Annotated in this window: 54 protein-coding genes (2 of these 54 cut by a window edge); 20 read left to right on the top strand and 34 right to left on the bottom strand. The window is 70.0% G+C overall.

The window, feature by feature from the left end; all coding sequences use genetic code 11:
- The 9 genes from cysK to ACX1D0_RS01270 all read left to right on the top strand — a co-directional run.
- Nucleotides 1–524, top strand: partial view of a cysteine synthase A gene (gene cysK, locus ACX1D0_RS01310; protein WP_459019111.1) — the 3' portion only. The gene continues 406 nt to the left of window position 1, outside the view; 524 of the gene's 930 nt are visible here — the last part of the coding sequence; its start codon lies off the left edge, out of view; the stop codon is at nucleotides 522–524.
- A 71-nt stretch (nucleotides 525–595) separates the two neighbouring features.
- Nucleotides 596–1429 (top strand): NAD-dependent epimerase/dehydratase family protein, encoded by an 834-nt coding sequence (locus tag ACX1D0_RS01305; RefSeq protein WP_459019110.1) that lies wholly within the window; start codon nucleotides 596–598, stop codon nucleotides 1427–1429.
- 142 nt (nucleotides 1430–1571) lie between these two features.
- Nucleotides 1572–2576, top strand: coding sequence for a LacI family DNA-binding transcriptional regulator (locus ACX1D0_RS01300; RefSeq protein ID WP_459019109.1), 1005 nt, complete (start codon nucleotides 1572–1574; stop codon nucleotides 2574–2576).
- A gap of 17 nt (nucleotides 2577–2593) precedes the next feature.
- Nucleotides 2594–3871: a sugar ABC transporter substrate-binding protein gene (locus tag ACX1D0_RS01295; RefSeq protein WP_459019108.1), complete on the top strand. Its 1278-nt coding sequence runs from the start codon at nucleotides 2594–2596 to the stop codon at nucleotides 3869–3871.
- A gap of 2 nt (nucleotides 3872–3873) precedes the next feature.
- Nucleotides 3874–4797, top strand: coding sequence for a carbohydrate ABC transporter permease (locus ACX1D0_RS01290; protein WP_459019107.1), 924 nt, complete (start codon nucleotides 3874–3876; stop codon nucleotides 4795–4797).
- Nucleotides 4797–5618 carry a carbohydrate ABC transporter permease gene (locus ACX1D0_RS01285; RefSeq protein WP_459019106.1) on the top strand — a complete coding sequence of 274 codons (822 nt, stop codon included), beginning with the start codon at nucleotides 4797–4799 and terminating at the stop codon, nucleotides 5616–5618. The genes ACX1D0_RS01290 and ACX1D0_RS01285 overlap by 1 nt, the downstream gene beginning before the upstream one ends.
- Nucleotides 5619–5649: 31 nt before the next feature.
- Nucleotides 5650–7167, top strand: coding sequence for a glucoamylase family protein (locus tag ACX1D0_RS01280; RefSeq protein ID WP_459019105.1), 1518 nt, complete (start codon nucleotides 5650–5652; stop codon nucleotides 7165–7167).
- A gap of 2 nt (nucleotides 7168–7169) precedes the next feature.
- Nucleotides 7170–9086, top strand: a complete 1917-nt coding sequence (locus tag ACX1D0_RS01275) for a glycoside hydrolase family 3 protein (protein WP_459019104.1) — start codon at nucleotides 7170–7172, stop codon at nucleotides 9084–9086.
- Between the two features lie 5 nt (nucleotides 9087–9091).
- A complete protein-coding gene (locus tag ACX1D0_RS01270) occupies nucleotides 9092–12202 on the top strand; it encodes a hypothetical protein (protein WP_459019103.1) in 3111 nt (1036 codons plus the stop codon).
- Between the two features lie 32 nt (nucleotides 12203–12234).
- On the opposite strand, the gene ACX1D0_RS01265 is transcribed toward ACX1D0_RS01270, so the two are convergent.
- From ACX1D0_RS01265 to ACX1D0_RS01210, 12 genes are all read right to left on the bottom strand, one after another.
- Nucleotides 12235–12528 (bottom strand): chorismate mutase, encoded by a 294-nt coding sequence (locus tag ACX1D0_RS01265; RefSeq protein ID WP_459019102.1) that lies wholly within the window; start codon nucleotides 12526–12528, stop codon nucleotides 12235–12237.
- A gap of 15 nt (nucleotides 12529–12543) precedes the next feature.
- On the bottom strand, nucleotides 12544–13644 hold the full coding sequence (locus ACX1D0_RS01260) for a GuaB3 family IMP dehydrogenase-related protein (protein ID WP_459019101.1): 1101 nt from the start codon (nucleotides 13642–13644) through the stop codon (nucleotides 12544–12546).
- Between the two features lie 22 nt (nucleotides 13645–13666).
- Nucleotides 13667–15172: an IMP dehydrogenase gene (gene guaB / locus ACX1D0_RS01255; RefSeq protein ID WP_459020359.1), complete on the bottom strand. Its 1506-nt coding sequence runs from the start codon at nucleotides 15170–15172 to the stop codon at nucleotides 13667–13669.
- A 136-nt stretch (nucleotides 15173–15308) separates the two neighbouring features.
- Complete coding sequence (gene groL / locus ACX1D0_RS01250) at nucleotides 15309–16892, bottom strand: chaperonin GroEL (protein ID WP_459019100.1); 1584 nt, start codon at nucleotides 16890–16892, stop codon at nucleotides 15309–15311.
- A gap of 215 nt (nucleotides 16893–17107) precedes the next feature.
- Complete coding sequence (gene groES, locus ACX1D0_RS01245) at nucleotides 17108–17404, bottom strand: co-chaperone GroES (RefSeq protein ID WP_459019099.1); 297 nt, start codon at nucleotides 17402–17404, stop codon at nucleotides 17108–17110.
- Nucleotides 17405–17586: 182 nt separating this feature from the next.
- Nucleotides 17587–18705: a THUMP-like domain-containing protein gene (locus ACX1D0_RS01240; protein WP_459019098.1), complete on the bottom strand. Its 1119-nt coding sequence runs from the start codon at nucleotides 18703–18705 to the stop codon at nucleotides 17587–17589.
- Nucleotides 18702–19679 (bottom strand): endonuclease/exonuclease/phosphatase family protein, encoded by a 978-nt coding sequence (locus ACX1D0_RS01235; protein ID WP_459019097.1) that lies wholly within the window; start codon nucleotides 19677–19679, stop codon nucleotides 18702–18704. Before ACX1D0_RS01235 ends, ACX1D0_RS01240 begins: the two co-directional genes overlap by 4 nt.
- Nucleotides 19676–20155 carry an NUDIX hydrolase gene (locus ACX1D0_RS01230; RefSeq protein ID WP_459019096.1) on the bottom strand — a complete coding sequence of 160 codons (480 nt, stop codon included), beginning with the start codon at nucleotides 20153–20155 and terminating at the stop codon, nucleotides 19676–19678. Before ACX1D0_RS01230 ends, ACX1D0_RS01235 begins: the two co-directional genes overlap by 4 nt.
- Nucleotides 20156–20157: 2 nt before the next feature.
- The gene (locus ACX1D0_RS01225) at nucleotides 20158–21903 is read right to left on the bottom strand and encodes an ABC transporter ATP-binding protein (protein ID WP_459019095.1); all 1746 of its coding nucleotides are present in this window, start codon (nucleotides 21901–21903) and stop codon (nucleotides 20158–20160) included.
- 11 nt (nucleotides 21904–21914) lie between these two features.
- Nucleotides 21915–22907 (bottom strand): ABC transporter permease, encoded by a 993-nt coding sequence (locus ACX1D0_RS01220; protein WP_459019094.1) that lies wholly within the window; start codon nucleotides 22905–22907, stop codon nucleotides 21915–21917.
- Between the two features lie 14 nt (nucleotides 22908–22921).
- Nucleotides 22922–24442, bottom strand: a complete 1521-nt coding sequence (locus tag ACX1D0_RS01215) for an ABC transporter permease (protein WP_459019093.1) — start codon at nucleotides 24440–24442, stop codon at nucleotides 22922–22924.
- A gap of 165 nt (nucleotides 24443–24607) precedes the next feature.
- Complete coding sequence (locus tag ACX1D0_RS01210) at nucleotides 24608–26473, bottom strand: ABC transporter substrate-binding protein (RefSeq protein ID WP_459019092.1); 1866 nt, start codon at nucleotides 26471–26473, stop codon at nucleotides 24608–24610.
- 121 nt (nucleotides 26474–26594) lie between these two features.
- On the opposite strand from ACX1D0_RS01210, the gene ACX1D0_RS01205 reads away from it, so the two are divergent.
- Nucleotides 26595–27584, top strand: coding sequence for an IS5 family transposase (locus tag ACX1D0_RS01205; RefSeq protein WP_459020358.1), 990 nt, complete (start codon nucleotides 26595–26597; stop codon nucleotides 27582–27584).
- Between the two features lie 285 nt (nucleotides 27585–27869).
- Here the strand turns inward: ACX1D0_RS01205 and tsaD are convergent, their stop codons facing one another.
- Genes tsaD through ACX1D0_RS01180 form a run of 5 tightly spaced genes read right to left on the bottom strand, consistent with a single transcriptional unit; the run spans nucleotide 27870 to nucleotide 33071 of the window.
- Nucleotides 27870–28916, bottom strand: a complete 1047-nt coding sequence (gene tsaD, locus ACX1D0_RS01200; protein WP_459019091.1) for a tRNA (adenosine(37)-N6)-threonylcarbamoyltransferase complex transferase subunit TsaD — start codon at nucleotides 28914–28916, stop codon at nucleotides 27870–27872.
- Nucleotides 28906–29397 (bottom strand): GNAT family N-acetyltransferase, encoded by a 492-nt coding sequence (locus tag ACX1D0_RS01195; protein WP_459019090.1) that lies wholly within the window; start codon nucleotides 29395–29397, stop codon nucleotides 28906–28908. The genes tsaD and ACX1D0_RS01195 overlap by 11 nt, the downstream gene beginning before the upstream one ends.
- Nucleotides 29394–30041 (bottom strand): tRNA (adenosine(37)-N6)-threonylcarbamoyltransferase complex dimerization subunit type 1 TsaB, encoded by a 648-nt coding sequence (gene tsaB, locus ACX1D0_RS01190; protein WP_459019089.1) that lies wholly within the window; start codon nucleotides 30039–30041, stop codon nucleotides 29394–29396. Before tsaB ends, ACX1D0_RS01195 begins: the two co-directional genes overlap by 4 nt.
- Nucleotides 30038–30958 (bottom strand): tRNA (adenosine(37)-N6)-threonylcarbamoyltransferase complex ATPase subunit type 1 TsaE, encoded by a 921-nt coding sequence (tsaE, locus tag ACX1D0_RS01185; RefSeq protein WP_459020357.1) that lies wholly within the window; start codon nucleotides 30956–30958, stop codon nucleotides 30038–30040. The genes tsaB and tsaE overlap by 4 nt, the downstream gene beginning before the upstream one ends.
- Before the next feature lie 22 nt (nucleotides 30959–30980).
- The gene (locus ACX1D0_RS01180) at nucleotides 30981–33071 is read right to left on the bottom strand and encodes a DEAD/DEAH box helicase (protein ID WP_459019088.1); all 2091 of its coding nucleotides are present in this window, start codon (nucleotides 33069–33071) and stop codon (nucleotides 30981–30983) included.
- Between the two features lie 252 nt (nucleotides 33072–33323).
- Here ACX1D0_RS01180 and ACX1D0_RS01175 point away from each other — a divergent pair, with 252 nt between their 5' ends.
- Complete coding sequence (locus ACX1D0_RS01175) at nucleotides 33324–34460, top strand: glycosyltransferase family 4 protein (protein ID WP_459019087.1); 1137 nt, start codon at nucleotides 33324–33326, stop codon at nucleotides 34458–34460.
- A 3-nt stretch (nucleotides 34461–34463) separates the two neighbouring features.
- On the opposite strand, the gene ACX1D0_RS01170 is transcribed toward ACX1D0_RS01175, so the two are convergent.
- Nucleotides 34464–34967, bottom strand: coding sequence for a copper chaperone PCu(A)C (locus ACX1D0_RS01170; protein WP_459019086.1), 504 nt, complete (start codon nucleotides 34965–34967; stop codon nucleotides 34464–34466).
- A gap of 77 nt (nucleotides 34968–35044) precedes the next feature.
- Between ACX1D0_RS01170 and ACX1D0_RS01165 the strand changes: the two genes are divergently transcribed.
- Complete coding sequence (locus ACX1D0_RS01165; protein ID WP_459019085.1) at nucleotides 35045–36247, top strand: Dyp-type peroxidase; 1203 nt, start codon at nucleotides 35045–35047, stop codon at nucleotides 36245–36247.
- A gap of 2 nt (nucleotides 36248–36249) precedes the next feature.
- On the opposite strand, the gene ACX1D0_RS01160 is transcribed toward ACX1D0_RS01165, so the two are convergent.
- From ACX1D0_RS01160 to glmS, 3 genes are read right to left on the bottom strand one after another with little or no spacing between them, the layout of a single operon-like run.
- Complete coding sequence (locus tag ACX1D0_RS01160) at nucleotides 36250–37635, bottom strand: NAD(P)H-hydrate epimerase (protein ID WP_459019084.1); 1386 nt, start codon at nucleotides 37633–37635, stop codon at nucleotides 36250–36252.
- The gene (locus ACX1D0_RS01155; protein WP_459019083.1) at nucleotides 37632–37982 is read right to left on the bottom strand and encodes a holo-ACP synthase; all 351 of its coding nucleotides are present in this window, start codon (nucleotides 37980–37982) and stop codon (nucleotides 37632–37634) included. The genes ACX1D0_RS01160 and ACX1D0_RS01155 overlap by 4 nt, the downstream gene beginning before the upstream one ends.
- Before the next feature lie 23 nt (nucleotides 37983–38005).
- Nucleotides 38006–39838, bottom strand: a complete 1833-nt coding sequence (glmS, locus tag ACX1D0_RS01150; protein WP_459019082.1) for a glutamine--fructose-6-phosphate transaminase (isomerizing) — start codon at nucleotides 39836–39838, stop codon at nucleotides 38006–38008.
- A gap of 84 nt (nucleotides 39839–39922) precedes the next feature.
- Here glmS and coaA point away from each other — a divergent pair, with 84 nt between their 5' ends.
- Nucleotides 39923–40897 carry a type I pantothenate kinase gene (gene coaA / locus ACX1D0_RS01145; RefSeq protein WP_459020356.1) on the top strand — a complete coding sequence of 325 codons (975 nt, stop codon included), beginning with the start codon at nucleotides 39923–39925 and terminating at the stop codon, nucleotides 40895–40897.
- A gap of 22 nt (nucleotides 40898–40919) precedes the next feature.
- The gene (locus ACX1D0_RS01140) at nucleotides 40920–42359 is read left to right on the top strand and encodes an aminopeptidase P family protein (protein ID WP_459019081.1); all 1440 of its coding nucleotides are present in this window, start codon (nucleotides 40920–40922) and stop codon (nucleotides 42357–42359) included.
- Nucleotides 42360–42362: 3 nt separating this feature from the next.
- Here the strand turns inward: ACX1D0_RS01140 and ACX1D0_RS01135 are convergent, their stop codons facing one another.
- From ACX1D0_RS01135 to ACX1D0_RS01120, 4 genes are read right to left on the bottom strand one after another with little or no spacing between them, the layout of a single operon-like run.
- On the bottom strand, nucleotides 42363–43187 hold the full coding sequence (locus ACX1D0_RS01135; protein ID WP_459019080.1) for an alpha/beta fold hydrolase: 825 nt from the start codon (nucleotides 43185–43187) through the stop codon (nucleotides 42363–42365).
- Nucleotides 43188–43234: 47 nt separating this feature from the next.
- Nucleotides 43235–43855, bottom strand: a complete 621-nt coding sequence (locus ACX1D0_RS01130; protein WP_459019079.1) for a class I SAM-dependent methyltransferase — start codon at nucleotides 43853–43855, stop codon at nucleotides 43235–43237.
- Nucleotides 43852–44346 carry a YflT domain-containing protein gene (locus tag ACX1D0_RS01125; protein ID WP_459019078.1) on the bottom strand — a complete coding sequence of 165 codons (495 nt, stop codon included), beginning with the start codon at nucleotides 44344–44346 and terminating at the stop codon, nucleotides 43852–43854. Before ACX1D0_RS01125 ends, ACX1D0_RS01130 begins: the two co-directional genes overlap by 4 nt.
- Nucleotides 44343–45257 carry an HpcH/HpaI aldolase/citrate lyase family protein gene (locus tag ACX1D0_RS01120; protein ID WP_459019077.1) on the bottom strand — a complete coding sequence of 305 codons (915 nt, stop codon included), beginning with the start codon at nucleotides 45255–45257 and terminating at the stop codon, nucleotides 44343–44345. Before ACX1D0_RS01120 ends, ACX1D0_RS01125 begins: the two co-directional genes overlap by 4 nt.
- A gap of 28 nt (nucleotides 45258–45285) precedes the next feature.
- Here ACX1D0_RS01120 and ACX1D0_RS01115 point away from each other — a divergent pair, with 28 nt between their 5' ends.
- The 4 genes from ACX1D0_RS01115 (at nucleotide 45286) to ACX1D0_RS01100 (ending at nucleotide 48692) form a co-directional block, all read left to right on the top strand.
- On the top strand, nucleotides 45286–46572 hold the full coding sequence (locus ACX1D0_RS01115) for a magnesium transporter MgtE N-terminal domain-containing protein (RefSeq protein WP_459019076.1): 1287 nt from the start codon (nucleotides 45286–45288) through the stop codon (nucleotides 46570–46572).
- The gene (locus ACX1D0_RS01110) at nucleotides 46565–47083 is read left to right on the top strand and encodes a DUF1003 domain-containing protein (RefSeq protein ID WP_459019075.1); all 519 of its coding nucleotides are present in this window, start codon (nucleotides 46565–46567) and stop codon (nucleotides 47081–47083) included. The genes ACX1D0_RS01115 and ACX1D0_RS01110 overlap by 8 nt, the downstream gene beginning before the upstream one ends.
- Nucleotides 47080–47469, top strand: a complete 390-nt coding sequence (locus ACX1D0_RS01105) for a hypothetical protein (protein ID WP_459019074.1) — start codon at nucleotides 47080–47082, stop codon at nucleotides 47467–47469. The genes ACX1D0_RS01110 and ACX1D0_RS01105 overlap by 4 nt, the downstream gene beginning before the upstream one ends.
- Before the next feature lie 68 nt (nucleotides 47470–47537).
- Nucleotides 47538–48692: an Mrp/NBP35 family ATP-binding protein gene (locus ACX1D0_RS01100; RefSeq protein WP_459020355.1), complete on the top strand. Its 1155-nt coding sequence runs from the start codon at nucleotides 47538–47540 to the stop codon at nucleotides 48690–48692.
- Between the two features lie 4 nt (nucleotides 48693–48696).
- Here ACX1D0_RS01100 and ACX1D0_RS01095 read toward each other — a convergent pair whose 3' ends face one another.
- From ACX1D0_RS01095 to ACX1D0_RS01075, 5 genes are all read right to left on the bottom strand, one after another.
- Complete coding sequence (locus ACX1D0_RS01095; protein ID WP_459020354.1) at nucleotides 48697–49050, bottom strand: Sec-independent protein translocase subunit TatB; 354 nt, start codon at nucleotides 49048–49050, stop codon at nucleotides 48697–48699.
- An 82-nt stretch (nucleotides 49051–49132) separates the two neighbouring features.
- The gene (locus tag ACX1D0_RS01090; RefSeq protein ID WP_459019073.1) at nucleotides 49133–50551 is read right to left on the bottom strand and encodes a zf-HC2 domain-containing protein; all 1419 of its coding nucleotides are present in this window, start codon (nucleotides 50549–50551) and stop codon (nucleotides 49133–49135) included.
- Between the two features lie 6 nt (nucleotides 50552–50557).
- Nucleotides 50558–51139, bottom strand: a complete 582-nt coding sequence (gene sigE / locus ACX1D0_RS01085) for an RNA polymerase sigma factor SigE (RefSeq protein WP_459020353.1) — start codon at nucleotides 51137–51139, stop codon at nucleotides 50558–50560.
- A 115-nt stretch (nucleotides 51140–51254) separates the two neighbouring features.
- Nucleotides 51255–52154 carry a 4-hydroxy-tetrahydrodipicolinate synthase gene (gene dapA, locus ACX1D0_RS01080; RefSeq protein ID WP_459019072.1) on the bottom strand — a complete coding sequence of 300 codons (900 nt, stop codon included), beginning with the start codon at nucleotides 52152–52154 and terminating at the stop codon, nucleotides 51255–51257.
- Nucleotides 52154–52375, bottom strand: a complete 222-nt coding sequence (locus ACX1D0_RS01075; RefSeq protein ID WP_459019071.1) for a biotin/lipoyl-binding carrier protein — start codon at nucleotides 52373–52375, stop codon at nucleotides 52154–52156. Before ACX1D0_RS01075 ends, dapA begins: the two co-directional genes overlap by 1 nt.
- 33 nt (nucleotides 52376–52408) lie before the next feature.
- Between ACX1D0_RS01075 and ACX1D0_RS01070 the strand changes: the two genes are divergently transcribed.
- Nucleotides 52409–53062 (top strand): O-methyltransferase, encoded by a 654-nt coding sequence (locus ACX1D0_RS01070; RefSeq protein WP_459019070.1) that lies wholly within the window; start codon nucleotides 52409–52411, stop codon nucleotides 53060–53062.
- A gap of 58 nt (nucleotides 53063–53120) precedes the next feature.
- Here the strand turns inward: ACX1D0_RS01070 and glgC are convergent, their stop codons facing one another.
- The gene (glgC, locus tag ACX1D0_RS01065) at nucleotides 53121–54347 is read right to left on the bottom strand and encodes a glucose-1-phosphate adenylyltransferase (RefSeq protein WP_459019069.1); all 1227 of its coding nucleotides are present in this window, start codon (nucleotides 54345–54347) and stop codon (nucleotides 53121–53123) included.
- A gap of 96 nt (nucleotides 54348–54443) precedes the next feature.
- Between glgC and glgA the strand changes: the two genes are divergently transcribed.
- Nucleotides 54444–55625 carry a glycogen synthase gene (glgA, locus tag ACX1D0_RS01060; RefSeq protein ID WP_459020352.1) on the top strand — a complete coding sequence of 394 codons (1182 nt, stop codon included), beginning with the start codon at nucleotides 54444–54446 and terminating at the stop codon, nucleotides 55623–55625.
- Between the two features lie 60 nt (nucleotides 55626–55685).
- Here glgA and ACX1D0_RS01055 read toward each other — a convergent pair whose 3' ends face one another.
- The 3 genes from ACX1D0_RS01055 to ACX1D0_RS01045 all read right to left on the bottom strand — a co-directional run.
- Nucleotides 55686–55853, bottom strand: coding sequence for a DUF3117 domain-containing protein (locus ACX1D0_RS01055; protein WP_459019068.1), 168 nt, complete (start codon nucleotides 55851–55853; stop codon nucleotides 55686–55688).
- A gap of 97 nt (nucleotides 55854–55950) precedes the next feature.
- Entirely contained in the window at nucleotides 55951–56340 is a 390-nt protein-coding gene (locus ACX1D0_RS01050) for a hypothetical protein (protein WP_459019067.1), read from the bottom strand.
- A 3-nt stretch (nucleotides 56341–56343) separates the two neighbouring features.
- A protein-coding gene (locus ACX1D0_RS01045) for an LOG family protein (protein WP_459019066.1) crosses the window boundary here: on the bottom strand, nucleotides 56344–56644 show its 3' end. 434 nt of this gene lie beyond the right edge of the window; 301 of the gene's 735 nt are visible here — the last part of the coding sequence; its start codon lies off the right edge, out of view; its stop codon occupies nucleotides 56344–56346.

The raw sequence follows: 56644 nt of genomic DNA, 5'->3' as shown, positions 1-56644 counted from the left end.
GCGGGGTGCTCGCGCGTCAGTTCGCGAACCCCGCCAACGTCGAGATCCACCGCACCACCACCGCCGAGGAGATCTGGAACGACACCGACGGCACCGTCGACATCGTGGTGGCGGGCGTCGGCACCGGAGGCACCATCACCGGCGTCGGCCAGGTGCTCAAGGAGCGCAAGCCCGAGGTGAAGATCGTGGCCGTGGAGCCGCAGGAGTCACCCATCCTGTCGGGTGGCCAGCCCGGCCCGCACAAGATCCAGGGCATCGGCGCCAACTTCGTGCCCGAGATCCTGGACCGCTCCGTCATCGACGAGGTGCTCCCCCGCAACATCGACCAGGCCGTCGAGTTCGCGCGCCGCGCCGCCCAGGAGGAGGGCCTCCTCGTGGGCCTGTCGTCCGGCGCCGCGCTGTCCGCGGCCATCGAGGTCGCGGCGAGGCCGGAGAGCGCCGGCAAGACGATCGTGGTGATCATCCCGTCGTTCGGCGAGCGCTACCTGTCCACCGTCCTGTTCGAGGGCCTGCTGGAGAAGTGACCTGACGATGCCGCAGGGGGCACCCTCCACGGGGCGCCCCCTGCGGCATCGGCCGTCCTAGACTGATGGTCATGCGTATCGTCATCACCGGGGCCTCGGGCAAAGCCGGCCAGGCCACCCTCCGCCACTTCGTCGCCACCAACCACGAGATCGTCGGCACCGACGTCGCCGCCCGGCCCGAGTGGTACACCGGGAAGTTCTACCGCGCGGACCTCACGCAGTTCGGCGAGGCCATGGACGTGCTCGCGGGGGCGGACGCCGTGATCCACCTCGCCAACATCCCGGCAGACTGGATCCACACCGATTCGCACACTCTCAACGCCAACACGCTGATGAACAACAACGTGTTCATCGCCGCGTGGAAGCTCGGACTCAAGCGCGTCGTCTACGCCTCCAGCGAGACCACGCTGGGGCTCCCGTTCGACGAGGTCAACTACGTGCCCGTCGACGAGGACCACTACCCGCTGCCCAACTCCACCTATTCGCTGTCGAAGGTGATGACGGAGACCATGGCCGAGCAGGTGTCGCGGTGGGCCGGCATCCCGTTCATCGGCCTGCGGTTGTCCAACATCTTCACCGTCGAGGACTACCGGCAGCAGCCGGCCTTCGCCAAGGACCCCGAGGCCCGGCGATGGAACCTGTTCGGCTACATCGATGCGCGCGACGTGGCGCAGTCCTGCGAGGACGCCCTGCATGCCAGCCTGTCGGGCGCACACGCGTTCGTCATCGCGGCGGACGACACCATCCTGGACGTTCCCACGCGTGAGGCGCTGGAGCAGATCCATCCGGGGATGGAGGTCCCGGAGTCGGTCTCCGAGTACGGCACGCTGCTGAGCAACCGCGCCGCCAAGGACCAGATGGGGTTCACCCCGCGGCACTCCTGGCGCGACGAGGTGCGGGGCTGAGCATCAGGCCCGGGTGACGACGCCCGCGGCCCCTCTCGGTACCGTCCCCTTTCACAACAGTTTGGTAAAGCGCTTGCGCATGACCCTGACCGAGGCGTAACGTCGTTTGTGCAAGCGCTTGCGCATACGACGAGGAGGACGGGTGCCAACGATCTATGAGGTCGCCAAGGAGGCGGGCGTCTCCATCTCGACGGTGTCGCGCGCCCTCCGCGACGACCCCCGCATCTCGGAACTCACCCGGGTGCGCGTCCGGGAGGCGGCGGAGTCGTTGGACTACCTTCCGAGCGCCGCGGCGCAGAGCCTCGCGGGCACGTCGGTGCGCTCACTGGGCATGGTCCTCCCCCACGTCAAAGGCACCTACTATGCCGAGCTGGCCGTAGGCTTCGAGCGGCGCGCCAGCGAGTTGGATTGCTCCGCGGTCCTGCTCCTCGTCGGCCCGGATGCGAACCAGCGCCCGGCCGTGCGCCGGCTCGCGGCGCAGGTGGACGGCCTGGCGTTCATGGCCCGCAGCGCCGCCACCGACGACCTCGTCGCCGAGGTCGCGAAGCGGAAGCCGACGGTCACCGTCGCACGCACCCAGCTCCTGGGCCTGCCGGCCATCTACGCCGAGTCCGAGGGCTCGGCGGCCGCGCTCACCCGCCACCTCGTCGAGCTCGGACGCACGCGCTTCGCGTTCATCGGGCCCATCGATCACGGCTCCGACATCGCTGCCCGCTACCGCGGCTTCGCCCGGGCCCTCACCGAAGCGGGTCTCCCCGTGCCCCCGGCCATCGAGACCGAGCTCGACGAGGAGTCGGGCCACCGGCTCGCCCAGGAGCTCAGCGCATCAGGCATGCCGTACGACGCACTCGTCTGCGGCAACGACGAGATCGCCGTCGCCCTGGTGTACGAACTGCAGGAGCGCGGCATCGACGTGCCCGGATCGGTCTCCGTGATCGGCTGGGACGACATCCGCGTCTCCCGCTACCTGCGCCCCGGGCTGACCACCGTCCGCCAGCCCGTCGCCGAACTCGGCGCCACCGCCGCCGAGCACCTCACGAAGTTGCTGTCGGGAACACCGGTGCCGGACCTCACCGCCCTTCCCACGTCCCTGGTGCACCGCACGTCGTGTGGCTGCTCCAAGCGCAATCCCCTGCCCATCCACTAGAGGAAACGAGAACGACCATGAAGATCAGAAGCAGTGTCGCACTGACACTCACCGCGCTGCTGGCCGTGGCCGGCCTGAGCGCCTGTGGACGCGACGCCGACACCGGCACCCCCGTCGACAGCGAGGAAGCCCCCGAGGTTTCGGAAGGAGCCGCGACGGGCAGCCTCGACGTCTGGGCCATGGGCGCGGAGGGCGAGAAGCTCCCACAGCTGGTGGAGATGTTCAAGCAGGAGAACCCCGACGTCGACATCCGGGTCACGCCGGTGCCCTGGGACTCCGCCCACGACAAGTTCACCGCCTCCATCGCCGCCGGCACCGCGCCCGACGTGGCGCAGGTCGGCACCACCTGGATGGGCGAGTTCGTCGGCCTCGACGCGCTCGACCCCACGCCTGACCTCATCGACGCCAGCAAGTTCTTCGAGGGCGCGCAGGAGACCACCGTCGTCGACGACGTCTCCTACGCCGTCCCGTGGTACGTCGAGACCCGCCTCGTCTACTACCGCACCGACCTCGCCGAGGCCGCCGGCATCACCGAGCCCCCCACCGACTGGGAGGGCCTGAAGGACATGGCGAAGAAGATGCAGGACGCGGGCGCCACCTGGGGCATCGCGCTGCAGCCCGGCGGCACCGGCTCCTGGCAGACCGTACTGCCCCTGATCTGGTCCAACGGCGGCCAGATCACCAACGAGGACGGCACCGAGTTCACCTTCGACACCGAGGAGAACGCCGAGGCGCTGGCGTACTACCAGTCCTTCTTCACCGACGGCATCGCCAACGATGCCCCCACCGAGGGCACCACCGAGTCCGACTTCGTCTCCGGCGCCGTCCCGATGTTCATTTCCGGGCCCTGGATGATGGCGGCCGTGGAGGACGTCGGCGGCGAGGGCTTCGCCGACAAGTACGACGTCATGACGATGCCCGAGGCCGAGATGAGCGCCTCGTTCATCGGCGGCTCCAACCTCGCCGTGTTCAAGAACACGGACAACCGCGACGCGGCGTGGAAGTTCGTCGACTTCCTGACCCAGGAGCAGACGCAGGTGGAGTGGTTCAAGCTCAGCACCGACCTCCCGTCGGTGCAGTCCGCATGGGACTCCGACGAACTGTCCGCGGACGAGCAGCTCGCCAAGTTCGGCACGCAGCTCGAGACCGCCTACGCCCCGCCGTCGATCCAGACGTGGGAGCAGATCGCGGACTCGTTCGACGCGCAGGTGGAGCAGGTGACCAAGACCGGTACCGATCCAGCCGAAGCCCTGGCCGCGGTGCAGCAGGAGGCCACCTCCATCGGTATGGGCTGACCATGTCCACCGTGGCCGCCAGCCCGGACCTGAAGCCTCGCAAGCGCTCCCGACGGAGCGCGAGCGAGGCCCGGGCCGGCATGATCCTCGCCCTGCCGTTCGTCCTCCTGTTCTCGGTGTTCACGGCGTGGCCGGTGCTGCAGTCGATGTTCATGAGCTTCACCGACACCCGGATCAACGACATCAGGACGCCGTTCGCGGTGAACTTCGTCGGCTTCGAGAACTACGCCCGCGCGCTGGGCGACGCCGTCTACCAGAAGGCGGTCCTGAACACGGCGGTCTTCGTCATCGTCGGCGTCCCGCTCACCATCGGCGTCGCCCTGGCGCTCGCGGTGGCCCTGGACAAGGGCATCACGAAGTTCCGCGGTCTCTTCCGGGTCGGCTTCTACACGCCCGTGATCACGAGCATCGTCGCCGTCGCCGTCGTGTGGCGGTTCCTGCTCCAGCCCGACAGCGGGCTGGTCAACACGGTGCTCGGGTGGGTGGGGATCGACGGCCCCAACTGGCTGGGCGACACCCGCACCTCGCTGCTGTCGCTCATCATCATGGCCACCTGGCGCAACTTCGGCACGGCCATGATCATCTTCCTCGCCGGTCTGCAGGCCGTGCCGTGGAGCCTGCACGAGGCCGCCGCCATCGACGGCGCCAACTCCTGGCAGCGGTTCTGGTTCATCACGCTGCCGATCCTCCGCCCGACCCTGCTGTTCGTCATGGTCACCACCACGATCGGCTACCTGCAGTTCTTCGAGGAGCCGTTCGTGATGACCGACGGAGGCCCGCTCAACAGCACGATCTCCGCGTCGATGTACACCTACATGCAGTTCGGGTTCGGCAACTACGGCGTCGCCGGCGCGATGGCGTACCTGACGTTCGTCGTGATCGTCATCGTCACACTCATCCAATTCCGAGTGACAAGGGAGAAGTGATGACCAGATCACGCTCGATGTGGGTGCTCTACATCATCCTGGGCATCCTGCTCGTCATCGTCATCATGCCGTTCATCTGGATGATCCTCGGCAGCCTGAAGACGCAGGGCGAACTGCTGCGCGTGCCCCCGAACTTCCTGCCGGACGCCCCGACGCTCAACAACTTCGAGCGTCTGTTCGACCGGTTGTCGTTCGGCCGCTACTTCTTCAACTCCACGGTGGTCGCCGTCGTGGTCACCGGATCCAACATCATCTTCTGCTCGATGCTCGGCTACGCGCTCGCGCACCTGAACTTCCCGGGCAAACGGATCATCTTCGCCGCCGTGCTCGGGACGCTGATGATCCCCGGCCTCGTCACCTTCATCCCGCAGTTCGTGCTCGTGGTGAACATGGGCCTGGGCAACACCATCCCCGCGCTGTTCCTGCCGTTCCTGGTCGGCCCGTTCGGGGTGTTCCTGATGCGGCAGTTCTTCCTGGGCATGCCCAAGGACATTCTCGAGGCCGGGCGCCTCGACGGCGCCAGCGAGCTCGGGATCTTCTTCCGCCTGTTCCTGCCCCTCGCCGGGCCTGCCCTGGCGACGCTCGGGATCCTCACGTTCCTCGCCTCGTGGAACAACTTCCTCTGGCCGCTCGTGGTCGCCTCGACAGAAGAGACCTACACGCTGCCCGTCGCCCTCGCGCTGGTCTCCACCGGCCAGAACCAGACCGACTACGGGCTTCTACTTGCCGGCGCAAGCGTCGTCGTCCTGCCCATCCTGCTGGTCTTCCTGTTCTTCCAGCGATTCATCATCGAGGGCATCGCCACCACCGGAATCAAGTGACCCACCACACTCCGACAGGAGCAATACTGAAATGACCAACCTGAAACGACGAACTCTGCTCGGCACCGCCGCCGGCGCCGGCGCCCTCGCGGCGGTCGGATCCCAGGCCTTCGCCAATCCCGGCCTCGGCCGCCCCGTCGACCATGACGGGACCCTGCTCACCTGGGCGCGCGACACCTGGCACTCGCTCGTCGCCATGACCGACCCCGACACGGGCCTCGTGGCCGACAACATCGACGGCGACCTCGCCAATCGCAGCGGCTACACGTCGCCGACCAACATCGGCGGCCTGCTGTGGAGCACGATCGTCGCTCGCGACCTGCGCATCATCAATCCCGGCGAGGCCCGCACCATCATCAGCCGCACCCTGCGCACCCTGCAGCGCATGGAGCGCCACGACGCCAGCGGCATGTACTTCAACTGGTACGACGAGGCCAACGGCGATGTGCTGCGCGTCTGGCCGGAGGACGGCAACCGCGTGGTGCCGTTCGTGTCGAGCGTGGACATGGGCTGGCTGGGGGCCGCGCTCTACGTCGTCGCCCAGGCCGACCCGTCCAACCGGAAGGTCGCGCTCGAGCTGTTCAACGCCATGCGTTGGGACATCTTCTACGACAAGGACTTCCGGGCCCCGGCCGGCGCCAACTACGGCGGCTTCTGGATCGAGAACCCCGAGCGGCCCGGCACCGCCCTGCTGCCCCCGACGATCGGCGAGGGCCCGGACCTCTGGTACCACGTCCAGCACCACTACGACACCGCGGTGTCCGAGGCGCGGATGGTCAACTACCTGGGCATCTTCCGCGGCCAGATCCCGCCGGTGGCGTACTTCGGCACGTTCCGGACGTTCCCCCCGGACTGGGACTGGCCGGAGATGCCGCCCGTCGGGGAGTGGCGCGAGTACCTGGGGTTCCCCGTCTACGAGGGCGCCTACACCTATCGCGGCTTCCGGGTGGTGCCCGGCTGGGGGGGCTCGATGTTCGAGGAGCTCATGCCGGACATCTTCGTCCCCGAGGCGGAGTGGGGCCCCAGGAGTTGGGGCCGCAACCACCCGCTGCACGTCCGTGCGCAGCGTGAACACGGCCTCGACGACGCCCAGTACGGCTACTGGGGCTTCTCGCCATCGTCGAACCCGGCCGGCGGCTACCGCGAGTACGGCGTCGACGCGCTCGGCATGAACCCCGAGGGCTATTTCTCGGACCAGGAGCGCACCGACTACCGCTGGGACAACCCGCCGACCACCTACGGCGACGGGGTCGTCACCCCGCACGCCGCGTTCCTCGGCATGATGTACGAGCGCGACGAGGCGGCCCAGAACCTGCGCAACCTGCAGGCCGACTTCGATGCCTACGGCCCGGGCGGTTTCTACGACGCCGTCGCGGTCCGCAGCGGCCAGGTGGCGAGGCGCCACCTGTCGCTGGACCAGTCGATGATCATGGGCGCGCTCGGCAACGTGCTGCTCGACGGCGGGTTGCGTCGCTGGTTCGCCACCGCCGAGGTGGAGCAACAGCTGCGCCCGCTACTGGCCCTCGAGGAGTTCAACGCAGGCGAATGACGATGACGCGAGCCGAGTTCCTCACCTCCGACGGCGTCACGTTCCGTGACCTCAACCACAACGGCCGCCTCGACCCCTTCGAGGACCCGCGGCTGAGCGTCACCGAAAGGGTCGACGACCTGCTCCCCCGGCTGTCGCCGGAGGAACTGGCCGGGCTCATGTTCCACACGGTGATCGAGGCCGGGACCGACGGGCAGCTGCTCGAAGGCCCCGGCCGGATCTCCAAGTCCGGGAGCCGGGACGTCGTGGTCGGGAAGCGGATGAACCACCTCAACGTGCACGCCCTCGCGAGCGCACGGAACGCGGCGGCCTGGGCCAACCGGCTGCAGGAGCTGGCGCGCGAGACGCCGCACTCCATCCCTGTCACCATCTCCACCGACCCCCGGCACGGTGCCGCCGAGAACGCGGGCACGAGCTGGGCCTCGACCTTCTTCTCCCAGTGGCCCGACCCCATGGGGCTCGCCGCACTGGGCGACGTCGGCCTGGTCCTCACGTTCGCCGACATCGTGCGCCGCGAGTACGTCGCCGTCGGCATCCGCGCCGCGCTGCACCCTACGGCCGATCTCGCCACCGAGCCCCGCTGGGCGCGCCAGCGGGAAACCTTCGGGCATGACCACGCGCTCGTCGCGCGCCTCACCGAGGCCGCCGTCGCCGGGCTGCAGGGCGACGAGCTCGGGCCCGGGTCGGTGAGCGCCACCACCAAGCATTTCCCCGGCGCCGGGCCGCAGGCCGACGGCGAGGACGCCCACTTCCCCTACGGCCGCGACCAGGTGTACCCCGGCGGGCGGTTCGACGATCACCTGCGGCCCTTCAGGGCCGCCATCGCGGCGCGGACCGCGGCGATCATGCCGTACTACGGGCGCCCCGTGGGACTCGACCTCGGGACGGGGCCGATCGCCGAGGTGGGCTTCGGCTACAACAAGCAGATCCTCACCGGCCTGCTGCGCGAGCGCCTCGGCTATCAGGGCGTGATCCTGAGCGACTGGGAGCTCGTCAACGACAACCTCGTCGGCGACCAGGTGCTGCCCGCACGCGCCTGGGGCGTGGAGCACCTGAACCCCGAGCAGCGCATGGTCAAGCTCCTCGACGCGGGCATCGACCAGTTCGGCGGCGAGGAGTGCGTCGACCTGCTGGTCGCGCTCGTCGAGGAGGGACGCGTCTCGCGTTCCCGGCTGGAGGAGTCAGCCCGGCGGCTGCTCCGCGTGAAGTTCCAGCTGGGACTGTTCGACGACCCGTACGTCGACGAGGACGCGGCCGACCGGCTGGTCGGCACGCCGGAGGCGATGGAGCTCGGGTTCCGCACGCAGGCGCGGTCGGTCGTCGTGCTGACCGCACGGTCCGTGAGGAGCGAAGAGGCCCCCTCTCGAAGGACCGATTCCAGCTCCCTGAGGAACGACGAAGCAGCGTCAAGGCCCACCCTCCCCCTGCGCCCCGGCACCCGCGTCTGGCTGGAGGGCATCAATCCCGAGGCGATCAGCGGAGGCCTGATCGTCGTCGACCGCCCGGAGGACGCCGACGTGGCGCTCGTCCGCCTCGACGCCCCGTTCGAGCCGCGCGACGACCTCTTCCTCGAGGCCTCGTTCCACCAGGGCAGCCTCGACTTCCCGCCCGGGCTGAAGCACCGCCTCGCCCGCCTGCCCTGCCCCCTCATCATCGACGTCAAGGCCGACCGCCCCGCGGTGCTCGCTCCGCTGCTGGACGTGGCCTCGGCGCTGACCGTCACGTTCGGCGTGAGCGACGCCGCATGGGTGCACGCCGTCACCGGTCAGGTGCCTCCGGAGGGCCGGCTCCCGATCGGGTTCCCACGCTCCATGGACGCGGTGCGCGCCTCCATGCCGGATGTCGCGGGCGACCCCGACCCGCTCTTCCCGGCCGGCCACCGCGCCGCCGTGCCCGCCGACCCCGATTCCCCGAGGTGATCCCCGTGCCCGACCTGACCATACGACCGCAGTTCACCGAGGCCGGCGCGCTGGCCCGGCTCGATGCCGGCGAGCTCAGCCTGATCCAGTACCCCGCCTCGGAGCTCGAACCGGGGCCGCACCAGGTGTGGCTGCGCTGGCGTGACGGCGGGGGCCACGAGGCGCTGGGGCTCACGGGGCCGGCAGGCGGCGCCGACGTCGCGCGCACCGACGCCGGCGTGGTGCTGCGGGGACGGCGCCGCGACATTGAGTGGGAGCTGTGGTGGGACCAGCCGTCCGGCGGTGGGCGCTTCGGCTGGGGGCTGCGCGTCGTCAACCTCGGGGAGGCGCCCGTCGAGCTCGACGCGGTCTGGACGGTCGACGTCGCCCTCACACCCTGGGAGGCGCTGCGGCGCAACGAGTTCTACGTCTCGCAGTACCTGGACCTCACGCCCATCGCCGACGGCGATCGTCACCTCATCGCGGTACGGCAGAACATGCCCGGCGACGCGCATCCGTGGCTGGCGCTCGGGGCGACCCGTCCGGTGGTCGGCTGGTGCACCGATGCCCTGCAACTCCGGCCCGCGATCCCCGGGTCGGGGCTCGACCTCGCCGCGGACCTCCCCTCCGAGCGGTTGCAGCACGAGCACACGCTGGCCGCCCTGCAGACCGAGATGTGGCGGCTCGGGCCCGGCGAGGCGGGCGTCGTCGGTTTCCGCGGCGTGGTGCTGGCGGACCATCCGGATGCCTCGTCGGACACCGACGCGGTGCGGGTGCGGCCGCTGCTGGGCGAGGGTTGGACGGACCACGCCCCGGAGGCCAGTGACGGGAAGGTGGCCGTGGCTACCGTGTTCAGCCCGGCCAGGATCGTCGACGGCGAGGAGCTCGGCGAGGTCGAGCTGCTGCGCCTGGCCGGCGAGGCGGGCAACGTGGAGCGCGGGGACGGTGGCGTCGTGTGGTCGTACAGCTCGGCCGACGGCGCCCACGTCGTGGCCCGCGCCAAGGAGATCGCGGTGCTCCGCCCCCACGGGCACATCATCCGCGCCGCGGCCGGACCGATGCCGCAGGACCTGAACGCCGCGGTGACCGTGTGGATGAACGGCTCGTTCGCCTCGCAGCTCACCGTCGGAAACGCCTCGGGCGCGCCCCTGCTGTCGATCCGGCGCAGCTACCTGGGCCTGCTCCAGTCCGACGGCGTGCGGCTGTTCGTCCGGGACGACGAGGGGTGGCGGCTGCTCGGGCTGCCGAGCGCGTGGGCCGTCGACGCGGCGTCGGCCAGGTGGTGGTACCGGATCGAGGGGCGCACCATCCGTGTCGTGACGGAGCTCACCCTGGAGGCGCTGACGGTGAGAGTCGACGTCGACGGCGACCCGCTCGACCTGCTGGTCTCCGCCAGCGGCGACGCGGAGCTGGGCGGGGAGTCGGCGTCGCTGTTCGCCGACGGCGCCGCGCGCCCCGGTGACTGGCCGGCCGTCGAACATGCCGGGTCCACCGGCTTCGAGCTGACGGTCCCGCTCGGCCGCGAGCCCGGGAGCGGCGGGCACGAACCACCGGAGCCGCCGCGGATCGTGGGCGTGAACCCCGCCGCCCGGCGCCTCGACGCCTTCCTGCCGTGGCTGATGCACAACGCTTTCGTCCACTACCAGGCGCCCCGCGGGCTGGAGCAGTTCACCGGTGGCGCCTGGGGCACGCGCGACGTCTGCCAGGGCCCCGTCGGGCTGCTTGTCGCGGCCGACCGCTTCGACGTCGTGCGGGAGGTGCTGCTGACCGTGTTCGCCGGGCAGCAGGACGACGGCGACTGGCCCCAGTGGTTCTTCTACCTCGACGCCGACCGAGCCCCCGGCCATCGGGAGAGCCACGGCGACGTCGTCTACTGGCCACTGCTGGCGCTCGGCGACTACCTCGAGCAGACCGCCGATCTCGGGATCCTCGACGAGGCGGTCGGCTGGGTCGGACCTGACGCGTTGCGGCCGCCGAGTCAGGTGCGCGAGCACGTGAGGCGCGCCGTCGAACACATTCTGGCAGAGCGCAGCGCCGACCCGCGGCTGCCCGCGTACGGCCACGGTGACTGGAACGACTCCCTCCAGCCCGCGAACCCCGGGCTGGCGAGGCAGATGGTCTCCACCTGGACGGCGGAGCTCGAGGTCAAGGCACTCACGAAGCTCGCCAATGGAATCGAGGGCGACGACCGCGAACTCGTCGCCCGCCTGCGCGCGGTGGCCGCCGCCACCGAGCGGGCCATCCGGGAGACGCTCCTGATCGACGGCGAACTCTGCGGGTACGCGGTGGTCACCGAGGAGGGCGTCGAGCCGCTCGTGCACCCACGCGATACGCGCACCGGGCTGCACCACGGGTCCCTGCAGATGATCCACGCGATCGGCGACGAGCTGCTCACCCCCGACGAGGTGCGCGAGCACCTGCGGATCATCGACGAGCACCTGGACGGGCCGACGGGGATCTACCTGTTCGACCGGCCGGTGGACTACCACGGCGGGGAGACGCGCACGTTCCTGCGCGCCGAGGCGGCGTCGTTCTGGGGGCGCGAGATCGGGCTCATGTACATGCACGCCCACATCCGCTGGGTGGAGGCGCTGCTGCGGCTCGGCCTCGCCGACCGGGCGTGGTCGGCGCTCGATCTGATCATCCCCGACGGGCTGAGCGCGGCGGTGCCGGGAGCGCGGCCGCGGCAGTCCAACACGTACTACTCCTCCGTCGACGCGGTGTTCCGGGACCGGTCCGACGCCGAGGCCAACGCGGCCGCCCTGTCCGACCCGTCCTTCGGTTTCGAGGGCGGCTGGCGCGTCTACTCATCCGGGCCGGGGCTCGTCCTCCGGCTGGTCACCGAGGGGTTCCTCGGGTTGCGGATGGGGCGCGACGGCGTGGAGATCGACCCGGTGCTGCCCGTGGGGCGCTACGAGGCGAGGGTGCCGTTCGGCGGGCACCGCCTCTGGGTGGAGTATGACGTCACGGGCGCAGGGCACGGCGTCGGCGAGGTGCTCGTTGACGGCGCACCGGTCGAGACGGAGCCGGTGCCGCGCAGGTACCGGAAGGGCGGCGTGCGGATCCCGGCGGCCGTATGGCGCGACCTGGTCGATGGCGGTGACGAGGTCGTCCTGCGTGTCGGGGTGGGATCCTGATGGGAGCACCGACGACGATCACCCGCGCCGTGTCAGTGCTCCCCCCGGGCGATGTTCTCGTGGTGCCGCACCACTTCGGCGACGATGAACGTGAGGAACTTCTCCGCCAGTTCGGGGTCCAGATCCGCGTCCACGGCCAGCGCCCTCAGCCGCGTGATCTGCCTGGCCTCGCGCTCCGGATCCGCAGCCGGTAATCCGGCGCGCGCCTTCAGCTCACCGACGCGCTGGGTCACCTTGAACCGTTCGGCGAGCAGGTGGATCAGCGCCGAGTCCATGTTGTCGATGCTGCCGCGCAGGCGCTTCAGCTCTGTCAGTGCGTCGTCCATCGGCGCTCCTCGGGCTCAGTGGAGGATCAGATCGATCCGCTGGAAGGACTTGATGTCGGTGTAGCCGGTGAGCGCCATCGCCTTGCGTAGGCCGCCGGCCAGGTTCATCGTGCCGTCCGGCACCCTCGACGGGCCCAGGACGACCTCCTCCAGCGTGCCGACCTGCTCGAAGAACGAGCGCTCGCCGCGCGGGAGCCGCGCGTGCCACGCCTCGCTCCCCCAGTGCCAGCCACGACCGGGGGCCTCGGTGGCGCGAGCGAGCGGGGACCCCACCATGACGGCGTCCGCCCCGCAGGCGATGGCCTTGGCGATGTCGCCGGAACGGCCGACGGCCCCGTCGGCGACGAGGTGGACGTAGCGGCCGCCCGACTCCTCCAGGTAGTCCCTGCGGGCCTCGGCCACGTCCGCGACCGCGGACGCCATCGGCACCTCGATGCCCAGCACCGAGGCCGTCGTGTGCGTGGCGCCACCACCGAAGCCCACCAGCACGCCGGCCGCCCCCGAACGCATGAGATGCAGCGCCGCCCGGTAGGTGGCCACCCCGCCGACCAGCACCGGCACGTCGAAGCGGTAGATGAAGTCCTTGAGGTTGAGGGTGTCGCTGCCACCCACGTGCTCCGCCGACACGGTGGTGCCGCGGACCACGAAGAAGTCCATGCCCGCCTTCTCCAGCACCGGTGCGAACTCCAACGTCCGCGCGGGAGAGAGCGAACCAGCCACCGGCACGCCGGCCGCGCGGATCTCAGCCAGGCGGTCCCGGATCAGTTCGGCCTTCACCGGCTCGGCGTAGATCTCCTGGAGTCGCTTGGTGGCCACCACATGGTCCGACTGCTGCGTGATCAGCTCGTACTGGGGCTGGGGATCGTCGTAGCGGGTCCAGAGGCCCTCCAGGTTCAGCACGCCCAGCCCTCCCAGCTCACCCATCCGGATGGCTGAGGTGGGCGACATCACCGAGTCCATGGGGGCCGCCACGATGGGCACGTCGAAGGAGACCGCGTCGATCTTCCACGTCAGGTCCACCTCGTCCTCGCCGCGCGTGCGGCGGGTGGGTGCGATCGCCACATCGTCGAACGAGTAGGCATGGCTTGCGCGCTTGCTGCGCCCGAGCTCGTACATGGATCGGTTCTCCTCAGGTTCTTCAGCGCGACCAGTAGTTGGGGGCCTCGGCGGTGAGCTGGATGTCGTGCGGGTGCGATTCTCGCAGACCCGCCGAGGTGATGCGGACGAACCGTCCTCGCTCCTGCAGTTCGGCGATGGTCCCCGCGCCCGAGTAGAACATCGACTGCCGCAACCCGCCCACCAGCTGGTAGGCGACGGCGGCCAACGGGCCCCGGTAGGCCACCTGGCCCTCGATGCCCTCCGGGATCAGCTTGTCGTCCGAGGCGACGTCGCCCTGGAAGTAGCGGTCCTTCGAGTAGGACGCCTTGCGTCCACGGGCGGCCATGGCACCGAGGGACCCCATGCCGCGGTAGCTCTTGAACTGCTTGCCGTTGATGAACACCAGCTCCCCGGGGCTCTCCTCGCAGCCGGCGAGCAGGGAGCCGAGCATCACCGTCGAGGCCCCGGCGACGAGGGCCTTGGCGATGTCGCCGGAGTACTGGAGCCCGCCGTCGCCGATCACGGGAACGCCGGCCGGACGGCACGCGCGCGCCGCGTCGTAGATGGCGGTGACCTGGGGCACGCCGACCCCCGCCACGATCCGGGTGGTGCAGATGGAGCCAGGGCCCACGCCCACCTTCACGCCGTCCGCGCCCGCCTCGACGAGCGCCTTCGCCCCGGCGTAGGTGGCCACGTTGCCGCCGATGACGTCCACGTCCGCCGCGGCCGGCTCGGCCTTGAGACGCTTGATCATGTCCACGACTCCCTTGGAGTGGCCGTGGGCGGTGTCGACGATGATGGCGTCCACGCCCTGGTCGACGAGCGCCATGGCGCGGTCCCACGAGTCCCCGAAGAAACCGACGGCGGCGCCGACCCGGAGCCTGCCCTGCGAATCCTTGGCCGCCCGGGGATACTGGTCTGCCTTGACGAAGTCCTTCAGCGTGATGAGGCCCTGCAGCCTGCCCTGCGCGTCGACGATGGGCAGCTTCTCCACCTTGTGCTTCGCGAGGAGCCCGAGCGCCTCCTCGCCTGACACGCCGACCCGGGCGGTGACCAGCGGCATCCGCGTCATCACCTCGCCCGCCGTGCGGCCCGGGTTGTCCTCGAAGCGCATGTCCCGGTTGGTGATGATGCCCACCAGCGTGCCGTCGGCCTCGACGACCGGGGTCCCCGAGATGCGGTAGGTGGCGCACACCTCGTCCACCTCGGCCAGGGTGGCCTGCGGGCTGACGGTGATCGGGTTGCTCACCATGCCCGCCTCGGAGCGCTTCACCTGGTCCACCATCTGCGCCTGATCCGCGATGGACAGGTTCCGGTGCAGGATGCCGATGCCGCCCTCGCGCGCCATGGCGATGGCCATGCGCGACTCCGTGACGGTGTCCATGGCGGCCGACGCCAGGGGAACGTTGAGCCGGATCCGCCGGGTGAGCTGGGTCCCGGTGCTGACCTGCGAGGGGATGATGTCGGACTGGTTGGGCTGGAGCAGCACGTCATCGAACGTGAGGCCCAGGGCCGCGAACGGATTGGGCACGCCTGCGCCGGTCAGTTCCTCGAACACGCGTTGACACCCTTCATTCTGCCGCCAGGTCGCGCCCAGTCTACGCCGCCCGCAAAGGAGGAGGACACGCGTCGGCCCCGCCCGGACGAACCGGACGGGGCCAACGCGTGATGCGGGGAGCGGCTCAGCTCTCGTCGTCGCGCTTGTCCACCACGAGCGTCTCCGTGGTGAGCAGGAGCGAAGCGATCGAGGCGGCGTTGGCGAGCGCGGATCGCGTCACCTTCACCGGATCGATGACACCGTGCTCGACGAGGTTCTGGTACACGCCGGTCCTGGCGTTGTAGCCGTGGTTGAGCTCCATCTCGGCAACCTTCGACGTGATGACGTAGCCCGCTTCGCCGCCGTTCTCGGCGATCCAGCGCAGCGGCTCGGCCAGCGACTTCGCCACGACGTCGACGCCCGCCTTCTCGTCGCCCGTGAGACCCAGGTGGTCCTTCAGGACGGCTCCGGCGTGGATGAGGGCCGAGCCGCCACCGGCGACGATGCCCTCCTCGATGGCCGCACGGGTGGCCGACACCGCATCCTCGATGCGGTGCTTCTTCTCCTTGAGCTCCACCTCGGTGGCGGCACCCACCTTGATCACGCACACGCCGCCGGCCAGCTTCGCGACCCGCTCCTGGAGCTTCTCGCGATCCCAGTCCGAATCCGTGCGGGCCATCTCGGCCTGCAGCTGCGCCACGCGGCCGCTGACCTCGGCGTGCTCGCCGGCGCCGTCGACGATGGTGGTGTTGTCCTTGGTGACGACGATGCGACGGGCGCGGCCCAGCACCTCGAGGCCGACCTGGTCCAGCTTGAGACCCACCTCGGGGGCGACGACCTGGCCGCCGGTGAGGATGGCGATGTCCTCGAGCATGGCCTTGCGACGGTCACCGAACGCCGGCGCCTTGACGGCGACGGAGGTGAAGGTGCCGCGGATCTTGTTGACCACGAGCGTCGACAGCGCCTCGCCGTCGACGTCCTCGGCCACGATGAACAGCGTTCCCTTGGCCGCGATGATCTTCTCCAGCAGCGGGAGGAGATCGTTCATCGACGAGACCTTGCCGCTGTGGATGAGGATGTAGGGGTCATCCAGGATGGCCTCCATACGGTCCGCATCGGTCACGAAGTACGGCGACAGGTAGCCCTTGTCGAACTGCATGCCTTCGGTGAACTCGAGCTCGGTGCCCATGGTGTTGGACTCGTCGACGGTGATGACGCCGTCCTTGCCCACCTTGTCGAAGGCCTCGGCGATCAGGTCGCCGATCTGCTCGTCACGCGAGGAGATGGTGGCCACCGACGCCATGTCGGCGGTGGTGTCCACGGGGCGGGCGTTCTCACGCAGGCGCGCGACGACGGCCTCCACGGCCTTGTCGATGCCGCGCTTGAGGCCGACGGGGTTGACGCCCGCGGTCACGGCGCGGAGGCCGACGTGCACCATGGCCTGCGCCAGCACCGTGGCGGTGGTGGTGCCGTCACCGGCGACGTCGTTGGTCTTGGTGGCAACCTCCTTGGCGAGCTGCGCGCCCAGGTTCTCGTACGGATCGTCGAGCTCGACCTCCTTGGCGACGGTCACACCGTCGTTGGTGATGGTCGGGGCGCCCCACTTCTTGTCCAGGACGACGTAGCGACCCTTGGGGCCGAGGGTGACCTTGACGGTGTTTGCGAGGGTGTCCACACCGCGCTCGAGCGCGCGACGGGCCTCCTCATTGAAGGAGAGAATCTTTGGCATTGAAATCCTAGTGTGAGTCGAGTCCGAAGGCTTCACCCCCGCGAGGGGGTCAACGGGGGCTTGCCCCCGTTCGCTACTTACCCCTGCCGAAGGTCAGCGGGGGCTTGCCCCCGCCAGGGGTCAACGGGGGCGCGCCCCCGTTCGTTACTTACCCCTGCCGAAGGTCAGCGGGGGCTTGCCCCCGCCAGGGGTCAACGGGGGCGCGCCCCCGTTCGTTACTTGCTGACGACGGCGAGGATGTCGCGGGCGTTCAGCAGGAGGTACTCCTGGCCGTCGTACTTGACCTCGGTGCCGCCGTACTTGGAGAAGATGACGACGTCGCCCTCGGCGACATCGAGGGGAACCCGGTTGCCGTTGTCGTCGATGCGGCCGGGGCCGGTGGCGATGACCTTCCCCTCCTGCGGCTTCTCCTTGGCAGTGTCGGGAATGACAAGGCCGGAAGCGGTGGTCTGGACGGCCTCAAGGGGCTGGACGAGGATGCGATCCTCGAGAGGCTTGATCGTGGTTGCCACGTCAAACACCTTTCTGTCATATCCGACCCGAAGGTCGGCGGATAGGTCATGTGAGGTGGCCGGGCGTCGTCGCGGGTGCCGTCCGACCATTAGCACCCGAGGTTGTCGAGTGCCAGCTCTTACGTTATCCCGGGTTTAGCACTCAATCAAGCCGAGTGCCAGATCAGTCCGGTGCGCGCGGCTCACGCCCGGCGGGCGACGATCGCCTTGGTGCCCCCGACCGTGCGGGCCAGGATGATCGTGGCCGCAGCACTCCCCTTCGGCTTCAGCTCCCGTCGCAGGGCCGCCGGGTCGACATCGATGGCCCGCTTCTTGATCTCCAGCGTCCCGATCCCCCGCTCTCTCACGTAGCCACGCAGCGCCCTGACCGAGTAGTCGAGGACGTCGAGCACCTCGAAGCGGGTGGCCCATGGGGTGAGGATGGGCTCGTCGGAGGACAGGTACGCCACGTGGGGATCGAGCAGCCAGGCCCCGGGAACCGCCTCCCCCACCAGACCCGCGCGGATGGCGGCGCCGTCGGGCTCGTAGACATAGGCGCCGAGGGGCGCGACGGCGGGCGCCTCGGCCTCGCCGGCGGTGAGTTCCAGCGCGTCGCCCTGCCCCAGCAGGACCGCGGAGCGCCCCTCGGCCATCCGGTTCCACAGTGACACCTCCACCACGTCCCCGCCGTCGCTCACCCAGGCAGCGCGCACACCCGTGGGGATCAACTCCTTCGGCAGTCCCGGTCCGAGCTTCACCGCCACGAATCGCTGAGAGGCCAGGTGCTCGAGCACCAGCGACCACGGAGGGGTGAAGTCCGCCACGTTCCAGGTGCGGCCCCGCGCCGTGCGGCGGGCCGGGTCGAGGAAGACCCCGGCCGACGGCGGGACCACCACATCCTCCGCGCGCGCGACGGCCGCGGGACCGGCGCCGACAAGTGCGAGGTTCCAGGAGGCCACATCCGCGGTGGCAGGGTCCGCGTCGACCGCGTGCACCCTCAGTCCCGACTCCGCCAACGCCATGGCGTCCGCGCCGACCCCGCAGCCGAGGTCCCACACGTCGGTGACGCCGGAGGCCACGAAACGCCCCGCGCGCCAGCGTCGGACCGCGTCCCGGGTCGCCTGCTCCAGGCCGTCGTGCGTGAACAGCATCTCGTCGGCCCGGTCGAACTTGGCCCGCGCCCGGCGCCGGAGCGCCGCCTGGGTGAGCGCCCACGCCGCGACCTCGGCGCCGAAGGACGCACGCAGCCGGCCCGCCGCGCCGAGCGACGACGGGTCGGGCTCCAGCATCGCGGCGGCCAGCGCCGCGTCGCGCTCACTCATGCCAGGGCATGGACGGAGACGAGGAGCCCGAGGTGGTCGGTGCCCTCGATCCTGACGACGTCGGGGGCGGGCCCGCCCACCACCTCGCTGACCACGGCGTGGTCGATCCGCGCGAACGTCGGGAGCCACGGGTGGGCCGGCCAGGTGGGTCGCCACGCGTCGAGGCCCGGGGACCCCTCCATCAGGTCGCGCAGGGGGCCCTTCGTCAGCACCCGCATGGTGTGGTGCCGGTCGATCGCGTTGAAGTCCCCCACCAGCACCAGTCGCTCGTCCGCGTGCTCGAGCGCCAGACCCGTCACCTTGGCCGCGGACCGCGCCCACTGCGGCGCGCCCATCTGCGGTGGCGAGGTGTGCACCGCCCCGATCAGCCACCGCGCACCATCCGCCTCGAGGGACACCAGGATGTTGTCGAAGGCCGTGTCCAGCCGCGACACCTCCGTCAGCGGCAGCCGCGACAGCAGCATCGTTCCCCCGGCGTCGGCGCGTGCCGTCCCGATCCGATGCGGGAAACGGTCCAGGAGGCCTTGGCGGCGGAGATCATCCTCGAACTCCGGCGTGTACTCCTGGAAGACCAACACATCCACCGACTCGTCGAGCAGGAGCCGGATCTGGCGGGCATCCGCCCGCCCGTACGCCGTGTTGAGGCTGAACACCACCAGCTGCGGCTCGGGCGCGGTCTGGGACTGCGCCGCCGCCATCATCGGCCCCGCCAGCGGCACGCCCCACGCGACGGCGGCCGCGGCCAGCACCGCCACCCCCGTCAGGCGCCACCACCGGTGCGCGGCCAGGATCAGCCCGAGCCCCGCGAGGACCACGGCCACCCACGCGAACGGGATGAACGCGGCCGCATAGATCGCCGCCTCCGACGTGGTGTGCAACTCGGTGAACACGTCGAGCACCAGCAGCACGAGGGCGACGAGCCCGAAGGGCAGGAGCAGCAGCCAGCCCAGCACGACGGCGCGACCGGTGCTCACCGCGACACCCGCCAGCCGACGGAGTGGCCGCCCTCGTAGGGCAGCACGCCATGGAACTGCGGCACCGACTCGTCGAACACCAGCGGCAGGAAGTGCCTGTCCCCGTCCCACATGGGCAGCGCCATCACGGTGTCGATGTCATGCCACGCGAGCGTGCCCTCGGGATTGGATCGCAGGGGCTCCCCCGCGATCCCCGTGACCAGGAAGACGAACCCGAACACATCGCGCCCGTTGAAGCCGGGCCAGGACACCGTGCCGCGGAGAGTCATCGAGGTAACCTCGACGCCGGCCTCCTCGAGGATCTCGCGCCGCATCGCGGAGGCGATGTCCTCGTCCCGCTCCACCTTGCCGCCCAGCCCGTTGTACTTGCCCAGCTGCTCATCGTCGGACCGGCCGATCCGGTGCACGAGCAGCACCCGCCGACGGTCCGGGCTGACGATGTAGCCCAGCGTCGTGAGCTCGGGCGCGTACGGCATGCTCAGGCGGACGGGCGGGCGTTGTCGAAGTCGAGCTCTCGGGTGTCGAGCTCCACGACCTCGTCGCCGAGCGACTTCAGCAGCTCGTGGCGGGCCTCACGGCGCTGCCTCTGTTCGATGGGGTCCGGGACCGGGGCGGCGGCCAGCAGCCGCTTGGTGTACTCCTCCTGCGGGTTGAGCAGCACCTCCTCGCGGGTGCCCTTCTCGACGATCTTGCCGTACTGCATCACGACGACGCGGTGCGCCAGCGAGTCGATCACCGCCAGGTCGTGGCTGATGAACAGGCACGCGAACCCGAAGTCGCGCTGGAGTTCGGTGAACATCGACAGCACCGAGGCCTGCACCGAGACGTCCAGGGCCGATGTGGGCTCGTCGGCGACGAGCAGGTCCGGGCTGAGCGCAAGCGCGCGGGCGATGGACACCCGCTGACGCTGGCCGCCCGAGAGCTCGTGCGGGTAGCGGTTGTAGACGCTGCGGGGTAGCTGCACCGCGTCGAGGAGTTCGTGGACGCGGGCCTCGCGGGACTTCGCGTCGCCCACGCGGTGCACGCTGAGCGGTTCGGCGACGACATCGCCGATCGGGAAGCGCGGGTTGAGGGACGCCGCGGGGTCCTGGAAGATCACGCCGATGCGCTTGCGGAGCCCCTTGAGGGCGCGTCCCCTGAGGGCCAGGAGGTCCTCACCCAGCACCCGCACCTCGCCGGACTTCGAGGGGATGAGGCCGAGCAGCGCCCGTCCGATGGTGGACTTGCCCGAGCCGGACTCGCCGACGAGGCCCACGATCTCGCCCCGGCGCACGTCGAAGCTGACGCCGTCGACGGCGCGGAAAGCCTTCTTGCCTGCCCGGTGATACTCGACCACGAGTTCGTCGACCTCCAGCGCCGAATCTGCGGTGGGGCTCACGGGATGGGGCGCCACGCCGAACTGCCCGTGCCCGTCGCCCAGGTGTGGGACCGCGGCGAGCAGCCGCTTCGTGTACGGGTGCTTGGCATGCAGCAGCACCTCCTCCACGGGGCCGCGCTCCACGATGTTGCCCTTGAACATCACCGCCACGTTGTCCGCCATGTCCGCCACCACGCCCATGTTGTGCGTGATGAGCAGGATGCCGGTGTTGAGCTTGTCCTTGAGCGAGCGCAGAAGGTCCAGGATCTCGGCCTGCACCGTGACGTCGAGGGCGGTGGTGGGCTCGTCGGCGATGATCACCTCGGGGTCGCAGGCCAGAGCCATGGCGATGACCACGCGCTGTCGCATACCGCCGGACAGCTCGTGCGGGAACTGCTTGGCGCGCCGCTCGGCGTTGGGGATGCCCACGGCGTTGAGCAGGTCCACGGCGCGGTTCCAGGCGTCGCGGCCGAAGGCCACGCCGTGCACCTCCATGGATTCGGTGAGCTGCTCGCCGATCTTGATCACCGGGTTGAGCGCCGTCATCGGCTCCTGGAAGACCATCGCGACGCGGTTGCCGCGTAGGGAGCGCAGCTGGCGGCCGGACAGCTCGCCGACGCTCTGGTCCGTGACCCGGGTCTCGCCCTGGATGCGGGCGGTCTTGGGCAGCAGGCCGAGCGCCGTGGTGGCGGTGACGGACTTGCCTGAACCCGACTCGCCGACCAGGGCCATCACCTCGCCGGGCTCCACGCTGAGCGTGATGCCCTTGACGGCGTGCACGGTCCCGAACTCCGTGCGGAACTGCACGTCCAGATCGCTGAACTTGAGGACCGGGTTCTCGCCGGTGAAACGTGGGGTGGTGGTCATCGCAGTCTTCCTCAGTCCATCTGCTGGCGGGGATCGAAGGCATCGCGGAGGCCGTCTCCGATGAAGTTCACGCAGAGCGCGATGGAGACGATGAAGACACCGGGCCACCAGAACAACCACGGGCGGGTGCTCAGCGCATTCTGGTTCTCGGAGATCAGCAGGCCCAGCGACGTGTTCGGCGGGCGCACCCCGAACCCGAGGAACGACAGGGCCGTCTCGACCAGAATGGCCGCCGAGATCAGCAGGGTGGCGTTGACGATGATCGTGCCCAGAGCGTTGGGCAGGATGTGGCGCAGGATGATCCGCCACGGCGAGGTGCCGACGGCGCGGGCCGCGGCCACGAATTCCCGCTCGCGCAGGCTCAACACCTCGCCGCGCACGAGGCGCGCAAGTCCTGTCCAGGAGACGATGGCCAGCATGCCGGCCAGGGCGAAGATCCCGCCCACGTTGCCGGCCATCCGGCCGAGCACCGCGGCGAGCACCAACGTGGGGATGATGATGAACAGATCGGTGACGCGCATGAGGAAGGATTCGGCGATGCCGCGGAAGTAGCCGGCCGCCGCACCCACGAGCGTACCGATGATCGTGGCCCCGATGCCGACGGTGAAGGCGATGGTCAGCGAGTTCTGCGTGCCGAGCATCACCAGCGCGAAGTAGTCCTTGCCGATGGTGGACTGCCCGAAGGGGTGCTCCCCGATGGAGAACGGCCACAGCTTCAGGGTGGGAGCCCCGCCCACCTCCTGGATCGGGTACAGGTCGACGTGGTTCTTGGGCCACCATCCGGGGATGGGGCCGAATCCGATCGACGTGAGAGCGAGCAGGACGATCAACACCAGGATGGTGAGCGAGATCATCGCCCCGCGGTGCCGGACGAAGCGACGCAGCACCAGTTGCCCCTGGGAGTACGACTTGTCCGTCGTGGTGATCTCGTCGGGCATCGAGTCGATCTCGTAGTCGTTCTCGTGGACCTCGTCGAGCTGGGCAGGATTGTTGGTGTCAGTCATGGTTGGCCTGCTTCCTAGCGGGAGATCCGCGGGTCGAGGATGGCGTAGGCGATGTCGGCCGCCATGTTCATGACCACCGCGGCGGTGCCGGTGACGAGGTAGAACGCCATCACCGGTGCCGGGTCCACCTGGGCCAGACCCGTGCGGAAGAGGTTGCCCATCCCCTGCCAGCCGAAGACCGTCTCGGTGATGACCGCGCCGCCGATGAGGCCGGCGAAGTCGAACGCGACGATGGTGGCCAGCGGGATCAGCGAGTTGCGCAGCGCGTGCCGGGTGATCACCTTGCGCTCGGAGATGCCCTTGGACCGTGCGGTGCGGATGTAGTCCTGGTTGAGCACGTCGAGCATGGAGGCGCGGGTGTAACGCGTGTACGAGGCGATCGAGATCAGCGTCAGGGTCACAGTGGGCAGCACCAGGTGGGTGAGCGTGTCGATCGAATGCATCCAGAAGGTGGACTCGTAGTTGGGCGTCATCGAGCCGATGGTCGGGATGGGGCGCGGCTGCTCCCTGAGGTACATGGACCAGTTGGACAGCAGCAGGTCGCTGACCGCGAGAAGCGAGGAGAGCAGCGCCGTGACGACGGCCGCGAAGGTTGCCTGCCTGCGGGAGAAGCCTCCGAGAAGCTGGCCCGCCAGGACCCCGGCGACGATGGCAGCGACGAAGCACAGCAGCAGCACCCAAAGGGAACCGTTACCCATCAGGAAGCCCCGCACAGCGATGTAGCCGATGAGCGCCACGCCGGCGGTGGCCCCCACGGCGTTGCGGACCCGGTGGTTCTGGAACCCGGATGTGAGCATGATCACCAGTGAGGAGGCGCCGAGGACCGCGAGCACATAGACGGGGATGCCGATGGCGGGACGCCGGAACCAGGTCACGGCGTCGAAGTAGACGAGGATGGCGGCCACGCCGGCCGCGATGCCCGCGAAGGTGATGAGGCGGCGCTTGAGATCGCCGCCCATGGCGGCCTGGAGTATGAGCGCCACCAACAGAGCCACGCCGATGATCACCGGCCAACTCAGGTCCGCGTCGACGATCCAGTTGTTGAACTCGATGGCGGCGTAGTGCTTGAGAAGGACGCCCAGCCAGAAGACGGGTAGGGAGAAGGCGACGAAAGCGAAGAGGGTGACGCCGTAGTCGAATCCGCTGTACTGGCGGATGGCAGTGACGATGCCGAGGATCACGCCCACAGCGATCGCCAGCAGGGTGGCGAACACGACCAGCCGGAGGGTGGAACCGGCGGCGATGGAGACCAGCGCATTGACGGACTGGCCGTTGAGCGCGACGCCGAGGTCGCACTGCCCCACGAGGCACTTCGACGCGCCTCCCAGCCAGTCGAAGTAGCGCTCGTACCACGGCAGGTTCAGCCCCATCGTTTCGATCCGCTGGCGCATGCGGTTCTCGCGGTTCGGATCGTTGGACTCCCGCAGGTCCTGCAGAGGATCTCCTGAGTTGATGACCAGCACATACAGGAGCAGTGATCCCAACAGGAGAACCGCCAGCGATATCCCCAGGCGTTTCGCGATGAACTTGAGCAAGATCGGTCCTCTGGCATGATTCGGGTGCCTGCGTCGGCACCCATCCGCCGCATACTACGGCAGGGCTGGTTTGTGATGAAAGGGGCGGTGAACGCGAGGTGGGGCAGGTGGCGCGAGCGTCACCTGCCCCAACCGGGTAGCTGACGAAGTGTCAGCTGGAGAGGATCATGAAGCGATCCACTGCGGGGCGTTCCACGACACCTGATCCTGCGTGGCCGTGGCGCGCACGTTCTGCAGGGTGGAGTCGTAGGCGACCACCAGGGGGTGGGCGTACAGCGGGATGCCGTGGAGCGTGTCCCACAGCTCCTTCTCGATGACCTTGGTCTGCTCGAGGTGGACGGACTCGTCGAGGGTGGCGACCAGTTCGGCCCAAGCCGCGTCGACGACCTCGCTGCTGTACTTGTTGGTGTTCTGCGGCTTGCCGGTGGCGTAGATGTTCTCGCCGGAGGTGATCTGGCCGGAGCCGGCCCAGGCGAAGAGCGCAACCTCGTAGTCGCCGTTGACGTTGGCGACCTGGAAGAAGTCCTCAGCGCTGGAGTCGATCACGTTGAAGCCGGCGTCCTTGCAGGACGACTGGATGGCGGCGACGGTCTCGGTGCGGCGCTGGTTGCCGGCGCGGTAGCCGATCCGCACGTCGATCGGGGTGGCCACGCCGGACTCGGCCACGAGGGCCTTCGACTTCTCGAGGTCGACCGCGTCGTAGCGGCCGTCGTAGGAGGCCTCGATGATCTCGTCGTAGCTCTCCATGAACGGGAACACCTCGCGGGCGTTCATCAGCTCGGTCTCAGGGGAGATGGGCTTGATGAGCGTGTCCACGATCTGCTGGCGCGGCACGCAGTAGGCGAAGGCCTCGCGCAGCGCCATGCCGGACTCCGGGTTGCCGAAGACGTTGTTCTCGCGGTGGTTGAAGTCCAGGTGCTCCCACGTGAGCGACGAGCCGGACTCGATGGTGACGGCGGAGCCGAGCGCCTCGAGCTGGCCGACGGTGTCGACCGTGGCCTGGGGCTGGATGACCTGGACGTCCTTGTTGCCCAATGCCTGGACCTGCTGGGCGTCGTCGATGAATCGGAACACGAGGTCGCGCGTGGCGGCCTGGGTGGCCCAGTAGTTCTCGTTGGCGGTCAGCGTCAGGGAGTTGCCGGCCTGCCAGCTGCCCTCCTTGACCATGTAGGGGCCGGACGAGGGCATCTGATCGGCCGCGGGCAGCTCGCCCGGGTTGAAGATCCAGCCGGTGTTCCAGAACTCTGCGGCGGACTTGACGGTGTCGGCGTCGCGGTCGATGACGGCCTGCGCCAGGGCGCCGGGCTCCAGGCCGGCCTGCGTGGCGATCACGTGCTCGGGAAGCGCGGAAGTGATGATGATCCGGTAGTCCGGGTTGGGGTCGGTGTAGGTGACGGTGAACTCCTTGGCACCCACCTCACCCTCCGGGCCTTCGAGGACGTACTGCGCGAACGAGGTCGAGACATGGTCGAACACGGCCGCGGCATCGACGTTCTCGCCGCTGGCGAAGCCGGGGGCGATGAACTCGGGGTTCTGGGCGGCCCAGTCCATGAGGTAGTCGTTGATGGTGACGGGCGTGCCATCGGACCAGACGGCCTCCTCGTTGATGGTGTACTTCACCGTCAACGGATCCTCAGAGGTGACCTCGTAGGTGCCGAACTCGGTGTTGTCGCAGATCGTGGCGTCTGTACCGAAGTACACGAAGCTCGAGAACATGTGGGCGGCGATCACCGAGTTGTACGTGGAGTACGTGCCGTTGGTGATGGAGTTGTAGCCGCTCCAGTCGCCGGGGCCCGCGGTGTAGCGGACCTCCCCGTCGGTGGTCTCGGTGATGCCGACATCCTGCAGGCAGCCGGCGGCAGCGTCGCCGTTGGTGCCCTCGGATGCGGATGCGGACGTCGTGGCCGTGGCCGAGGCGCTGCCCGACGCGGTGTCTTCAGGTTCGGTGGGTTCTGGGCTGGTGCACGCGCCGAGCAGGAGGGCCCCGCTCAACACCAGACCGAGGGACACCTTGGTTCCCTGGAACTTCATTCCTTCTCCTTAGGGAACCGCTGATTAATGGGCCAGCCTGGTTTGTCGGTGGATGCGCAGTCGGTGGGTGTTTGGCCGGTGAATGGCGTGTTGGCTAGGTAGAATGCTGGTTGTGGATGAGTTGCAGCCGAGTTTGTCTGAGGTCGAGTACGGTCAGCGTCGCCGGGTCCCGAAGCGGGAGGAGTTCCTCAAGCGGATGGACGCGGTGGTGCCGTGGGCGGACTGGGTCAAGCTGATCGAGCCGCACTACTACAACAAGACCCGCGGCAGGCGGCCGATACCGCTCGAGACGATGCTGCGGATGTACCTGCTGCAGGTGTGGTTCCACCTCTCCGACGAAGGCGTGGAAGATCAGATCAACGACTCGTACGCGATGCGCAAGTTCATGGGTGTGGACTTCGCTACCAGGCAGGTCCCTGACGCCACGACCCTGCTGCATTTTCGGCACCTGCTGGAGGAGCACCAGCTGGGTGAGGCGATGTTCTCCGCGTTGAACGCCCGGCTGGAGGCCGACGGTCTGGTCATGCGTGGCGGGAGCATCGTGGATGCCACGATCATCGCCGCACCTTCGTCGACGAAGAACGCCACCGGCACCCGGGATCCCGAGATGCATCAGACCAGGAAGGGGCGCCAGTGGTACTTCGGGATGAAGGCCCACGCCGGGGTCGATGCCGGCACGGGTCTAGTGCACTCGGTGACCGCGACAGCAGCCAACGTGCACGACCTGGACCAGATCACCCATCTGGTGCGCGAGGATGACCAGGTCGTCTACGCCGACGCCGGCTATTCGGGTGTGACGAAACGCCCCGAGATCCGCGGCGACGACCACCTGTCACACGTCGAGTGGCGGGTCGCTGCCCGGCAGGGCACGTGGAGAGCGATGCACCCTCACGAGCAGCGACTCGAGTCGAGGAAGGCGTCGGTGCGGGCGAAGGTGGAGCACGTGTTCCTGATCGTGAAGCGGGACTTCGGGCTGTCCAAGACCCGCTACCGCGGGCTGGCGAAGAACCTGAACCAGCTCCAGGTCGCGATGGCCTCGGCGAACCTGCTGATGCTCGCCCGCGCGAACACGATCGAAACCAGACTCAAGACCGCCGCTGCTACCGGGTAGCCCCTGGCGGCAGCCTGCCCAGAACCGCAGAAAAGGGCCCTGAACAAGGGCCGGAGGGCAAGCAACCGGCCCTCACCGGCCCCACCGGCGGCCCCACAGCCACCGTCAAGCCCACCCCCGGACGGATGCCCCAAATGATCAGCGGATCCTTAGTCGTTGACCGACGGAAGAGGCCCGGACGGGCCGTGTGATTGAAGGAACATAGCCAAGGCACGTTCAAATCGGCTAGAGCAAACCCCGCTTTGACACCAGATCGTTACCGACTTGTGTCCTGGCGCACCAAAATCAGACGACGACCGTGCCCACGGGGAGCCCCGAGTGCGCCGAGATGCCCAGGCCGGACGGCCGCAGGCCGGCCCGGACGGCCTCACTGCCGACGGCGGCGATCATGGCCCCGTTGTCCGTGCAGAGCGCCGGGCGGGGGCGCCTCAGCTCGATGCCCGCCTCGGCGGCCCGCTGCTCGAGGAGGGTGCGGAGCCGGGAATTGGCCGCCACTCCGCCTCCGATGAGGATCGAGCGCACCCCCAGGTGCTGGGCGGCGTCGATGGTCTTGGCCGTCAGGACGTCACACACGGCCTCCTGGAAGCTGGCGGCCACGTCCGCCACCGGCACGTCTCCCCCGTCGAGGCGGCGCTGCTCGACCCACCGTGCCACGGCGGTCTTCAGCCCGGAGAACGAGAAGTCGAAGCGGTGCTTCTCCATGTCGTGGCGCGCGGTCAGGCCACGGGGGAAGCGGATGAAGGTGGGATCGCCCTCCTGGGCGGCCCTGTCGATGACCGGCCCCCCCGGGTAGGGAAGCCCGAGCAGGCGGGCCACCTTGTCGTACGCCTCGCCCGCGGCGTCGTCGATGGTGGTGCCCACCTCGGTGATCCGGGTGGCGATGTCCTCGACGTGCAGCAGCTGGGTGTGCCCGCCGGAAACGAGCAGCGCGAGCGACGGGGTGGGCAGGGGTCCGTGGTCCAGCAGGTCCACCGCGACATGACCCACGAGGTGATTGACGCCGTAGAGCGGCTTGCCGAGGTACGCCGCCAGGGCCTTGGCGGAGGCGAGGCCCACGACCAGAGCACCCATGAGCCCCGGGCCGGCAGTGACGGCGATGGCGTCGAGATCGGAGAGGTCCACGTCAGCCTTGGCGGCCGCGCGTTCCAGCGTGGGGATCAGCGCGGAGAGGTGGGCGCGGCTGGCCACCTCGGGCACCACGCCGCCGAACCGTACGTGGAGTTCCACCGAGCTGGCCACCTCGTTGGCCAGCAGCGTGCGTCCGCGCACGATCCCGACTCCGGTCTCGTCGCACGACGATTCGAGTCCGAGAACCAGGGGCTCACTCGTCATCGCTGTCCTCCTCCATGTCCCACGTGCCAACCGAGTCTGCGTCGACGCCCTCGAGCCGGCGCTCGAGGATGAGCGCATCCGCCCCCGGGCCGTAGTAGTCCGGGCGCGTGGCGACCGCCGCGAAGCCGTAGCCCTGATAGAGCTGGATGGCTGCGGCGTTGCCGCTGTCCACCTCGAGCAGCATCCGGCGCGCGCCACGCCCGATGGCCCACTGCAGGCCTGCCATCAGCATCACTCGGGCGAAGCCGAGGCGGCGCTGCTCGGGTGCCACGACGATGCGGTGCAGGTCCGCGACCTCGTCGACCAGCTGGAACGAGGCCACGCCGACGGTGGCGCCGTCCTGGCGGCGGGCGATGAGCACCAGGCGCCCACCGCCCGTGACCTCCTGGCGCCAGGACTCCTCCGACCAGGGGCGGTCGAAGTGGGCCTCGAGCTCGAGGATCTCCGGTAGGTCCGCTGCGGTGGCGTTCTCGACGATCATCGGCGGGCCCTCAGGCGCGGCAGTGCGGACTTGGGCTTGCCGGGGACGGTGGCGTCCGCGGGACGCAGGTAGAACGGCTCGTCGCCGGCCACCGGCAGCGTCCGCCACCGCGCGGCCATGACCGCGGGGTCCAGCGCATCGGGGCCCCGGACGTCCAGGAGCGCCCGGAAGCTTTCGGGGACGGCCCCGGCGACGGGGAGCGCCGGCACCGCCTCGGGGGCGGACACCTGCGGATCCGACGTGCGGGTGCCGTCGGTGCGGTAGCTGGCCCAGTAGAGCTCCTTACGGCGGGCGTCGGCCGCGACCACGAACTGCGCCGGAGCGCCCGCCTCCGCCCATTGGCGCGCCACCACGTCCAGCGAGCACACCCCGTGGGGCTCCAGGCCCGCTGCATGCGCGAGAGTCCAGGCCGTCGCCACGCCCACGCGCAGCCCCGTGAAGGGCCCGGGCCCCATGCCGACAACCACCTCGTCGAGATCGCGCAGCGTGATGCCGGCGCGTTCGCAGGCGTCCAGGACCGACGGCATGAGTGCCTCCGCGTGAGCCCGGGTGTCGTCCACGATGACGCGGCTGTGCGGCTCGCCGTCGAGGGCCAGGCCCACCGCCACGACGTGGCTGGTGTCGATACCGAGGGTCCAGGTCATGGGATCTCCCTGAGAACGTCGAGTGCCCCGGCCCAGCGGGGCCCGAAGCCGGTGAGGTACACGGTGCGCTCGTCGGAGTCCACGCCCCGGACGATGTCTATCTCCAGGCGGCCGTCGGCCAGCCACTCGGCCAGGCCGTGGCCCCACTCGACGAGGGTGACGCTGTCCGCGAGCGTCGCGTCCAGGTCGATGTCCGCCAGCTCGGAGGGATCACCGAGGCGGTAGGCGTCGACGTGGACGAGGCCCGGGCCCTCTCCGCGGGGCCGATGCACCCGCGAGATCACGAACGTGGGAGAGATGATGGGCCCCTCCACGTCCAGCCCTGCCCCGATGCCCTGCGCGAGCGTGGTCTTCCCGGCGCCCAGGTCACCCGTGGCGACAATGACGTCGCCCTTGCGCAGGACTGCCGCGAGCCGGAGCCCCAGGGTGTGCATGTCACCGGCCGTGGGCACGTCGACGACCACGGGCAGGTCCCGGCCCATGCGGAAACCGTGCGGCTCGGGCGCGATGACGTCGAACCCGTGGTCGCGCCACCAGTCCACGAGTTGCGGGAACTCCTCGCGCGCGAAGAGGGTGGCGCGACGCGCGCCGAGATCGGCCGCCACCGTCAGCGCGCCCTCCACCAGGGACCGCGCGACACCCTGACCGCTCGCCGACGGGAGCACCGAGACGCGCCTCAGCGTGGCCACGCCGTCGGACAGGTCCACCAGAAGCCCGGCGATGATGTGCCCCTCCCGCTCCACCACCACGCCGTAGCCGTCCGTAAGGGCGCGCTCGATGTCTGCCACGTCGTCGGTGAGGGCGTCGGCCGGCGGGTCCACCGGGGGACGCGCCGCGAACGCCTCATGGATGACGTGCAACAGCCGCGGGGCGTCACCCGGATCGGCGATCCGGATCGACAGGGAGGAGGTGTCCATCACGGGTCCAGAGCCTACGGCCTCACCAACGGTCCCTGCGGCCCCCGCGCTGCTGGCCGCGGCCGCCTTCGTAGCGACGGCCACCACGGCCGCCACCCTCGGGACGGCGACGCTGTGCCTGCTTCGGCGCGATGAGTGCGAGGTAGTCCGCCTCGGCGATCTCCACGCCCGACGTGGGGCGGGCGCCGGTGGCCTCGCGCAGTTCGGCGGATCCGGGTTCCACCTCGATCGCCCTGGCCTTCACGCCGGCCTGGCCGAGCAGGCGCTCGGTCATCTTGCGCTGGTGCGGCAGGACCACGGTGGCGACCACACCCTCCTGCCCGGCGCGGGCGGTGCGCCCGGCACGGTGGAGGTAGTCCTTGGAATCGTGCGGCGGGTCCACCTGCAGCACGAGGGTCACGTCGTCGACGTGGATCCCCCGGGCCGCGACATCGGTGGCGACCAGGACGGGGACCGTACCCTCGCGGAAGGCCGTCAGGATGCGCGACCGCGCGCCCTGGGTGAGGCCACCGTGCAGCGATCCGGCCATGACGCCCGCCTCGCGGAGCTGCCCGGCGATCCGGTCCGTCCCCAGCTGGGTGCGGGCGAACAGGACGGTGCGTCCGTCGCGGTTGGCGATCTCAGCGGTGATCTGGTTCTTGTGGTGCGGGCGCACGATCAGCGGACGGTGCACCATCGTCGTGACCGAGGCCTGGCTCGAGTCCACCTCGTGGGTGACCGGATCGTTGAGGTAGGTCCGCACGATCGAATCGACGGCGGCGTCCAGGGTGGCGGAGAACAGCAGGCGCTGCCCGCCCTCGGGCGTGGCGTCGAGGAGCGTGCGCACCTCCTTGGTGAAGCCGAGGTCAGCCATGTGGTCCGCCTCGTCGAGCACGGAGATCTGCACCTGGCTGAGGTCGGCGGCGCCCTGTTCGAGCAGGTCGATCAGGCGGCCGGGGGTGGCGACGACCACGTCCACGCCGCGCTCGAACGCGCGGATCTGCGGACCGTAGGCCATGCCCCCCGCGACCAGCGTGAGGTCCAGCTTCATGGCGGCGGCCAGCGGGGAGAGGACGTCGGCGATCTGCAGCGCCAGCTCCCGGGTGGGGGTGAGGATCATGGCCCGCGGCGAGCCCGCGGAGGTGCCCTCGGCGAGGCGCGTGAGCATGGCCAGCCCGAAGGCGAGCGTCTTGCCCGAGCCGGTGCGGCCACGGCCCAGCACGTCGCGGCCGGCGATGGCGTCGCCGATGGTCGCGGCCTGGATCGGGAAGGGGGCGGTGATCCCCTGGCCCGCCAGGACCCGCACGAGCGGCTCGGCGACGCCGAGCTCGAAGAAGCCCGACGCCACGTCTCCCTCGACGGCCTCGGCCGTCGTGGCGGTCCAGCTCATCTGGTCCGCGTCGGGGGCGTCATAGGAATCCGAACGCGGGGCGCGGGTGTCCGGCCGGGAGTGTCCGCGGCGCTCCTCGTGGCCGCGCGCCTCGTGCGGGCGGCGGACATCGACGTGCGGGGGCATGGAGCTGCGGCGGTAGCCGCTGGGGCGCTCGCCCCGGCTGTCGCTGCGACGGTCGTCGCGGTCTCCCCAGCGGGGGCGGTCGTCACGGGCGGGGCGGTCGTCGCGCGCCGGGCGGTCGTCACGGCGAGCCGCGGGGCGGTCGTCACGGTCTCCCCAGCGGGGGCGGTCGTCACGGGCGGGGCGGTCGTCGCGCGCCGGGCGGTCGTCACGGCGAGCCGCGGGGCGGTCGTCACGGTCTCCCCAGCGGGGGCGGTCGTCACGGGCCGGGCGGTCGTCGCGCACCGGGCGGTCCTCGAAGCGACGGGGACGGTCCTCGTAGCGGTCGGTGCCACGCTGGCGGTCGTCACGGTCTCCCCAGCGGGGGCGGTCGTCACGCACCGGGCGATCGTCGCGGCGTGCCGCGGGGCGCTCGTCCCGGGGCCGGTCGTCACGGCGCTCGTCGGCGCTCTCGGGCTTGGCCACGTACGGCTTGTCGCCGAACTCCAGCGCGCGGCGCTGCTTACGGTTGAGGGGAGCGCCCTCCGTCGGGGCGTCGGAGCGGCCGCGGCGCTGGGCCTTGAGGCCCTTGGCTGTGCGTTGTTCGGCCGACCAGCGGTTTTTCGGGCGTGGTGCGTTCATGATGGGTAGGTCCTCTGCGGGGGTAGTGGGCCCTGGATTCGGGCCGCTCGGGCCCACATCGGGGCCCCTCGATTTGCCCGCTCATCTGTCACACGCTGGCGTTAATCGCCTTACCGGGCCACCCGAGTCTATGCTGTCGCGGCGGATTCTCCGAATCGAGGCTCCCGGCGTCCCCGGGAACGTCACCCACCGTTCACCGGCCGTTCGCCTCGACGTGGGGGCGTGGACATCTCGATACGTAAGATTGGGGCTGTGCGAGTCGCCATCGTCGCGGAATCCTTTCTTCCGAGTGTCAACGGGGTCACCAATTCCGTGCTGCGCGTACTCGAGCATCTACGGGCCACAGGCCACGAGGCCATGGTCATCGCACCCCAGGCCGGAGACCGCACCCCCCAGGACTACTGCGGCTTCCCCGTCGAGACCGTCACCAGCGTCGGGCTTCCCGGATACGACATGGTCCGCGTGGTCACCACCCCGGCCCACACCATCGGCCGGATCCTCACCGGCTTCGCCCCGGACGTCATCCATCTGGCCGCACCCTTCGTCGTGGGATACAAGGCGGCCACCGTCGCCGCCAGACTCGGCATCCCGATGGTGGGCATCTACCAGACCGAGATCCCCACATACGCGGCCCGCTACGGCTTCCCCCATCTGGAGCCCCTCCTCTGGCATCACGTCCGCCAGGTCCACTCGCTGGCGTCGCTGAACTTCGCGCCGTCGACGTTCGCGCGGGACCAGTTGATCGAGCAGGGCGTGCCGCGCGTCGGCGTCTGGGGCCGCGGTGTGGACTCGGCGCGGTTCGATCCCCGGAAACGCAGCGCCGCCTTCCGCGCGCGCCACGCCCCCGACGGCGAACGGTTGATCGGCTACATGGGGCGGCTGGCGACGGAGAAGCGCGTCGAGGACCTAGCCGCGATCGCGGACCTTCCCGGCACGCGTCTGGTGGTCATCGGCGACGGCCCGCTCCGCGCGCAACTCGAGGCCACGCTCCCCGGCGCCGCCTTCCTCGGCGAACTGACCGGCGAGGACCTCCCCACCGCACTGGCCAGCCTGGACCTCTTCGTGCACCCCGGGGAGCTGGAGACGTTCTGCCAGTCCATCCAGGAGGCGAAAGCCTCAGGCCTCGCCGTGATCGCTCCTCGACGGGGCGGCCCGATCGATCTGGTGGACCAGTCCCGCACGGGGTGGTTGTACCGCCCGGGAGACCTCACGGCGATGCGGGGCCACGTCGTGGACCTCATCGGCGACGACGCGAAGCGCGCCGCGTTCGGCCAGGCGGCCCGACGCTCCACCGTGGACCGCAGCTGGGACAAGGTCTGTTCGGAACTGGTGGGCCACTACCGCAAGGCCGTGGGCCTGTCGGTCCGCGGTTCGCAGCTCGTCGCCTGAGGCTCAGCCCTCGTCGGTGGGCGCGTGCGTGTGGTAGGCGTCCTGCTCCTCGGTGAATTCCTTCACCGGGGCGACGAGCTCGATCGTCTGTTCGTCGTCGAAGGTCAGCGTGCAGACGATCTCTTCGCCGCCGGCGGCCAACTCGGCCGTCAGCCCCATGAGCATGACGTGCGGGCCCCCGGGCGCCAGATGCTGGTGCTCGCCGGCGGGGACGGGAAGCCCACCTTCGGCCTCCTGCATCACCATCTGACCGTCCACCTTGACCATCTCGTGCAGCTCGACCTTCCCTGCCACGTCTCCGCAGTCGGCCGCGACCAGCATCCGATCCTCCTCCGACGGGTTGGTGAGGCTGACGAACAGGGCGGTCATCTCCGGCATCTCCGTGCCGACCGTGGCGCGGACCCAGGGGTCCGCGGCGATGATCCCGGGGGTGGCACTCTGCGCGGCGGGCGAGCAGGCTGCGACGGCGACGGTGGCGAGGGCTGGGACGAGTAACTTCCACTTCACGTGGTGGAGCATACCCGGAAATCGATACCCCCGGGGGTACCCCTCCGGGGGTATCGACGAGGGGTAGAATCCACGCCATGTCCAGCCCCCAGGTCAGCCGTCGCGGCGTGTTCGGCTATGCCGGAGCCGCGGCCCTCGGCGGCGCGGCCGGCGTGGCAGCAGGCCGGGCGTCAGGCGACGCCGGCGTGGAACCGTTCACGCCGTCGGCCTCCGGGCAGACCCACTCCGCGCACGGGGAGCACCAGGCCGGCATAGTCACGCCCAAGCCGGCCGTAGGCGAGTTGGTGGCCTTCGACCTCCTGCCCGGGACGGACCGCGCCGCCCTCGGCCGCTTCATGCGGGTGTGGAGCTCTGACATCGCGGCCCTGATGGCGGGACGGCCGGCCCCCGGGGACTTCGCGCCGGACCTGGCCCAGGCCGGCGTCTCCCTCACCATCCTCGTCGGCCTCGGCCCGGGCGTCTTCGCGCTCGACGGCCTCGCGGCGCTGCGTCCGGCGGGGTTCCAGGACATCCCGCCGATGGACCACGACAAGCTGCAGGAGCGCTGGACGGGCGGTGACGTGCTCGCCTGGGTCTCGGCGGACGACGCCACCACCGTCGCCCACGCGGTCCGCCGGCTCGCCGCCGACGCCGCACCGTTCGCCACCCGGCGGTGGACCCAGCACGGCTCCTGGCGTCCGGTGGACGGAGCCGGTCGCCGCGTCACGGGCCGGAATCTGTTCGGTCAGGTCGACGGCACCGCCAACCCCACCGACGAGGCCCTCACCGCCGCCGTGTTCTCCGGCGACGGCTGGCTCGCCGGAGGCACCCAGCTGGTCATCCGGCGGATAGAGATGGACCTGGACCGGTGGGATGACGCCACGCGGGATCGTCAGGAGCAGTCCGTGGGGCGGCGGCTCAGCACCGGGGCGCCCCTCACCGGTGAAGCCGAGCACGACTCCCCGGACCTCGGTGCCGTTGTCGACGGGGTGCCCGTCATCGCAGCGGACGCGCACTCCCGGGTGGCTCATCCGTCGCAGAACTCCGGCCGCACCATGCTGCGCCGCGGCCTCAACTACACCCACGAGGAGTGGGTCGACGGGGTGCAGACCACCTCGTCGGGTCTCCTGTTCACGGCCTTCCAGGCCAACATCGCCGAGCAGTTCATCCCCGTGCAACGCATGCTGGATCAGGGGGACGCGCTCAACGAGTGGACCACGGCCATCGGCTCGGCCGTCTTCGCCGTGCCGCCGGGATTCCAGTCCGACGGGTGGCTCGCCGAGGGCCTGCTGGGAGCCTGACCTCAGCGGCCCACCAGCTCCGCCACCACGGCCGGCAGCTGCGCCGCCACCTCCTCGGGAGTGTACGGCCCCGGGTTCCGCGCCGCCGTCAGGGCCTGGACGCTGGCGCCCACCACCCCCGCCTTCCACGCCGGCAACCCCGCCGCGAGCAGGGCCCCGCAGATCCCGGCGAGCACGTCGCCGGACCCCGCCTGCGCCGTCCAGCCCGGCCCGGCCACCGCGACCGTCACCCTCCCCGACGGCTCCGCGACATACTGCGTCGCGCCCTTGAGAAGCACCGCGGCGCCGGTGCGGCGGGCCACCTCCCGCACGCAGGTCAGCGGCTCCGTCTCGACGTGGGCCCGCGTGCAGCCGAGCATCCGCGCCAGCTCCCCCGCGTGCGGCGTGAGGAGCCACCCGTCGAGCCGGCCCCTGGGCAGCGAGGTGAGCGCGTCGGCGTCAGCCACCGTCGGCACCGCGTGGAGGCCGGCGTTGGCCACCCGGCCCTCCGTGCCCTCGCCGTCGCCCCATCCCGAGCCCACCACCATGGCCTGGGCGCGCCCCTCCCCGATCACGACGCTGGGGAACCGGGACAGGATCAGGCCCGAGGCCACGCGGCCGGTGTAGCGCACCATGCCGGCCCCGGCGTGCAGGGCACCGGAGACGCCGAGGATGGCCGCGCCCTGGTACTGCTCCGAGCCGGTATCGATCATCACCACGCCGCGGGAGTACTTGTCCGACGTCGACGAAGGCACCGGCCACCACCGGGCCACGTCCGCGGCCTCGGCCTGCCGCAGCGTGTCCGTGGCCACCTCGACCCCGATGTCCACGACGTGGAGTCGGCCGCAGCGCGTCGCCGCCGGCTCCATCACGTGGCACGGCTTCAGGGCCGCGAACGTGACGGTGTGGGCCGCGGTGAAACTGGGGTGGAGCGCACCGGAGTCCGCGTCGAGCCCGCTGGGCAGGTCCACCGACACCACGGGGACGCCCAGGGCCTCGCAGGCGACCGCGAGCGTCGCGACGGCAGGGGGCAGCCCGGCCCGGGACCCGAGGCCGGTGAGTGCATCGACGACCAGCGCGCAGTCGGTGAGGAGATCGACGGCGGCCACCGCGTCCACCTCCTGACAGCCGGCGCCGCGGGCCGCCGCGAGACCGCCGTCGTGCGCGGAGCCCGACGCGAGCCACAGGTACACCGGCCTCTGCCCGGCCAGCAGCGCGGCCGCATAGAGCCCGTCGCCACCGTTGTTGCCCGGACCCGCGACCACCAGCACGGGACCATCGGCCGCCACCGCGGCCGCCACCCGCGCCACCTCCGCGGCCGCACGCCCCATGAGGTCGACGCCCGGTTCCGCGGCGAAGACCCGCTCCTCGGCTGAGCGCATCTGGGCGGCCGTGACAACGGGTCTCATGCCTCGCACACCACCATCGCGGTGGCGAAGCCCCCGTCGTGACTGATCGAGAGGTGGATGTGCCGGATGCCCAGCGCCTCGACCCTGGCCGCGACCGAGCCCGAGCTGAGGAAGGCGGGGTCCCCGTCGGCGTTCTTGATCACCTCACAGTCCAGCCAGCGCATGCCGCCGGGCGAGCCCAGCGCCTTGGCGAACGCCTCCTTCGCGGCGAAGCGGGCGGCCTGGGACTCGATGGACAGCATCCGCTCGGCCTGGGTGAGCAGCCGCTCATCCAGGCCGGGGCGGCGCTCCAGCATGTCCCTGAACCGCTCGATGACGCACAGGTCTGTCCCGATGCCGACGATCATGGCGCCACTCTAGGAGCAGTGGGCTACTCGACGGTGACGGACTTGGCCAGATTTCGAGGCTGATCCACGTCGTGGCCCTGCAGGGTGGCAAGCTCGCAGGCGAACAGCTGCAGGGGGATGATCGCGGCGACCGGCTGCAACAGGGTAGACAGCTTGGGCAGCTCGATGAACACCGCTGCCGCGGCGCGCGCCTCCTCGTCGTCGCCCTCGGCGAGCACGATGGTCTTGGCGCCCCGGGCGCGCACCTCGGCGATGTTGGACACCACCTTGTCGCGCAGCTGGTCGCGGCCGCGCGGCGGCACCACCACGAACACAGGCAGGTCCTTGCGGATGAGCGCGATGGGCCCGTGCTTGAGCTCGCCGGCGGCGAAGCCCTCGGCGTGGATGTAGGCGAGCTCCTTGAGCTTGAGCGCGCCTTCCAGCGCCACCGGGTACCCCACGTGGCGGCCGAGGAACAGCACCGACGGCTCGTCGACGAACTCCCGGGCGAGGTCCAGGACCTGCTGCTGGTTGTCGAGCATGCCCTGGATGGCAGCGGGCATCCGCTCCAGCTCGGCGAGCAGTGCGCCGATCTCGTCGCCGTATTTCATGCCGCGCACCTGCGCGAGGTAGAGCCCCAGCAGGTAGCAGGCCACCAGCTGTGTGGTGAAGCCCTTGGTGGAGGCCACGCCGATCTCGGGGCCGGCGTGGGTGTAGATCACGGCGTCGGACTCCCGCGGGATCGTGGCGCCGTTGGTGTTGCAGATCGCGATGACCTTGGCGCCCTGTTCCCGGGCGTGCCGGATGGCCATCAGCGTGTCCGCGGTCTCGCCGGACTGGGAGATGGTGACCACCAGCGTCATCGGGTCGATGATGGGGTCCCGGTAGCGGAACTCGGAGGCCACCTCCACCTCGCAGGGGATGCGGGTCCAGTGCTCGATGGCGTACTTGGCCACCAGGCCGGCGTAGAACGCGGTACCGCAGGCCACGATGACGATCTTGTTGATCCGGCGCAGCGTCTCGGGGCTGATCCGGATCTCGTCGAGAATCAGCTCACCGCGCTCGTTGAGGCGCCCCAGCAGCGTGTCCGCCACCGCGCGGGGCTGTTCGAAGATCTCCTTGCGCATGAACCAGTCGAAACCCTGTTTCTGGGCGGCCTCGAGGTCCCAGTCCACGTGGAACTCCTTCGTCTCGGCGGGGGCGCCGTCGAAGGTGGTGACGGTCACGCCGTCGCGGGTGAGTTCGACGATCTGGTCCTGCCCCAGTTCGACGGCGTCGCGCGTGTAGGCGATGAAGGCGGCGACGTCCGAGGCGAGGAAGTACTCGCCCTCGCCCACTCCGACCACGAGGGGGGAGTTGCGTCGTGCCGCCACGATGCGGTCCGGGTCCTGCGCGTCGAGGGCCACCAGGGTGAAGGCGCCCTCGAGGCGCGCGACCACCGTGCGCATGGCGTCGAGCAGATCGGCGCCGCCGTCGAGCTCCTTGCGCAGCAGGTGTGCGGCCACCTCGGAATCGGTCTCCGATGAGAACTCGACGCCCGGGAGTTCCTCGCGCAACTGGCGGTGGTTCTCGATGATGCCGTTGTGCACGATCGCCACGCGGTCGGCGACGTGCGGGTGGGAGTTCTGGTCCGTCGGCGCGCCATGGGTGGCCCACCGGGTGTGGCCGATGGCCACCTGGCTCGAGGGCAGCGGCCGCTCCTGGATGGCCGCCTCCAGGTTGGCGATCTTGCCCGCCTTCTTGCGCCACTCGACGCGGCCCTCGCTCGGCAGGGCCACGCCCGCCGAGTCGTACCCGCGGTACTCCAGGCGGCGCAGGCCGCTCAGCACCACGTCGAGTCCGTCACGATGTCCGACATATCCCACGATTCCACACACGCCGAAAACCGTACATGATGATTGCGCACTTCTTGACATCTGCCCCGGGGGCGGTTCCCACCGGCCGATACGGCCGGGTGGCCGCTGTTACGATGGCCGCCGAGAAACCCCCACGAAGGAGTGACGGTGACCGGACCGTTCGTCACGCTGGAGCGCCACGCCTGGGCGGCACTGGCAGACGCCACGCAGATCGACCTCGACGAGGCCACGCTGGCGCGGCTCCGCGGCATCGGGGACCCCACGTCGTCGCACGACATCTCGGAGGTCTACCTCCCCCTCACTCAGCTTCTTCACCTCTACATGGAGAACACGGGGCGGCTGTACGCGCAGAGCAACGGGTTCCTCGGACTCGACGTGGCACGGACGCCGTTCGTCATCGCGGTGGCAGGGTCGGTCGCCGTCGGGAAGTCGACGGTGTCGCGGCTGCTCCAGGAGCTGCTCAGCCGGGCGCCGGGTCACCCCAAGGTGGACCTCATCACCACAGACGGCTTCCTCTACCCCAACGCGGAACTCGAGCGTCGCGGCCTGGTGCAGCGAAAGGGATTCCCGGAGTCCTACAACCGTCGAGCGCTGCTCGAGTTCATCGTCGAAGTGAAGTCCGGGGCTGCGCGCGTTCTGGCGCCGGTGTACAGCCACCTCAGCTACGACATCCTCCCTGGCGAGTTCATCGCCGTCGAGAGCCCCGACATCCTCATCATCGAGGGTCTCAACGTGCTGCAGCCGGCCCGCGTGGAGGCGGACGGGCGCCCGGGCCTGGCGGTCAGCGACTTCTTCGACTTCTCCGTGTTCGTCGACGCTGAGGAGGCACACATCCGGCAGTGGTTCATCGAGCGCTTCCTCACGCTCCGGCAGACGGCGTTCAGCGACGAGCGCAGCTACTTCCGGCGCTACGCCGACCTCTCCGACGAGGAGGCCACGCAGTTCGGCGAGCAGATCTGGGAAGCCATCAACGGCCCCAACCTGCGCCACAACATCGCCCCCACCCGGGACCGGGCCACCGCGATCCTCGCCAAGGACGAGACGCACGCCGTGGACTCCATCATGATCCGCAAGGTCTGAGCGGGCACGTAGAGTTGGCGCCATGACCGAGGCGCGAGACAGCAACGAGAGCAGGCGGGACCCGTACTCCGAGGAGTTCAAGGCTTTCATCGTGAGCGACTGGGCGCCCTATCCCGAGGCGCTGCCCGAGACGCTGCCCGCCGTCGCGTACGCCCGTGCCCGCCGCGCTCGCCTCGCCGAACAGGTGGCCGCCACCACCCTCGTCATCCCCGCGGGGCCGCTCAAGCAGCGCTCCAACGACACGGACTACCGCTTCCGTCCCCACAGCGCCTTCGCCTACTACACCGGCCTCGGCGAGGACCGGGAGGCGGATGCGGTGCTGGTACTGGCCGGTGGGGAGCCCACGCTGTTCTTCCGCCCGCCGGCGCCCCGCACGGACCGCGAGTTCTATGCGGACCCGCGATACGGCGAGATGTGGGTGGGCAGGCGCGACACGCTCGACCAGATGTCCGCCGCCACCGGTCTCCCCTGCCGCGACATCCGCGGCCTCGAGGCGGCGCTCCGCGAGGCGGCGGCACCGCTGGCGGTGATCCGCGAGGCGGACCCCGCGGTCACCAAGCTCGTGGACGACGCCCGGACCGACGACGGCGCGGACGCGGACGCGGAGCTTGCCCGCGCGGCCTCAGAGGCCAGGTTCATCAAGGACGAGTTCGAGGTGGCCGAGCTGAGGCGCGCATGCGCCGCCACCGCCGTCGGCTTCGAGGCCGTGGCCCGGGAACTGCCGCGCGCGGTCGAGCTCGGGCGCGGGGAGCGATGGGTCGAGGGCATCTTCGAGCTGCACGCGCGCCACCTGGGCAACGCCGTCGGCTACGACACCATCTCGGCCGGCGGAGACCACGCCAACACGCTGCACTGGATCCGCAACGACGGCGAACTCCGCGACGGCGACCTCCTCCTGCTCGACGCGGGGGTGGAGGTCAACAGCCTCTACACCGCGGACGTGACCCGCACGCTGCCGGTCAACGGCCGGTTCACCGCGCCCCAGCGGCGCGTCTACGAGGCAGTGCTGGCCGCCCAGAGCGCCGGCATCGCCGCCTGCCGCGACGGCGCCCTCTTCGCCGATGTACACAAGGCCGCCGTCACGGTCCTGGCGGAGTTCTTCGAGGAGCTCGGAATCCTGCCGGTCAGCGCCGCCGAATCCATCCAGGTGCAGGGCGGACACCACCGCCGCTGGATGGTGCACGGCACCAGCCACCACCTGGGGCTGGACGTGCACGACTGCGCGCACGCCCGCGCCGAGCAGTATCGGTTGGGCACGCTGCGCGCCGGCATGGTCATCACGGTGGAGCCCGGGATCTACTTCAAGTCCACCGATCTCCTGGTGCCCGAGGAGTACCGGGGCATCGGGGTGCGCATCGAGGACGACATCCTCATCACCGACGCGGACCCGGTCAACCTCTCCGAGGCCCTCCCCCGGACGGCCGACGACGTGGAGCGTTGGCTCGCCCGGAGCCGAGGCTGATCCTCAGTCCGCGGACTCGGAGACCACCTTCGACGTCTGGCCGCGTGACACGAGCCCGCGGATGATGCGGGCCACGTCCGCCGGCCGCGCGACCGTCACCTGGTGCGCCGCCTCGGGCACGACGTGAAGCTCGCCGCGCTGCACGGTCTCCGCCACCAGTTCGACGTTGGCGATCGGGGTGGAGGCGTCGCGCTCACCCGCCACCATGACCACCGGGATGGTGATGTAGGGCAGGTCATCGCGCACGTCGTGCACGGCCAACGCCCGGCACAGCTGCGCGTAGGAGTGGTCATCGGCCACCGAGAGTCCCTCCATGACCGCGCTCACGACCGCCGGCTGCTGCGCGCGGAACATCGGCGTGAACCACCGTCTGGTGGTCTCGTCCACGAGCTGCTGCGTGCCGGTGGCCTCCACCTGGTCCGCGCGCTCCAGCCACCTTGCCGGCTCGCCGACCGTGGCCGCCGAAGCCACCACCACGACGCCGGAGAATGTCTTGTCGTAGTCACGGGCGACGTGCAGCGCGACGGCGCCCGAGATGGACAACCCGGCGAAGTACACGGGCACGTCGGCACCGATCTCCGCCCGCACCTCGGCCGCGACCTTCGCGACACCCGCCGCCAAGGTGTCGAGGGTGGGTTCGTCCGCGTCATCCCAGACCGCACCGAGGCCGGTGCCGGGCAGGTCGACGAAGACGATGCGGGCGTCGTCGATGAGGTGGGCCGCGACGGGGGTCCACTGGTGGGCGGCGTTACCCCCCAGGCTGGGTCCGACCAGCACCACGCGCTCGGCCGCGCTGGTGGGGTTGTAGGTGGTCCAGTTCAGATCCATCACGTCTCCTTGACACAGCTGTTGCTGCACAACCTACCCGAGCCCTCTCAGCTCCGCAGGCCCAGGACCTGCACCACTGAGGCCAGGCCCTGGTGCGCCATCCCTTCGAAGATCCGACGCTCCACCAGCCGCACGTCGGGGCGCCACCCGTCCCACTCGTCGACGGCGTCCCCGCGGGTCATCAGGCGGTCCGGTTCCGTGGGCCCGCCGCTGCCGAGGGCGGGCTGGGCCGGGGTGAAGGCTTCCAGTATCAGCACCGCACCGGGGGCGGCCTGCCGGGTGGCGGTGCGGGCGACGCGGCGCCGGAGGGCCGAGGGGAGGTGGGCGGAGATGGCCACCACCGCGTCCCAGGAACGCTCCGGATCCGGATGCTCCACCCAGTCCGCGAGGTCCACCTGCCACGTCTCGACGGCGACGCCCCGCTCCTGCGCGAGGCCACGCGCCTTGCCGAGACCGACGGCCGAGAAGTCCAGGCTCACCACGTCGTGGCCGCGTTCGGCCAGCCACACGCCGTTGCGGCCCTCGCCGTCGCCCAGGCACAGCACGCGCGACGCCGGCCTCAGCAGGCGCGACTGGGACTTGAGGAAGTCGTTGGGGCGGTAGCCGTAGACGAAGCCGGGGTGGGAGTAGTGGCGGTCCCACTCCTCCGCGGTGAGGGGTTCGCTCACTCGAACAGGGCGGCGCGGGCGCCGGGGCGCTCGGACAGCATGTCGCGGGCCTGCTGGGCCACCTTGTGCTCGGCCAGCACCTCGTAGCTGGTGGCCACCGTGATCCGGGCCGAGTTGAAGTCGCGTTTGCCGCCGGTGAGGGAGTGCGCGAGGAGCCGGGCCAGGATCCCGAACGCCACGCCCATCGCGAGCCCGACGTAGAGCATCGCGAAGTTGCCGTTGCCGACGAACAGCATCAGCATGACACCGACGAACAGACCGGTGGTCAGTCCGGACAGGGCGCCCTCGCCGAGCACCGTCGCCCAGGTGCGCCGCCCGGTGACCCGCTCCAGCAGCTTGAGGTTGGTTCCCACGATGAGCAGGTTCTCGACGGGGAACTTCTCGTCGGCCAGGAAGTCGACCGCCCCCTGCGCCTCCTCGTAGGTGCCGAACTGCGCCACGTGCTGCGGGTAGTTCAGCTGCATCAGCTTGGTGCTCATAGGCTCGGTCATCTGCTCCTCCGTACGCGGGCCACAATGGCCTTCGCCAAGCTTACGCCCGCCTCGTCGACCATCTCCCCGCCGGACATGACCGCCCCCACGCCCGCCTCCCCCGCCCGAGTCGCTGCCGCCAGCATGGCGTCGGCACGAGCGAGCGCCCGTTCGGTGGGGGTGAACGCATCGTTGCCCGCCTCGATCTGGGCGGGGTGCAGCACCCACTTGCCGTCATAGCCGAGGGCGGCCGCGCGCGCCGCCGACGCCCGGAAACCGTCCAGGTCGTGCACCGCGACGAAGGGGCCGTCGACGACCTGGAGCCCGCGGGCCCTGGCCGCGACGAGGATCCTGGCGTAGACGTGGTGCAGCGGGTCACCGGGGTAGCTCTCCGCCAGCACTCCCACCTGCAGCGCCGGCAGGCCGAGCGAGGCCATCATGTCGCCTGGGCCCAGGTGCAGGGCCTCCAGGCGTGGGCTGGAGGCGGCGATCTCGTCGATGCGGGTGAGGGCGACGGCGTCCTCGATGAGCGCCTCGATGCCGATCCTGCCCACCGGCAGGGCATGGGTGCGTTCGAGCTGGGTGAGGAGGAGGTCCAGCGCCTCGACGTGGCCCGGCGAGGTGACCTTGGGCAGGAGCACGGTGTCCAGCCGCCCGCCGGCGGCGCCCACCACGTCGATCACGTCGCGGTGCGTCCACGCGGTGGCCCAGCCGTTGACCCGCACCGACACCGTCGGCGCCAGCCACGTGAGCGTGCGCAGCGCCTCCGCGGCGCCGTCACGGGCCTCCTGCTTCGCCGAGGCGGCCACCCCGTCCTCGAGATCGAGGAACACCTGGTCCGCCCCCAACGACACGGACCGTGCGATGAACTTCGCGCTGGATGCTGGAACGGACAGCACGGTGCGCCGGGCTCGTGCGAGGCGGTGGGTCATCGTCGTCCCTAACGGCTAGATTTGGCCTATGGTCGCCAAAGATACGCAGGTCTTCATCTCGCGCGTCATCGGCCTCCCCCTCGTCGACTCCGCCGGGGATCAGGTGGGGCGGGTGAAGGACGTGGTGTGCTACCTGCGCACCGACGGCCGCGCCCCCAGGGTGAAGGGGTTCGTCGCAGAACTGTTCGCCCGCGCGCGCATCTTCGTGCCCATGATCCGCGTGCATGACATCACGTCCAACCAGGTGGCCATCACCGGGCAGGTGGACGCCCGTCGGTTCCAGCGCCGCGAGGCCGAACTTCTCGTCGCGGGGGACCTGTTCGACCGCAGCATCGAACGCTCGGGCCCCACTCGCATCCTCGACGTTTCCATGCACATGGTGCGCAACCGCGAGTGGGAGCTGGACACGGTGGCGCTTCGCTCGGCCGCCGGTGCCGGGCGGTTCGGCTTCGGCAGCCGCAGCGCCCCCCAGCTGGTGTCCTGGCGCGAGATCCCGGACCTCATCCTCACGAGCGGACGCACCGCGGCCCACTTCATCGCCGAGTTCTCGGAGATGAAGCCGGCTGACGTGGCCAAGGAACTCCACGACCTGGAGCCGGAGTCACTGGCCGCCGTCGTCGACGCGCTGGACGACGAGACGCTGGCCGAGGCCATCGAAGAATTGCCCGAGGACGAGCAGATCGACATCATCTCGGCCCTGGACGTGGAGCGCGCCGCGGACGTGCTCGCGGAGATGGACCCCGACGACGCCGCCGACCTCCTCCGGGACCTCCCCGCGGACGTGGCCGAGGAGCTGCTGCAGCGGATGGAGCCGGAGGAGTCGGCTGACGTGCGCCGCCTCCTCGTCTACGAGGAGTTCACCGCCGGCGGCATGATGACCCCGGAACCGATCGTCCTGGACACGGACGCCACCGTCGCCCAGGCCCTGGCGTACGCCCGGGAACAGTCACTGACGCCCGCCCTGGCCTCCATGGTGTTCGTCACCCGCCCACCGCTCGAGACGCCCACAGGCCGCTATGTGGGCGCCGCGCACCTCCAGCGCCTCCTCCGCGAGCCACCCACGACGCTGGTGGCCACCCTCCTGGACCAGGATCTGGAGCCGCTCGCGCCAGGGGACCCGCTGGCACAGGTGAGCCGCTTCTTCGCCACCTACAACCTGGTGGTGGCGCCGGTGGTCAACGCCGCGCAACACCTGGTGGGGGCGGTCACCGTCGACGACGTGCTGGACCACATGCTGCCCGATGACTGGCGCGGCGACCAGATGGACGAGGTGGAGGCCTCGGACCTCGAGGGCGCCGAGGTGAGCCATGGCTGAGCGCAACCCGCTGTCCCAGCCCGGCCGGCGCAGCTGGCTGCCGAAGCTGTCGGTGGACTCGGACACGTTCGGAAGCTTCGCCGAGAGCTTCGCCCGGTTCATGGGCACCGCCAAGTTCCTCGTCTACATGACGGTCTTCGTCATCATCTGGGTGAGCATCAACATGGTGGGCCTGTTCGGCCTCAAGTGGGACCCCTATCCCTTCATTCTGCTCAACCTCTTCTTCTCCACTCAGGCTTCGTACTCGGCGCCGCTGATCCTGCTGGCGCAGAACCGCCAGGAGGTGCGCGACAAGCTGAGCCTCGACGAGGACCGGCGGATCGCCGCCCAGTCCCGGGCGGACATGGACTTCCTGGCCCGGGAGATCGCGGCCATCCGCATGCATCTGGGCGAGCTGGCCACGCGCGACTTCGTCCGCGGCGAGCTGCGCGGCGAGCTGCGGGACCTGACGGACCGCCTCGATCGCGCAACGCTCGAGCGCGGCGTCATGGACCCTGAGGGCACCAGGTGAGCGGCCCTGCCGAGGCGCATCCCGACGACGTGGCGGAGATCGCGGGGCCCGGCCCCGCGGAGGTGCGCTGGTTCGGCGTCGTCCTCCTGGTGGGCCACCTCGCCCTGACGGTGTTGGGCGCCGCGGCACTCTGGCGGATCGCCGGCGGGTGGTGGCTGGGCGCGGTCGTCGCGGCGCTGTTCGTGCTGGGATACGTGGCACTGTGGCGCGGTGTGCTCGCCCCCGGCGCCCACACCCGGCTGGGCTACCGTGAGCGGCTCACCGTGGCACTGGTTCTGGGGCCCGCCGTCGTGGTGCTCGGGAGCCTGGCCGGCCTGTGGCTCCCTGCCCTGATGGCCACCATCGTCGTGATCCTCGGCGACGCTCTCAACGAGCGGTCCCGCTGACCCACCGGGAGACCCTCCTCGGGTATCCGTAGACTGGCACTGCCCCCTACCCGCTGAAAGTCAAGGACATCGTGACCGAACACCCCCTGCTGCCCCACGTCCGCGCCGCCCTCCATGAGGTGGAGGACCCGGAGATCCGTCGCCCCATCACGGACCTCGGCATGGTGGACGACGTCAGCGTGTCGGACCTGGGCGCGGTGCACGTGCGCGTCCTGCTGACCGTGGTGGGCTGCCCCATGCGCTCAGAGATCACGACCCGCGTGACGGCCGCGGTGTCCGCGGTGGACGGAGTCACCTCCGTCACCGTCGACCTGGGCGTCATGGACGACGAGCAGCGCGGCGCCATGCGCACCATGCTGCGCGGCGGCCAGAAGGAGCGGGTCATCCAGTTCGCGCAGCCCGGCAACCTCACCCGCGTCATCGCCGTGGCCTCCGGCAAGGGAGGCGTCGGCAAGTCCTCCGTCACGGTCAACCTGGCGCTGGCGCTGGCCGCCCAGGGCCGCTCCGTCGGCATCCTCGACGCGGACATCTACGGCCACTCCATCCCGGACCTCCTGGGTCTCGGGGACGCCCGCCCCACCGTCGTCGACGACATGATCATGCCCGTGCCCTCCATCGGCGGCCTCAAGGTGATCTCCATCGGCATGCTGAAGCCGTCGCGGGACCAGGTGGTGGCGTGGCGCGGGCCAATCCTGGACCGGGCGCTCACGCAGCTCCTGGCGGACGTGTACTGGGGTGACCTGGACTACCTGCTGATCGACCTGCCGCCCGGCACGGGCGACGTGGCGATGTCCCTGGGGCAGAAGATCCCCAGCTCCGAGGTGATCGTGGTCACCACGCCGCAGACGGCCGCCTCGGAGGTGGCCGAGCGCGCCGGCACCATGGCGCACATCATGGAACAGCGGGTCCTTGGCGTGGTGGAGAACATGAGTTGGATGGAGACGGTGTGCCCGCACTGCTCGGAGCCGCACCGGATGGAGCTGTTCGGCTCCGGCGGCGGCACCCTGGTGGCGGAGGCCCTCACCGACCGGCTCGTCTACGAGGTGCCGCTGCTTGCCCAGGTGCCCTTCGACGAAACCCTGCTGGCGGGCGGAGACACCGGGCGCCCCATCGTGGACACCCACCCGGCCCACCCCGCCGCACAGGCGATGGTGCGGCTGGCCCACGAGGTGGCGTCGCGCCGGAGGGGCCTGCTGGGGACGAGGTTGCCGCTGTCCACCTGACCGGTCAGGTGGCCTCGGGGTCGAACGGGGAGATGAGCACGGGAGCCGGCAGCGCAGGCTGTTCCTTGACGGCCTCGATGGCCTCCCCCGCCGTCTTCTCCACGTCCCGGGTGGACTGCTTGAGGGAGGCCTGCGCGTCCTGCAGCTCGCGGCGGGCGTCGTCGATGAGGGCCACCTCTTCGCGCATGTGCTTGGCGATGAAGGTCTTGGGGTGGAGATCGCGCAGCTCTATGTCCGCATAGTCCGGCCCCAGTTCGGTGCGCAGCGTGGACTTGGCGTTGTTGGCGATGTCCCGCAAATACACAAACACCCTCGCCGCTTTCCGCGAATACTCCGGAAGCCTCTCAGGGCCGAACATGACGACGGCCAGCACGAGGATGAGGACCAGGTCTACCGCGTCGATGCCGAACACAGGGCTAGGGTACCGCCTCTCGGCGGCGTCACCGCACGCCGGCAAGCCGGGCGAACCCGGCGGCCGCACGGTCCAGCAGCGTCGTCTCGGCGGGCTTCTCGGCGGGCAGGTGGCCGGAGATGGAGGCGATCAGCCCCTGGGTGCCGTTGGTGGCCACCGAGACGACGGCGGGCCCCGCCTGCCACACGCTCACCGTGGGGAGGCCCGACGCACGATCCGTGCGTGAGGTGACGCCGCCGGCCAGGACGCCCTCCGTCCACCCCACCACCGCGGTCTCGATGCCGTCGGAGTAGACGAGATTCATCGAGGCGGCCCCGTGCCGCACGGAGGACGAATACGCCACCAGCGGGAGCCCGGCCACCTCCTGCGGGCAGGTGGGCAGACCGACGCACCAGCCGTCCGTGCCGCTGGCGGTCGCGGGCTGCAGAGCGATGAGCTGGGTCAGCGAATCATCCCGGAACCGGGCCGCACCGAGGGTCAGGGCGGTGTATCCGACGGCGATGGTCACCTCACCGGCGGTGTCATACCGCTCGGCCCACAGTAGGAGCCCTGTGGAGGCGTCCATCCACCAGCTCGCCACCGGGCCCGTGTCGTCCGCCGCGACGAGCCGGAGGGCGGCACGGCCGGCCACCTGCTCCGGCAGCCTCCCCTGCGTGAACGTCCAGCGGGTGGGGGCGGCGACGGGGCGGGCGGCGAACTCCGGCAGGAAGCTGGAGCTGAACATGTCGCCGCGCGCATCCATCACCTCGAGCTGCGCGCCCTGTCCTTCCACCTTCGTGGTGCGCACGTCCGCTGTGCGGTAGCGCCCGGCGCCGTCGGAGATCCAGACCCGTTGCACCCCGGTGAGGGTGAGGTCCGTCTCGGTGGAGGCGCGCAGGAGGGCGGCAGCGTGATCGCCGCCGAGCTCACTGCCGCCGTCAGGAGTGGCCCGCCTGTCGTAGCCGACGGACTCCCCGAGGTCCGCCCCGCGCTCGTGGGCCAGCAGCACGGCGCCGACGGCCTCCGTCACGCTGATGGCCGAACTGGACATGGAGTACTGCTCGCGGGCGGACTTCACGGGGTCGAGCAGGCGCACCGGCTCGGGCGCCACCAGCACGGCCAGCACCACGACGGAGACCATGACGGCCAGCAACGCGGCGCTGGACTGGGCCATCCGGCGGGTCCGGCGTCGACGAGCCGAGGGCAGATCCCCCGCACCGGCGGCCATGTAGAGGGGCGCCGCCGCGTGCTCACCGGCGATGGATTCCAGCTTGGCCGCCAACGTGTCCGGCGCGGCCGAGCGGCGGCAACTGCTGAGGGTGGTGCAGACCGAGGAGATGGCCGCCACATCGTCGCGGCAGGACCGGCACCCGGCGAGGTGATAGCTGACCTGCTCCCACCGTCGGGGCGCCAAGGTCCCATCGGCGAAGGCCGACAGGTCCGGACGGATGCGATCACAGCGAGGCACGGCGGCTCAGGACACTCCGAGGTACCTGTGGCGGCCTTCGCTTGGGGCGCGGTGCGCCAACGAGTCGCGCAGCGCGGCCCGGCCCCTGGCGATACGGCTGCGCACCGTGCCGAGCTTGATGTCGAGGACCGTGGCGATCTCCTCGTAGCTCAGCCCTTCGATGTCGCACAACACCACCGCGACCCGCTGTTCCGGGTTGAGGGAACGCAGGGCTGCGGAGACGTCCGCGTCCAGCTCGGCGTCGTCGTGCAGCTGCGCGGGGCTGCTGGCTGCGCCCCAGACGTGCTCCGGTGCCACGCTGAGCGCATCCATCCGGATCCGCTGGCGACGCCGGGCCTGATCGAGGAAGAGGTTGGTGGTGATGCGGTGGAGCCAGCCGTCGAGTGTGCCGGGCTGGAAGGTGTGGATGGACTTGAACACGCGGACGAAGACATCCTGCGTGAGATCCTCCGCGTCGTGCTGGTTTCCGGTCAGGCGGTAGGCGAGCCGGTAGACCTGAGCGGAGTGGTCACGGACCAGTTCCTGCCAGGTGGGCGCAGTCCACGTGGGCTCCTGGCCGGCCTTGGCCGCCTTGGTGCCTCCGAACATTGCTCGCCTCTCCATGACATCCAGCCTGACAGGTCTCCCTGTGCGGAGCCTGTGAACCCCACCCACGTGGCGGGGTGACTCCTAGAGTCAACGCCCGACCGGCCCGTTTTGTTCCCTACGCCTCGAAGCCGTGGTCCGTGAGCAGCGAGGTGTAGCGGGCCAGGACGTCGTCTGGCACCCGTCCCATGGGCGCGCGGCAGGGCCCGGCGTCGAATCCGCGCGCCGCCAGCGTCGCCTTGACCATCATGCAGCCCTGGGTGGCGAACACCCCCTGGAACGCGGGCAGGGCGAACTTGTTTGCCTGGATCGCCTGCTCCACGCGGCCGGCCAGGAAGTGTTCGATGATCTCGCGCATCGCCGGCGCCGTGAAGTGCGTCGAAGTGCCCACCACGCCCACGCCACCCACGGCGAGCAGCGGGAGGGTGAACGCGTCGTCCCCGGCGTAGTACGCCAGGTTGGTGCGGGACAGGACGGCCGAGGAGGACACGATGTTGGCCTTGGCGTCCTTGACCGCACGAATCTGCGGGTGCGCGTCCAGGCGGATCAACATGTCCTCGGGGATCGGGATCCCTGAGCGGTGGGGGATGTCGTAGAGCATCACCGGCAGGTCTGTCGCGTCTGCCACCGCGACGAAGTGGTCCTCCAGCGCGTCCGCCGGGGGACGCGAATAGTAGGGCGTCACCACCAGCACGCCGTCGACGCCCACGGACGCGGCCTGCTTCGCGAGCTCGACAGAGTGGGCGGTGGAGAAGGTGCCCACGCCTGCCACGACGCTGGCACGGTCCCCCACGGCCGTGACCACCGCATCGAGCACGGCCCGCTTCTCCTTGTCCGTGGTGGTGGGCGACTCCCCTGTGGTGCCGTTGACCACCAGCCCGTCGTTGCCGAGGTCATCGACGAGGTGCGCCGCCAACCGCGCCACCTGCGCATAGTCCACCTCGGACCCGTCGGCCGTGAAGGGGGTGACCATCGCCGTCAGGACGCGCCCGAAGACGGGCTGCATGTCGTCTGTCATCAATCCTCCGCGATGATCACAAGCGGGTCGTCCTCGTGGACCACGTCGCCCACACGGACGACGACCTCCGTGACGGTTCCCGGGACCCCGGCCAGCACCGGGATCTCCATCTTCAGGGTCTCGAGTACGACGACCGCGTCCTCCGCCCGGACCTGCTGGCCGGCCTCGACGGAGACCGAGAGCACCGTGGCGGCGATCTCGGCGTTGACGACGTGACTCATGCGCGTCATCTTACTGGCCAGTAGGCTGGGCGCGTGAACACGCCTGCAAGCCACCTCGAACCGCCCACCGCAGCCAGCTGGGAATTCGCCGAGGACCACGTGCCGCCCACCGCCGAGATCTCGGAGGCGCGCGACGAGGCCGTCATCGCCGGGCTCACCCCGGTGTCCCACGGCGTCCTCGCCCTGTTGAAGGTCCTCACCCGCGCCAGCGGGGCCAAGGCGGTGGTGGAGGTCGGCACGCTGATGGGCGGGTCCGGGCTCGCGTTCCTGGAGGCCATGGGTGATGAGGGGGTGGTCACCTCCATCGACGTCGAGGCGGACAACCAGCTCCCCGCCCGCAAGTTCTTCGCGGCGGGCGGCTTCTCGTCCTCACGGTTCCGCCTCATCGCGGGCTCTCCCATCGAGATCATGCCCAAGCTGCGCGACGGCGCCTACGACATCGTCTTCATCAACGGGGACAAGCTGGAGTACGTCGAGTACGTGGCCGGCTCGCTGCGTCTCCTGCGCCACGGGGGGCTCCTGATCGTCAACGACGCGTTGTGGCACAACGAGGTCGCGGACAACACCGTCGAATCAGACGAGTCCATCATCATCCGCGAGGCACTCGACGCCGTGTCGGCCAGCGAGTCCTATACGCAGGCGCTGCTGCCCGTCGGCAACGGACTCCTGGTGGCGGTCAAGGACTGAATGTCCGCACGTGATGCGGCCCCCACCCCGTCCGGGTGGGGGCCGCATCACGCAGGCGTCAGTCGTGCGGGACCACCTGGTCCTTGCCCACGATGGTGATCCCACCGTCGGAGACCACGAACCCGCGGGCCCTGTCGTGCTCGGGATCGACGCCGATCTGCACGCCGTCGGGCACCACCACGTGCTTGTCCAGGATGGCGCGGCGCACCACGGCGTTCTTGCCGATCTGCACGGAATCCATGAGGACCGACTCCGACACCTGCGCCCACTTGTCCACGCGCACGTTGGGGCTGAGCACCGTGCGGTCCACCTCTCCGCCGGAGATGATGCAGCCGTTGGTCACGATGGAGTCCTCAGCACGCCCACGGATGACGAACTTCGCCCCGGGGGCCTGGATCTGATCCGTCCAGATGGGCCAGTCGTAGTTGTACAGGTTGAACTCGGGCTCCACGCTGACCAGATCCATGTGCGCTTCGTGGTACGCGTCGATCGTCCCCACATCCCGCCAGTAGTTGACGTCCTTCTCGGTGGCGCCGGGCACGACGTTGTCCTGGAAGTCGTAGACCTGAGCAGAGCCCTGCTCGGTGAACCACGGGATGATGTCTCCGCCCATGTCGTGCCGGGCGGTGGGGTCCTCCGCGTCGGCGCGCAACGCCTCGACCAGCGCGTGGTGGCTGAACACGTAGTTACCCATGGACGCGAACGACTCGTCGGGCGACCCCGGCAGGCCGGGGGGATCGGCCGGCTTCTCCATGAAGCTCTTGATCTTCTTGTCCGCGGCGGCGTCGATGATGCCGAACGCCGACGCCTCGCTGCGCGGCACGCGGATGCCCGCGACCGTGGCACCCAGGCCGGAGTCGATGTGGGCGTCGATCATCTGCTCGACGTCCATGCGGTAGATGTTGTCCGCTCCGAACACGACGACGTAGTCCGGGTTCGCGTCACGGATCAGGTTGAGCGACTGGTAGATGGCGTCCGCGCTGCCCTGGTACCACCGCGGGCCGAGACGCTGCTGGGCGGGGACCGGCGCCACGTAGTTGCCCAGCATGGTGGAGAAGCGCCACGTCTTCGAGATGTGGCGGTCCAGCGAATGGGACTTGTACTGCGTCAGCACGGCGATCTGGCGCAGGTTGGAGTTGGCGAGATTGGACAGGACGAAATCGATGAGGCGATAGCTGCCGCCGAAGGGGACGGCCGGCTTGGCCCGGTCCGCGGTCAGCGGCATCAGCCGCTTCCCCTCACCGCCGGCAAGGACGATGGACAGGACTTTAGGGTGAGCAACCATGGCTTGAACCTATTGCCAATGAAGCCCGTCGACAGGGAAATCCACCAAATGTCCACCACGAGTCTCGGGCGGTTGTGACACGATGCCGTCATGACCATGAAGCTGTCCCTCCTGACCCGCGAATACCCCCCGACGATCTACGGCGGCGCCGGTGTCCACGTGGCCCAGCTGGTGCCACAGTTGCGCAAGCTGATCGACGTCGAGGTGCACTGCATGGGCGAACCCAGGGAGGGCGCGACGGCGCACGCCGAGGACTTCCCGCCGGGCGCCAACCCGGCCCTTCGCGTGCTGGGCGCGGACCTCTCGATGGCAGCCGCCGTCGGCGAGGTGGACATCCTGCACTCCCACACCTGGTACGCGAACATGGCCGGTCATCTGGCGGGCCTGATGCGCGGCATCCCGCACGTCGTGACCTCCCACTCGCTGGAGCCTCACCGTCCGTGGAAGGCCGAACAGCTGGGGGGCGGGTACCGTGTCTCGTCCTGGGCGGAGAAGACCGCCTACGAGGCCGCCGACGCGGTCATCTCCGTGAGTGAGGGCATGCGCCGCGACGTGCTGGAGAGCTACCCGAACCTGGATCCGGCGAAGGTGCACGTGGTCAAGAACGGCATCGACACCGACGAGTTCCGCCCGGATCACGGCACCGATGTGGTGACCGGTCTGGGCGTGGACCTGGGACGGCCGTCAGTGGTCTTCGTGGGGAGGATCACGCGCCAGAAGGGCCTGGTGCATCTGGTGCGCGCCGCCACCGAGTTCGATCCGGACACGCAGGTGGTCCTGCTGGCCGGTGCGCCGGACACCCCGGAGATCGCGGCCGAGTTCCAGGCCGCCTTCACCGAGCTGCAGGCGCAGCGCAGCGCCCCCGTCATCTGGGTCCAGGAGATGCTGCCGCGCGCCTCCGTGCGTCAGGTCCTCACCCACGCCACCGTGTTCGCCTGCCCCTCCGTCTACGAGCCGTTGGGCATCGTGAACCTGGAGGCCATGGCCTGCGAGACCCCCGTGGTGGCCAGCGCCGTCGGCGGAATCCCCGAGGTGGTCAACGACGGTGAGACGGGCCTCCTGGTGGCCTACGACCCCTCCCAGGCCGGGGACCCCGGGTTCGTCAAGGCGTTCGAGTCCGATTTCGCGGCCAAGGTCAACCGGCTCACGCGGGATCCGGGCCTCGCGAAGGAGTTCGGCCTGGCCGGGCGGCAGCGGTGCATCGACGAGTTCTCCTGGGCCCGGATCGCAGGGGAGACGGTGGCGGTCTACGAACGGGCCATCGGCGCCAGGGGCTAGACGACGCAGAAAGGGCCGCCCGGAAACGGGCGGCCCTTCTCGTTGTCGGGGGAGAACAGGTCAGCCCACGACGCCCTTGAGAGCGTCGAGCAATGCCGTGGCCTCAGTGGGGTTCATTTCGACGACGAGGCGGCCCCCTCCGTCGACGGGAACGCGCATCACGATGCCGCGACCCTCCTTCGTGACCTCCATCGGACCGTCACCCGTGCGGGGCTTCATCGCTGCCATCTGCCACCCTCATTCTCTTGCTCGAACTGTGGAACCTGCCCCCATTATTCCGCATCCCACCAAGCACCGGCCCATCCGGGCGCGAAACCGGCTGCCATCACACCGTGTCAGGGGGCTGATCCGCCTCTCCAGGGGCATCGGCCGCCGCCTGCGTCGGCCGCTCGTAGCCGCCCCGCAGCAGCAGCTCGTCGATGACCTGCATGTCGTAGCCGCGGCGCACGACGTCGAACACGGTCTCGGATGCGGGGGACGCGGTGCCGTCGGCGAGCCCGGCCAGGTATCGGTCCACCTGATCCCGCCGGTACCCGGACCAGGCCGTCGGCAGGATCGCCTCCGCCAGGAAGTCGTGGGTCACCGGGCCGACGGGCACGCGGCCGCGAGGGCGGTCGGTGACCGCCTCGGCGGGCATCTCGCCCAGGCGCCCCAGGCCCGCGAACGCGGCGAAACCCAGCGTGACGATGGCGACGGCGACGACCGCGATCCACACGGCTCAGCCCTCGAACTGCCCGGGCGTGCCCATGGCGTCGAGCGCCTCCTCCACGTCGTCGGTGACGGTGACGAGGCTGAGATCGGCGCGCGAGATGAAACCGTGCTCCGCCACGGTGTCGCGGATCCAGTCCATGAGCGGCTCCCAGTGGGACGCGCCGAACAGCACCATGGGGAAGTTCTTGACCTTGCCCGTCTGGATGAGCGTGAGCGCCTCGAACAGTTCGTCCAGGGTGCCGAAGCCGCCCGGCATGGTGATGAACCCCTGGCTGTACTTGAGGAACATCGTCTTGCGGGCGAAGAAG

It is taken from the genome of Tessaracoccus pujii (assembly GCF_054483895.1).
This window is presented reverse-complemented; position numbering and strand designations above follow the sequence as displayed.

Coding starts and splice junctions, on each gene's coding strand:
- ACX1D0_RS01265 (WP_459019102.1), bottom strand. CDS start 12,528: ATGGACGACGCACTGACAGAGCTGAAGCGCCTGCGCGGCAGCATCGAC.
- ACX1D0_RS01295 (WP_459019108.1), top strand. CDS start 2,594: ATGAAGATCAGAAGCAGTGTCGCACTGACACTCACCGCGCTGCTGGCC.
- ACX1D0_RS01055 (WP_459019068.1), bottom strand. CDS start 55,853: ATGGCAGCGATGAAGCCCCGCACGGGTGACGGTCCGATGGAGGTCACG.
- ACX1D0_RS01095 (WP_459020354.1), bottom strand. CDS start 49,050: ATGTTCGGCCCTGAGAGGCTTCCGGAGTATTCGCGGAAAGCGGCGAGG.
- tsaB (WP_459019089.1), bottom strand. CDS start 30,041: ATGACCTGGACCCTCGGTATCGACACCAGCCACGTCGTGGCGGTGGGC.
- ACX1D0_RS01180 (WP_459019088.1), bottom strand. CDS start 33,071: ATGAACGCACCACGCCCGAAAAACCGCTGGTCGGCCGAACAACGCACA.
- ACX1D0_RS01110 (WP_459019075.1), top strand. CDS start 46,565: ATGGCTGAGCGCAACCCGCTGTCCCAGCCCGGCCGGCGCAGCTGGCTG.
- dapA (WP_459019072.1), bottom strand. CDS start 52,154: ATGACAGACGACATGCAGCCCGTCTTCGGGCGCGTCCTGACGGCGATG.
- sigE (WP_459020353.1), bottom strand. CDS start 51,139: ATGTTCGGAGGCACCAAGGCGGCCAAGGCCGGCCAGGAGCCCACGTGG.
- tsaD (WP_459019091.1), bottom strand. CDS start 28,916: ATGACGAGTGAGCCCCTGGTTCTCGGACTCGAATCGTCGTGCGACGAG.
- ACX1D0_RS01075 (WP_459019071.1), bottom strand. CDS start 52,375: ATGAGTCACGTCGTCAACGCCGAGATCGCCGCCACGGTGCTCTCGGTC.
- tsaE (WP_459020357.1), bottom strand. CDS start 30,958: ATGGACACCTCCTCCCTGTCGATCCGGATCGCCGATCCGGGTGACGCC.
- ACX1D0_RS01115 (WP_459019076.1), top strand. CDS start 45,286: ATGGTCGCCAAAGATACGCAGGTCTTCATCTCGCGCGTCATCGGCCTC.
- ACX1D0_RS01210 (WP_459019092.1), bottom strand. CDS start 26,473: ATGAAGTTCCAGGGAACCAAGGTGTCCCTCGGTCTGGTGTTGAGCGGG.
- groL (WP_459019100.1), bottom strand. CDS start 16,892: ATGCCAAAGATTCTCTCCTTCAATGAGGAGGCCCGTCGCGCGCTCGAG.
- ACX1D0_RS01135 (WP_459019080.1), bottom strand. CDS start 43,187: ATGGATCTGAACTGGACCACCTACAACCCCACCAGCGCGGCCGAGCGC.
- ACX1D0_RS01275 (WP_459019104.1), top strand. CDS start 7,170: ATGACGCGAGCCGAGTTCCTCACCTCCGACGGCGTCACGTTCCGTGAC.
- glgA (WP_459020352.1), top strand. CDS start 54,444: ATGAAGCTGTCCCTCCTGACCCGCGAATACCCCCCGACGATCTACGGC.
- ACX1D0_RS01140 (WP_459019081.1), top strand. CDS start 40,920: ATGACCGAGGCGCGAGACAGCAACGAGAGCAGGCGGGACCCGTACTCC.
- ACX1D0_RS01155 (WP_459019083.1), bottom strand. CDS start 37,982: ATGATCGTCGGCATCGGGACAGACCTGTGCGTCATCGAGCGGTTCAGG.
- ACX1D0_RS01230 (WP_459019096.1), bottom strand. CDS start 20,155: ATGCCGTACGCGCCCGAGCTCACGACGCTGGGCTACATCGTCAGCCCG.
- ACX1D0_RS01290 (WP_459019107.1), top strand. CDS start 3,874: ATGTCCACCGTGGCCGCCAGCCCGGACCTGAAGCCTCGCAAGCGCTCC.
- ACX1D0_RS01305 (WP_459019110.1), top strand. CDS start 596: ATGCGTATCGTCATCACCGGGGCCTCGGGCAAAGCCGGCCAGGCCACC.
- ACX1D0_RS01195 (WP_459019090.1), bottom strand. CDS start 29,397: ATGATCGTCGAGAACGCCACCGCAGCGGACCTACCGGAGATCCTCGAG.
- ACX1D0_RS01125 (WP_459019078.1), bottom strand. CDS start 44,346: ATGACCGAGCCTATGAGCACCAAGCTGATGCAGCTGAACTACCCGCAG.
- ACX1D0_RS01160 (WP_459019084.1), bottom strand. CDS start 37,635: ATGAGACCCGTTGTCACGGCCGCCCAGATGCGCTCAGCCGAGGAGCGG.
- ACX1D0_RS01220 (WP_459019094.1), bottom strand. CDS start 22,907: ATGACTGACACCAACAATCCTGCCCAGCTCGACGAGGTCCACGAGAAC.
- ACX1D0_RS01280 (WP_459019105.1), top strand. CDS start 5,650: ATGACCAACCTGAAACGACGAACTCTGCTCGGCACCGCCGCCGGCGCC.
- ACX1D0_RS01120 (WP_459019077.1), bottom strand. CDS start 45,257: ATGACCCACCGCCTCGCACGAGCCCGGCGCACCGTGCTGTCCGTTCCA.
- glgC (WP_459019069.1), bottom strand. CDS start 54,347: ATGGTTGCTCACCCTAAAGTCCTGTCCATCGTCCTTGCCGGCGGTGAG.
- ACX1D0_RS01260 (WP_459019101.1), bottom strand. CDS start 13,644: ATGTACGAGCTCGGGCGCAGCAAGCGCGCAAGCCATGCCTACTCGTTC.
- ACX1D0_RS01285 (WP_459019106.1), top strand. CDS start 4,797: ATGACCAGATCACGCTCGATGTGGGTGCTCTACATCATCCTGGGCATC.
- ACX1D0_RS01165 (WP_459019085.1), top strand. CDS start 35,045: ATGTCCAGCCCCCAGGTCAGCCGTCGCGGCGTGTTCGGCTATGCCGGA.
- ACX1D0_RS01240 (WP_459019098.1), bottom strand. CDS start 18,705: ATGAGTGAGCGCGACGCGGCGCTGGCCGCCGCGATGCTGGAGCCCGAC.
- ACX1D0_RS01225 (WP_459019095.1), bottom strand. CDS start 21,903: ATGACCACCACCCCACGTTTCACCGGCGAGAACCCGGTCCTCAAGTTC.